46 protein-coding genes and 2 pseudogenes (2 of these 48 only partly in view) are annotated in these 57,671 nt (G+C 70.7%); 24 read left to right on the top strand and 24 right to left on the bottom strand.

The genetic code is table 11. The features are described 5' to 3' along the window. From ABEA82_RS16585 to ABEA82_RS16550, 8 genes are all read left to right on the top strand, one after another. On the top strand, positions 1-494 hold the final stretch of the coding sequence (locus ABEA82_RS16585; RefSeq protein WP_345662249.1) for an AfsR/SARP family transcriptional regulator. It extends 1,390 nt beyond the left edge of the window; the window shows 494 of its 1,884 coding nt (coding positions 1,391-1,884); the start codon falls outside the window, past its left edge; the stop codon is at positions 492-494. Between the two features lie 112 nt (positions 495-606). After that, complete coding sequence (locus ABEA82_RS16580) at positions 607-1,602, top strand: aromatic ring-hydroxylating oxygenase subunit alpha (RefSeq protein WP_345662248.1); 996 nt, start codon at positions 607-609, stop codon at positions 1,600-1,602. Between the two features lie 189 nt (positions 1,603-1,791). Continuing rightward, a complete protein-coding gene (locus tag ABEA82_RS16575) occupies positions 1,792-3,210 on the top strand; it encodes a cytochrome P450 (RefSeq protein ID WP_345662247.1) in 1,419 nt (472 codons plus the stop codon). Positions 3,211-3,557: 347 nt separating this feature from the next. Beyond that, complete coding sequence (locus ABEA82_RS16570) at positions 3,558-11,141, top strand: SDR family NAD(P)-dependent oxidoreductase (RefSeq protein WP_345662246.1); 7,584 nt, start codon at positions 3,558-3,560, stop codon at positions 11,139-11,141. A gap of 144 nt (positions 11,142-11,285) precedes the next feature. Continuing rightward, positions 11,286-12,248, top strand: coding sequence for a hypothetical protein (locus ABEA82_RS16565; protein WP_345662245.1), 963 nt, complete (start codon positions 11,286-11,288; stop codon positions 12,246-12,248). 303 nt (positions 12,249-12,551) lie between these two features. Beyond that, positions 12,552-12,686, top strand: coding sequence for a hypothetical protein (locus ABEA82_RS16560; RefSeq protein WP_345662244.1), 135 nt, complete (start codon positions 12,552-12,554; stop codon positions 12,684-12,686). Further along, complete coding sequence (locus ABEA82_RS16555; protein ID WP_345662243.1) at positions 12,683-14,113, top strand: MFS transporter; 1,431 nt, start codon at positions 12,683-12,685, stop codon at positions 14,111-14,113. The genes ABEA82_RS16560 and ABEA82_RS16555 overlap by 4 nt, the downstream gene beginning before the upstream one ends. 5 nt (positions 14,114-14,118) lie before the next feature. Further along, positions 14,119-14,970, top strand: coding sequence for a poly-gamma-glutamate hydrolase family protein (locus ABEA82_RS16550; RefSeq protein WP_345662242.1), 852 nt, complete (start codon positions 14,119-14,121; stop codon positions 14,968-14,970). 184 nt (positions 14,971-15,154) lie between these two features. On the opposite strand, the gene ABEA82_RS16545 is transcribed toward ABEA82_RS16550, so the two are convergent. Next, positions 15,155-16,177 (bottom strand): zinc-dependent alcohol dehydrogenase family protein, encoded by a 1,023-nt coding sequence (locus ABEA82_RS16545; RefSeq protein ID WP_345662241.1) that lies wholly within the window; start codon positions 16,175-16,177, stop codon positions 15,155-15,157. Between the two features lie 124 nt (positions 16,178-16,301). Between ABEA82_RS16545 and ABEA82_RS16540 the strand changes: the two genes are divergently transcribed. Then, on the top strand, positions 16,302-17,198 hold the full coding sequence (locus tag ABEA82_RS16540; protein ID WP_345662240.1) for a helix-turn-helix transcriptional regulator: 897 nt from the start codon (positions 16,302-16,304) through the stop codon (positions 17,196-17,198). Between the two features lie 166 nt (positions 17,199-17,364). Here ABEA82_RS16540 and ABEA82_RS16535 read toward each other — a convergent pair whose 3' ends face one another. The 3 genes from ABEA82_RS16535 to ABEA82_RS16525 form a co-directional block, all read right to left on the bottom strand. After that, complete coding sequence (locus ABEA82_RS16535) at positions 17,365-17,940, bottom strand: putative immunity protein (RefSeq protein WP_345662239.1); 576 nt, start codon at positions 17,938-17,940, stop codon at positions 17,365-17,367. An 88-nt stretch (positions 17,941-18,028) separates the two neighbouring features. Next, the gene (gene adh / locus ABEA82_RS16530; protein ID WP_345662238.1) at positions 18,029-19,546 is read right to left on the bottom strand and encodes an aldehyde dehydrogenase; all 1,518 of its coding nucleotides are present in this window, start codon (positions 19,544-19,546) and stop codon (positions 18,029-18,031) included. Positions 19,547-19,658: 112 nt separating this feature from the next. Continuing rightward, a complete protein-coding gene (locus ABEA82_RS16525; protein ID WP_345662237.1) occupies positions 19,659-20,882 on the bottom strand; it encodes a transcriptional regulator in 1,224 nt (407 codons plus the stop codon). Between the two features lie 350 nt (positions 20,883-21,232). Here ABEA82_RS16525 and ABEA82_RS16520 point away from each other — a divergent pair, with 350 nt between their 5' ends. Further along, complete coding sequence (locus ABEA82_RS16520) at positions 21,233-21,535, top strand: hypothetical protein (protein ID WP_345662236.1); 303 nt, start codon at positions 21,233-21,235, stop codon at positions 21,533-21,535. Here ABEA82_RS16520 and ABEA82_RS16515 read toward each other — a convergent pair. Then, positions 21,501-21,989, bottom strand: a complete 489-nt coding sequence (locus tag ABEA82_RS16515) for a hypothetical protein (protein WP_345662370.1) — start codon at positions 21,987-21,989, stop codon at positions 21,501-21,503. The two genes, ABEA82_RS16520 and ABEA82_RS16515, sit on opposite strands and share 35 nt — an antisense overlap. A gap of 314 nt (positions 21,990-22,303) precedes the next feature. Here ABEA82_RS16515 and ABEA82_RS16510 point away from each other — a divergent pair, with 314 nt between their 5' ends. The 3 genes from ABEA82_RS16510 (at position 22,304) to ABEA82_RS16500 (ending at position 23,972) form a co-directional block, all read left to right on the top strand. Beyond that, entirely contained in the window at positions 22,304-22,876 is a 573-nt protein-coding gene (locus tag ABEA82_RS16510) for a serine/threonine-protein kinase (RefSeq protein WP_345662235.1), read from the top strand. Positions 22,877-22,941: 65 nt separating this feature from the next. After that, positions 22,942-23,076: a hypothetical protein gene (locus ABEA82_RS16505; protein ID WP_345662234.1), complete on the top strand. Its 135-nt coding sequence runs from the start codon at positions 22,942-22,944 to the stop codon at positions 23,074-23,076. Then, positions 23,076-23,972 carry a peptidoglycan-binding protein gene (locus ABEA82_RS16500; RefSeq protein WP_345662233.1) on the top strand — a complete coding sequence of 299 codons (897 nt, stop codon included), beginning with the start codon at positions 23,076-23,078 and terminating at the stop codon, positions 23,970-23,972. Before ABEA82_RS16505 ends, ABEA82_RS16500 begins: the two co-directional genes overlap by 1 nt. A 38-nt stretch (positions 23,973-24,010) precedes the next feature. Here ABEA82_RS16500 and ABEA82_RS16495 read toward each other — a convergent pair whose 3' ends face one another. From ABEA82_RS16495 to ABEA82_RS16485, 3 genes and pseudogenes are all read right to left on the bottom strand, one after another. Continuing rightward, a complete protein-coding gene (locus ABEA82_RS16495) occupies positions 24,011-25,261 on the bottom strand; it encodes a glucarate dehydratase family protein (protein WP_345662232.1) in 1,251 nt (416 codons plus the stop codon). Continuing rightward, positions 25,258-25,503: pseudogene (locus ABEA82_RS16490) on the bottom strand (5-dehydro-4-deoxyglucarate dehydratase); the annotation flags it as partial. The gene ABEA82_RS16495 and the pseudogene ABEA82_RS16490, both read right to left, overlap by 4 nt. Before the next feature lie 269 nt (positions 25,504-25,772). Beyond that, positions 25,773-26,156: a DUF5997 family protein gene (locus ABEA82_RS16485; RefSeq protein WP_345662231.1), complete on the bottom strand. Its 384-nt coding sequence runs from the start codon at positions 26,154-26,156 to the stop codon at positions 25,773-25,775. Between the two features lie 58 nt (positions 26,157-26,214). On the opposite strand from ABEA82_RS16485, the gene ABEA82_RS16480 reads away from it, so the two are divergent. Beyond that, positions 26,215-26,994 (top strand): LysR family substrate-binding domain-containing protein, encoded by a 780-nt coding sequence (locus ABEA82_RS16480; protein ID WP_345662230.1) that lies wholly within the window; start codon positions 26,215-26,217, stop codon positions 26,992-26,994. A gap of 49 nt (positions 26,995-27,043) precedes the next feature. Here the strand turns inward: ABEA82_RS16480 and ABEA82_RS16475 are convergent, their stop codons facing one another. The 4 genes from ABEA82_RS16475 to ABEA82_RS16460 all read right to left on the bottom strand — a co-directional run bounded on the left by ABEA82_RS16475 (position 27,044) and on the right by ABEA82_RS16460 (position 32,114). Beyond that, the gene (locus tag ABEA82_RS16475) at positions 27,044-27,808 is read right to left on the bottom strand and encodes a DUF4142 domain-containing protein (protein WP_345662229.1); all 765 of its coding nucleotides are present in this window, start codon (positions 27,806-27,808) and stop codon (positions 27,044-27,046) included. A gap of 136 nt (positions 27,809-27,944) precedes the next feature. Beyond that, positions 27,945-30,776, bottom strand: coding sequence for a beta-L-arabinofuranosidase domain-containing protein (locus tag ABEA82_RS16470; RefSeq protein WP_345662228.1), 2,832 nt, complete (start codon positions 30,774-30,776; stop codon positions 27,945-27,947). A gap of 122 nt (positions 30,777-30,898) precedes the next feature. Further along, on the bottom strand, positions 30,899-31,594 hold the full coding sequence (locus ABEA82_RS16465) for an HAD family hydrolase (RefSeq protein ID WP_345662227.1): 696 nt from the start codon (positions 31,592-31,594) through the stop codon (positions 30,899-30,901). A 43-nt stretch (positions 31,595-31,637) separates the two neighbouring features. After that, the gene (locus ABEA82_RS16460; protein WP_345662226.1) at positions 31,638-32,114 is read right to left on the bottom strand and encodes an Lrp/AsnC family transcriptional regulator; all 477 of its coding nucleotides are present in this window, start codon (positions 32,112-32,114) and stop codon (positions 31,638-31,640) included. A 314-nt stretch (positions 32,115-32,428) separates the two neighbouring features. Here ABEA82_RS16460 and ABEA82_RS16455 point away from each other — a divergent pair, with 314 nt between their 5' ends. From ABEA82_RS16455 to ABEA82_RS16440, 4 genes and pseudogenes are all read left to right on the top strand, one after another. Further along, entirely contained in the window at positions 32,429-33,058 is a 630-nt protein-coding gene (locus ABEA82_RS16455; RefSeq protein ID WP_345662225.1) for an SMI1/KNR4 family protein, read from the top strand. A gap of 33 nt (positions 33,059-33,091) precedes the next feature. After that, a pseudogene (locus ABEA82_RS16450) lies at positions 33,092-33,170 on the top strand (glycosyltransferase); the annotation flags it as partial. Positions 33,171-33,636: 466 nt separating this feature from the next. Next, positions 33,637-35,115 carry an FUSC family protein gene (locus ABEA82_RS16445; protein WP_345662369.1) on the top strand — a complete coding sequence of 493 codons (1,479 nt, stop codon included), beginning with the start codon at positions 33,637-33,639 and terminating at the stop codon, positions 35,113-35,115. A 99-nt stretch (positions 35,116-35,214) separates the two neighbouring features. Then, a complete protein-coding gene (locus ABEA82_RS16440) occupies positions 35,215-36,243 on the top strand; it encodes a lactonase family protein (protein ID WP_345662224.1) in 1,029 nt (342 codons plus the stop codon). A 150-nt stretch (positions 36,244-36,393) separates the two neighbouring features. Here the strand turns inward: ABEA82_RS16440 and ABEA82_RS16435 are convergent, their stop codons facing one another. Together ABEA82_RS16435 and ABEA82_RS16430 are read right to left on the bottom strand one after the other, a co-directional pair. After that, on the bottom strand, positions 36,394-37,317 hold the full coding sequence (locus tag ABEA82_RS16435; protein WP_345662223.1) for a sirohydrochlorin chelatase: 924 nt from the start codon (positions 37,315-37,317) through the stop codon (positions 36,394-36,396). A gap of 111 nt (positions 37,318-37,428) precedes the next feature. Continuing rightward, on the bottom strand, positions 37,429-38,430 hold the full coding sequence (locus ABEA82_RS16430) for an N-acetylglucosamine kinase (RefSeq protein ID WP_345662222.1): 1,002 nt from the start codon (positions 38,428-38,430) through the stop codon (positions 37,429-37,431). Between the two features lie 266 nt (positions 38,431-38,696). On the opposite strand from ABEA82_RS16430, the gene ABEA82_RS16425 reads away from it, so the two are divergent. Then, positions 38,697-39,374 carry a uracil-DNA glycosylase gene (locus ABEA82_RS16425; RefSeq protein WP_345662221.1) on the top strand — a complete coding sequence of 226 codons (678 nt, stop codon included), beginning with the start codon at positions 38,697-38,699 and terminating at the stop codon, positions 39,372-39,374. Positions 39,375-39,438: 64 nt separating this feature from the next. Here the strand turns inward: ABEA82_RS16425 and ABEA82_RS16420 are convergent, their stop codons facing one another. From ABEA82_RS16420 to ABEA82_RS16405, 4 genes are all read right to left on the bottom strand, one after another. Beyond that, positions 39,439-40,407 (bottom strand): glycosyltransferase family 2 protein, encoded by a 969-nt coding sequence (locus ABEA82_RS16420; RefSeq protein WP_345662220.1) that lies wholly within the window; start codon positions 40,405-40,407, stop codon positions 39,439-39,441. Between the two features lie 133 nt (positions 40,408-40,540). Then, positions 40,541-40,969 carry a hypothetical protein gene (locus tag ABEA82_RS16415; RefSeq protein ID WP_345662219.1) on the bottom strand — a complete coding sequence of 143 codons (429 nt, stop codon included), beginning with the start codon at positions 40,967-40,969 and terminating at the stop codon, positions 40,541-40,543. Between the two features lie 131 nt (positions 40,970-41,100). Continuing rightward, positions 41,101-43,500 (bottom strand): glycosyltransferase, encoded by a 2,400-nt coding sequence (locus ABEA82_RS16410; protein WP_345662218.1) that lies wholly within the window; start codon positions 43,498-43,500, stop codon positions 41,101-41,103. A 94-nt stretch (positions 43,501-43,594) separates the two neighbouring features. After that, the gene (locus ABEA82_RS16405) at positions 43,595-44,692 is read right to left on the bottom strand and encodes a WD40/YVTN/BNR-like repeat-containing protein (RefSeq protein WP_345662217.1); all 1,098 of its coding nucleotides are present in this window, start codon (positions 44,690-44,692) and stop codon (positions 43,595-43,597) included. A 239-nt stretch (positions 44,693-44,931) separates the two neighbouring features. Between ABEA82_RS16405 and ABEA82_RS16400 the strand changes: the two genes are divergently transcribed. After that, complete coding sequence (locus ABEA82_RS16400; protein WP_345662216.1) at positions 44,932-45,516, top strand: Rv1733c family protein; 585 nt, start codon at positions 44,932-44,934, stop codon at positions 45,514-45,516. A gap of 297 nt (positions 45,517-45,813) precedes the next feature. On the opposite strand, the gene ABEA82_RS16395 is transcribed toward ABEA82_RS16400, so the two are convergent. Together ABEA82_RS16395 and ABEA82_RS16390 are read right to left on the bottom strand one after the other, a co-directional pair. Next, positions 45,814-47,883, bottom strand: coding sequence for a HEAT repeat domain-containing protein (locus ABEA82_RS16395; RefSeq protein ID WP_345662215.1), 2,070 nt, complete (start codon positions 47,881-47,883; stop codon positions 45,814-45,816). Positions 47,884-47,999: 116 nt separating this feature from the next. Next, the gene (locus ABEA82_RS16390) at positions 48,000-49,667 is read right to left on the bottom strand and encodes an acyl-CoA dehydrogenase family protein (RefSeq protein ID WP_345662214.1); all 1,668 of its coding nucleotides are present in this window, start codon (positions 49,665-49,667) and stop codon (positions 48,000-48,002) included. Positions 49,668-49,742: 75 nt separating this feature from the next. On the opposite strand from ABEA82_RS16390, the gene ABEA82_RS16385 reads away from it, so the two are divergent. Beyond that, positions 49,743-50,516, top strand: coding sequence for a PaaX family transcriptional regulator C-terminal domain-containing protein (locus ABEA82_RS16385; RefSeq protein ID WP_345662213.1), 774 nt, complete (start codon positions 49,743-49,745; stop codon positions 50,514-50,516). Positions 50,517-50,592: 76 nt separating this feature from the next. On the opposite strand, the gene ABEA82_RS16380 is transcribed toward ABEA82_RS16385, so the two are convergent. Together ABEA82_RS16380 and ABEA82_RS16375 are read right to left on the bottom strand one after the other, a co-directional pair. Next, a complete protein-coding gene (locus ABEA82_RS16380; RefSeq protein WP_345662212.1) occupies positions 50,593-51,381 on the bottom strand; it encodes a pectate lyase in 789 nt (262 codons plus the stop codon). 72 nt (positions 51,382-51,453) lie between these two features. Next, on the bottom strand, positions 51,454-52,431 hold the full coding sequence (locus tag ABEA82_RS16375) for a pectate lyase family protein (RefSeq protein ID WP_345662211.1): 978 nt from the start codon (positions 52,429-52,431) through the stop codon (positions 51,454-51,456). Positions 52,432-52,790: 359 nt separating this feature from the next. Here ABEA82_RS16375 and ABEA82_RS16370 point away from each other — a divergent pair, with 359 nt between their 5' ends. Beyond that, entirely contained in the window at positions 52,791-54,062 is a 1,272-nt protein-coding gene (locus ABEA82_RS16370) for an extracellular catalytic domain type 1 short-chain-length polyhydroxyalkanoate depolymerase (RefSeq protein ID WP_345662210.1), read from the top strand. Positions 54,063-54,080: 18 nt separating this feature from the next. Here the strand turns inward: ABEA82_RS16370 and ABEA82_RS16365 are convergent, their stop codons facing one another. Beyond that, positions 54,081-55,160 carry an NADH:flavin oxidoreductase/NADH oxidase gene (locus tag ABEA82_RS16365; RefSeq protein ID WP_345662209.1) on the bottom strand — a complete coding sequence of 360 codons (1,080 nt, stop codon included), beginning with the start codon at positions 55,158-55,160 and terminating at the stop codon, positions 54,081-54,083. A gap of 158 nt (positions 55,161-55,318) precedes the next feature. On the opposite strand from ABEA82_RS16365, the gene ABEA82_RS16360 reads away from it, so the two are divergent. Then, positions 55,319-55,666 (top strand): ArsR/SmtB family transcription factor, encoded by a 348-nt coding sequence (locus ABEA82_RS16360; protein WP_345662208.1) that lies wholly within the window; start codon positions 55,319-55,321, stop codon positions 55,664-55,666. 81 nt (positions 55,667-55,747) lie between these two features. On the opposite strand, the gene ABEA82_RS16355 is transcribed toward ABEA82_RS16360, so the two are convergent. Continuing rightward, positions 55,748-57,091: an FAD-dependent oxidoreductase gene (locus tag ABEA82_RS16355; RefSeq protein WP_345662207.1), complete on the bottom strand. Its 1,344-nt coding sequence runs from the start codon at positions 57,089-57,091 to the stop codon at positions 55,748-55,750. A 210-nt stretch (positions 57,092-57,301) separates the two neighbouring features. Here ABEA82_RS16355 and ABEA82_RS16350 point away from each other — a divergent pair, with 210 nt between their 5' ends. Continuing rightward, positions 57,302-57,671 carry the 5' portion of a DUF6214 family protein gene (locus ABEA82_RS16350; RefSeq protein ID WP_345662206.1) on the top strand. 92 nt of this gene lie beyond the right edge of the window, so only the first 370 of its 462 coding nucleotides appear in the window; the start codon lies at positions 57,302-57,304; its stop codon lies beyond the right edge, outside the window.

Raw genomic sequence — 57,671 nt, 5'->3', positions numbered from 1 at the left:
GCCGGCTGGCCGCCCACGACCTCGACATCGACAGCGCCGCCCTCTCCGAGGTGACCGAGGAGTGCGCACGCCTGCCACTGGCGCTGGTGATAGCGGCCACGCGAGCGGTCGCAGCACCCACGGTCCCCCTGTGTCACCTGGCCGAGGAACTGAAGAGTGAGCAGAATCGGCTCAACGCGCTGTGCGGCGGCCGGCCCTCGGACGACATCCGGGCAGCCTTCTCGTGGTCCTACAAGCGTCTGACGAGCGCCGAGGCGCGCATGTTCCGCGTTCTCGGGGCGCACCGGGTACGCGACATCACCGCCGCCGACGCGGGCCGACTGGCCGACGTGCCGACCTTGGCGGCGACGCAGGCCCTCACCGGGCTCGCCTACGCGCACCTCATCCGGGAGTACGCACCCAAGCGGTACCACTTCGACGACCTGGTGAGTGCCTACGCCGCCGAGAAGGCGAGGGAGGAAGAGGACCGGCCACCGGACAGCACGACACCGTAGCGGCGTCGGCGATCAAGTAGGGACGAGGAGGAAGACCTTGAACAGACAATCGCTGGCCAGGCTCCGACACCGCGTGCGGCCGCGAGCCGTTCCGGTCCGGACCGACCTTGCCGTGGGAGGGGGAGACCGGGCGCCGCTGCCGTACGCCTCGGGATGGTTCGGGCTGGCGCTGTCCCGTGAGGTGCCGGCCGGCGCGGTGGTGAACCGGCGCTTCATGGGCCGCGATGTCGTCCTCTACCGCACCAGGGGCGGTGTCCTGCGGGCCGTCGACGCCCACTGCCCCCACCTGGGGGCCCACCTCGGCGCCGGGGGGCTGGTCGACGGCGAGCACCTGGTGTGCCCGTTCCACCGCTTCGCCTTCGACGTCGAGGGATCCTGCGTCAAGGTCCCAGCCGGAGCCCCGCCCCGGGCGACGCTGGCGCAGTTCACCGTGCGCGAGCGGGGCAAGATCATCTATGTGTGGCACGGCCATGATGCCGCACAGCCCGCCTGGGAGCCTTCGGAGTTACCTGATGACGGGTTCGCGCCCGCCGCCACCTGGAGCACGCTCCTGACCTCGCACCCACAGGAGGTCATGGAGAGCTTCGTCGACTACCAGCATCAGCCGATCGTGCACAACGTCTCCCTTCGTGAGGTGGCCCCACCGGTAGCTGAAGGGCCGTTGCTGCGGATCTCCTTCAGCGCGTCCATCAGGTTGTCCGTCCGCTTGGCGACCATAACGGTGGAGCAGGGCCTGGTCCTGTCCGGTCTTGGCCTCGCGTCGGGGGAGGTGACGCTGCACCAGATCGGAATGACCTTGGGGGTAGTGCTGATGGCGACCCCGGTCGGGCCATGGCGGACGCACTTGCGTGTAGTCGTCATGGCTCAGACCGCTTCGCGCGCGGATTCCCCCTGGCTCCGGAAGGCCGCCGCCACGTCCTGGTCCGCGCTGGCGGGGCAAGCCCTCGTGCGGACCATAGCCCACCAGATGGGCCAGGATGCCAGGATCTGGAACTGGAAGCGGTACGAGCCGTATCCCCCACTCACCCCTGGGGAGAGCGCCATCGACCACTACCGCCGTTGGGCGCGGCAGTTCTACTCCCCGGACGGGCTGCTTACGACTGGCTGAAATGCGGGGGGCCACCAGCAGAATCACGCTTCAATCACGCTCGAGTCACGCCCTTGTCGTGAGCATGATGATATTCTGACTGCCGCGAAAGACGCTCATTTACGTCGCATCAATAAAACACCCGACATTCACTACCGGCCCTCTTTTCAAAGGGGCGTGAATGTGGCTTGACGCACCTGGGGGAATCGCATGCGCAACGTGTCTGCACGCAAAACGACCATCGCAGATCCCAGTAAGAGCGTTCCTGTAGCGCCTGGAGCCCTCCCGGTCGTGGGGCACGCGGTGAAGGCACTCCGTGATCCGAGGGCATTCGTGCGTTCGCTGCCCGCACACGGCGACATGATGCGCGTCACCGTCGGCCCGCTCAAGGCGGTGATGGTCTGTGACCCGGAACTGATCTCACAGATACTTCTCGACGATCGCACCTACGACAAGGGCGGCCTCCTGTTCGACAAGGCCAGGGAGGTGTTCGGCGACGGTCTGGTGACCTGCCCGCACGCCATGCACCGACGGGAGCGCCGGCTGGTTCAGCCCGCGTTCCACCGCAACCGGCTCTCCGGGTACGCCCGGGCCATGACCGAGGGGACGACCCTGCGGACCAGTCGGTGGCGTGATGGTCAGGTCCTGGATGTGTCGGCGGAAATGCTGAGCCTGACGATGCACAACATGTTGCAGACGATGCTCGGCGGGATGGTGTCCGCGGAGGATCTGCGTCAGACGGTCGACGACGCCATCGTGGTGCTGCACGCGACGTACCGGCAGACCTTCACGCCGGCGGTCCTGAACCAGATTCCGACCCCCGGCAACCGGCGCTATCAGCGGGCTGTGGCAGGACTCCACAACACCGTGACCGACATCATCGCCAAGGCCCAGGCGGCCCCGGCGGACCATGGGGATCTGCTTTCGGCGCTCCTGACACCCCGCGATCCGGGCAACCCCGGTGAACCGGCCGACGGCAGCCAGAGCGAGCGTCTGAGCAGCGCCGAACTCCGCAACGAGGTCCTGACCTTCCTGGTGGCAGGTTCGGAGACAACGGCGATCGCCTTGTCATGGGCGCTGTACCTCATCGCCTGCAATCCGGATATTCAGGAGCGGCTGTGGGCCGAGACCGATCGCGTCCTGGACGGCAGCCCGGTGTCCCACGACCACCTGCCCGACCTCAAAATCGCCAACCAGATCATCACCGAGGCGCTGCGGCTGTACCCGCCGGCCGGGATGGTGTGGACCAGGATCGTCACCGCGGACACCCGCCTGGGCGGCTATGAGATCCCGGCCGGGACGACCATCGCGTACAGCTCTTACGCTGTGCACCGCCAAGCGCGCTACTACACGGACCCTGACGTCTTCAATCCTGACCGCTGGGACGCCGAAGCGCTGCATTCGACAACGCGCAACAAGGCCTATCTCCCCTTCGGCGGCGGTGCACGCAAATGCATCGGCGACCAGTTCGCCATCACCGAGGCCGTGCTGGCACTTACGGAGATCGCCTCTCGCTGGCGCCTGGAGACCATTCCCGGGCAGAAGCATCCGGCCGTCACCATCTCCATGGGACCACGTCATCTCAAGATGCGCCTGACTGCCAGGACCGCGTCAGAACGCACATCGTAGCGCGAACCCGCGGACCTTTTGGGGGCAGTGAAGCAGGCTCTGCCCCCCAGGGAGACCGGTAAGCCGGTCGCACAGGTCGCCCGTGCCCTGGGGTGAGGAAGCCCCCACGGTTCACGGAGAATATCGACCCCCGTTTCCGGCGACGCGGTGGTGCTTTTCGGCTTCGGCGAATTCCGGGCCCTTTACGTGACGCGCCAGAAGGCCCGCGCGGACATCGGGCATCTGAGCATCACAGGCAGCCGCGTGTATGACCACAGGATCCCCTGTCCGAAAACGCGAGCAGTCACGCACATGAAAAGCGCAAGCGGTCACGCGTGCGAAAAAATACGTGAAAGGCAGGCGCAGTGATGGTGAGTGAAGAGCGAGACGACATGAGTGCTGCGAGGACTGCCGAAGGGTCCGGCGAGCCCGTTGCGGTGATCGGGGTGGGGCTCCGTCTCCCGGGCGGGATCACCACGTTGGACGGACTGTGGGAGGCCTTGGCCGCCGGCAAGGATCTGGTGACGTCGGTACCGGGTGACCGGTTCAGTACCGATGATTTCGTCGTGAGCGATGGTGCGGTCCGACCGGGGAAGGCGTATACCGGGGCGGCCGGAATCGTCGGGGACGTGTGGGGGTTCGACCCGGAGTATTTCGGCATCTCGCCGAAGGAGGCCGGCCAGATCGACCCGCAGCAACGGCTGCTGCTGGAGTGCGCCGTGGAGGCCTTCGACGACGGAGGCGTGGATCCGCGGCTGCTGGCGGGTGCGGACGTGGCGGTCGTGATGGGGCTGACCGTTCAGGACTACTGGGGGCTGCTGACCCGGCGTCCCGGGGTGCTGAATTCGTTCGCCCCCACCGGAACGGGGGCGTTCAGTGCGGCGAACCGCATGTCGTACCTCTTCGATTTCCATGGGCCGTCCCAAACGGTGGACACGGCGTGTTCGTCGTCCTTGACGGCACTGCACATGGCGGCCGAGATGGTCCGTTCGGGCCGCTGCGAGGCCGCGTTGGCCGGCGGGGTGAATCTGGTGCTCGGCCCCGGCGGACACGTCATGTCCAGCCAGGCGTCGATGCTCTCCCCGACGGGGCGTTGTCACTCGTTTTCGGAGAACGCCGACGGGTTTGTCCGGTCGGAGGGCGCCGGGGTGGTGCTCCTGAAACCGTTGAGCCGTGCGCTGGCTGATGGTGACCGGGTGCACGCGGTGATCAGGTCCTCGGTGGTCAATTCCGACGGCCGGACTCTGGGGATGTCCATGCCGGGTGCGGATGCGCAGGCGGCGATGCTGGAGCGTGCGTACGCCGAGGCCGGTATGCGCGCTGACCAGGTGTCGTACGTGGAGGCTCACGGAACCGGGACGGCCGCGGGCGACCCGACGGAGTGCGAGGCTCTGGGGCGGGTTCTGGGGCGGCGGCGCGGTGGGAAGCCTTTGCCGATCGGGTCGGTGAAGTCGAATCTGGGGCACCTGGAAGCCGCTGCCGGCATGGCGGGACTGTTCAAGGCCATGCTGGTCCTGCGCGAGCAGCGGGTGCCCGCCACCTTGCATGCGAAACCGTTGAACCGGGCGATCGATTTCGGCGGGCTGGGGCTCGACCCGGTGACGGAGATGCAGCCGCTGGACGGTGGGCCAGGCGCGCGGCGTATCGCCGGGGTCAATTCGTTCGGTATCGGCGGCTCGAACGCGCATGTGGTGCTGGAACTGCCGGATGCGCCGCCCGCCCCGGGCGTCACCGGGGACGATGCCGCGAAGACCGAGGGCAGGCGGCCGGGTGTGGCCGTCCCGGTGGTGGTCACCGGCCGGACGGAGGCGGCGCTGCGGGAGTCGGCGCTGGCAATGGCCTCCCACCTGGAGGGCCTTGACGATTCCGCCCTGGTGGATGTCGGGTTCACCACGGCGCGGCGTCGCGAGCGCCGTGAGCTGTGCACCGCCGTGCTGGCCTCCAGCGGCGCGGCGGCCGCGCACGCACTGCGGGAGACGGCGGAAAACGGCGCGTCGGACGAGACGGCATCGGCCGTCAGCATGGCCCGGGGACGTGTCGGGTTCATCTTCAGCGGAAACGGCACCCAGTGGCCGAGGATGGGTGCGGAGCTGCTGGGGCAGGACGCTGCCTTCACCGCAGAGGTTCGGGCTGTCAGCCGCGAACTTCAACCGCTGCTGGGCTGGTCGGTCGAGGCGGAAATGGCGGCGCCCGACACCGGACGGTGGGCGCTGACCGAGGTGGCGCAGCCGATGCTGTTCGCCCTGCAGGCCGGACTGGTCATGTCGCTGCGCGAGCGGGGCGTGCGACCGCACGGGGTCGCGGGGCACAGCGTCGGCGAGGTCGCGGCCGCCTACTGCGCCGGAATCCTGGACCGTACCCAGGCATGTCGCGTGATCGCGCACCGCAGCCTCGCGCAGGCGCCCACCTTCGGGACCGGGCGGATGGCGGCGGTGGGGCTGTCGCCCGCGCAGGCTCAGCGGTTGCTCGACGAGACGGAGGCGAGCGACCGTGTGGTGATCGCGGCGGTGAACTCCGGCCATGACGTCACCCTGGCCGGGGACAGCCAGACATTGGAGGTCCTTGAGGATCGCTGTGTTCGCGACAGTGTGTCCTTCCGGTTCCTGCGCCTGGACTACCCCTTCCACAGCCCGGCCATGGATGCTGTCCGCGGCCCGCTGCTGGACGGCCTCGGAGAGCTCGATGCCGGCCAGGGCGACATCCCGATGGTCTCCACCGTCACCGGCCGCGCGCTCGCGGATCACGAGATGGACGCCGACTACTGGTGGCGCAACGTGCGTGAACCGGTCCAGTTCGCCGCGGCGGTCGAGGCACTCATCGGTGAGGAGCACGGCTGTGACGTTCTGGTCGAAGTCGGCCCTCACCCGGCGCTCAGCGGCTACCTGCGTCGCATCGCCGTCGATGGGGGAGCGCCGGTGGAGGTGGCGTCGACCCTGACCCGGATCAGCGCCGGCCCACAAGCGCTGAACGGCACCGTGCTGCACGCGGTCGCGGCCGGCGCGCAGCTGGACTGGGAGCGGTTCTTCCCCCGGGGCGGACGCGTCGTGGACGTGCCGGCCTACGCCTGGCAACGCCGGCGCTACCAGCTGGGAGACCCCTCGTGGTGGTCCGACCACGAGATGGCGCCGGCGACCCAGCCGGTTCCGTCCGATCCGCTGCTGGGCCGGCGCCTGCCCGCGGCCGACCCGACGTGGGGGCGGGAGCAGGGCGCGGCCTGGATCGCTGATCACAAGATCGGCGACGCCGTCGTCATGCCCGGCACGGGCTTCCTCGACATGGCGCTGTCGGCGGCCCGCGAGGTGTCCGGCGGACCCGTGGAACTCCTCGACGTGTCCCTGACCAGGTCGCTGGTCCTGCCCAGCGATCCCGGATCGGCTCCGGTACGCACCACCACCACCGTCCGTCCCGATGGGACCTTCGTCGTCGCCGGGCACACCGGTGCGGACATCGAGGCCGTCCAGCACGTGAACGGGCGGTGGCGCGGCCTGGCCGACGTCAGGCCTGACCCGGTCGACGTGGCCGCTCTCGCCGGCCGCATCAGCGAACCCGTGGACGCGTCCGACCACTACCGGGCCTGCGCCGCGGTATCGCTCAACTACGGGCCGGCGTTCCGCACGCTGGCGACGCTGACGGTCAAGGACAGCGAAGGGCTGGCCGGGCTTCATACGGACCAGTTCGCCGGCGCCGAGCATCAGGCCCGTGTCGTGCTCCTCGACGGCTGCCTCCAAGCGATGCTGCCGCTGTCCGCTCACGTCGTCTCCGGCTCCGCGCAACGTTACGTTCCGCACCTCCCGGTGTCGGTGGGGAGCGTCCGCGTCTGGGGTCCCCTGCCCGCCACCGTCACGGCGTACATGCGGCTGACGTCCGTCACCGAGACCGGCCTCATGGCTGACATCACCGTCTGCGACACCGACGGAACAGTCCTGCTCGACCTGGGGGACGTATACGCGCGGCGCATCGAGAACAGCGGTTCTCCTGCGCCCGAGCTCTACACCGAGGTGCTCAGGGCCCGCCCGCGGATGACCGCGCTGCCCGGCACCCCCTCTCCGCTCCCCGCGCCCTCACGCGTCATCGATCAGTGCGTCCCGGTCGTCGCCCGGCTCGACGACGCGTTCCGGGACCGTGGCTATGACGGCCACATGGAAAGGGCTCGGCAGCTGAGCGCGCACTACATGGCGGCCGCGGTGAGCAGCATCCTGGAGTCCGCGGTGGCACGAGGTGCGATCAAGGCCGACGGACCGGCCGATGGACAGGCCTTCAGCCTCGACGACCTGAGGAGCGCCGGCGTCAGGGAGAGCCTGTGCCCGTTGGTGGAGACGATGCTGGCGATCGCGGTCCGGTACGGGCTGCTGACCGCTCGTGCCGACGGGAGCTGGTGCCGGAGCGCAACCCCGGTTCCCGAGGAGCTTCTGCGGGACAGGCTGAAGGAATTCCCGGAACTCGTCGTGATGTGGCAGGCCGCCGCGTGGGTCGGGCGCAGCCTGCCCGCCGTCCTCACGGGTGAGACGGAGGGGCTGGAGGTGCTGTTCGGCGAATCCGGTCCCATCGCGGCACAGGTGTACAACCACGATCCAGGGCTCACGTACCTGTCCGACGCCGCAGTGGCATACATCCGCGCCGCCTTGGCCGACTGGCCGGCCGACCGGCCGTTGCGGATTCTGGAGATCGGCGCCGGCACCGGCGGCTTCACCGCTCGCATCCTGCCCCACCTGCCGCCCGAGCGTACGCACTACGTGTACACCGACGTCTCCTCGGCGTTCTTCCCCAAGGCCGAGGCCCGGTTCGCCGCCTTCAACTTCCTCGAATACCACGCCCTCGACCTGAGCGCCGATCCCACCGAGCAAGGGTTCGCAGCGGGATCCTTCGATCTCGTCATCGCGAGCAACGCCCTGCACACGACGACCGACATCACTCAGGGACTGCGCAACGCCGCCACGCTCCTGGACGACAACGGTCAGCTCGTCGCCCTTGAACTGCACACCAATTCCTACGTCGCGACCCTGTTCGGCATACTGGACTCCTTCTGGGATGCCTCCGACACCGATCTGCGGCCGACCGGCGCGGCACTGACCCGCGACCAGTGGCCGTCAGTGCTGGAGCAGGCAGGGTTCTCCACCAGCGCGTTCCTGAGCGCACAGCCGGAACACGAGGGCATTCCCGCATCGGTGATCGCGGCGGTCCGCGCCACGGGCGTTCGACCCGGCAGCACGCCGCCGGAGCAGGACGCAGACGGCGCGATCCCCCCGTGCCTGCTGATCACTGAGAGCGGGGACGGCTCTGGCGAGCGCCTGGGCGACTTCGTGGCAGCCGCCCTGACCGCCACGGGAGCACGCGAGGTGGTGCTCTCGGATCTCCAGCCGCAGACGGACTGGGCGGCTCTGCTGCCGGCCGCGGGGCCGGTCGACATCGTCCTGATAGCCGACGACACCGAGCAGACGACAGTCGAGCAGACGACCGCGCGTGCTGCCCGTGCCTGCGCGCAGCTGAGCGCCCTGGCCACCGCCTGTGCGCAGGCCGGCGGAGATCTTCAGCCCACCCTGTGGCTGGTCGCCGGCACGACTTCCGACAGCCTGGACGCCCCGATGACACATACCGGCGCGGCCCTGTGGGGTGCCACCCGCACTCTGGCCAACGAACAGGCGCTGCTGACCGTCCGCAGGATCCGTGTCGTCAGCGGCACCGCGGAGTCGGCACAGCAGGCGGCCGGCCACGTCGCGTACGAGATCACCCACCTCGATGCCGAAGACGAATGCGTGATCACTCCTCGTGGGCGCTTCGCTGTGCGGGTGCGGGCGCTGCCCGAAACCCGGCAGACACGCGCCCACGGCGCCACTGAGCAGTTCGCACTGGCCGTCCACGGCGAAGCAGGCACCCCCCACAGGCTTGTCTGGCAGGACCGCGGCGTCCCCGCACCGGGGCCGGGTGACATCACCGTCCGCGTGCAGGCCGCGGCCCTGGGCGGCCGTGACGCTCTCTTCGCCACAGGGCGCCTGCTCCCGCCCCGTGGCGCGCGGCCGGGCGACGTCCACCTCGGCTGCGAAGGCGCGGGGATCGTGACCGCCGTCGGAGACGACGTCACCGGCATCGTCCCAGGAGACCGGGTTGCCGGTATCACGCCCGGCGGCTGGCTGGCCTCGCACATCAACCTGCGCGCCGACCGCGTCGTGAAGCTCCCCGAGCAGGTCAGCTTCGCCGCCGCGGCAACCCTCCTCATAGCTCAGCTGACCACGCACCACGTCCTGGGACACCTGGCAGGTCTCGGTCCCGGCGACAGCGTCCTCGTCTTGGGTGGAGCGGACGGTACGGGACTGGCGGCTGTCGACTTCGCGCAGCGCGCCGGAAGCCGCGTCATCGTCGGCGCCCCCACACCGGCTCTGCGCGCCCTGCTGGATCTTCCGGGCGTCGAGCAGGTGGTGGACTCCGGTGCTCCCGGCTTCGCCGAGGAGGTCCGGCACGTTGCCCGAGGCGGCGTCGACGTCATACTCAATCTCGGCTCCATCACCGCGGACCTGCGCCAGCGTGCGCTGGACCTCCTGGCGCCCGGGGGACACTTCTTCGACGTCGGACCGCTCGCCGCGTCATCACCGACGCCGCTGCACATGCCGCCCCTGGACCGCGACGCCACCGTTCACGCCATCGACGTCGTCGGCTGGTTCGAGCAATCCTCACTCACGGTGGACCGCTGCCTGCGGGACCTGCAGAAGGTGATCGACAGCGGCGAATGCCGCCCGTTGCCCCACATGGTCTACCCCGCCGACAAGATCTACGAAGCCATGGACGGCGTCCTGGCCGGCCAGCTGGCCGGGAAGACCGTCATCGTCCTCGACGACGGGGTCCGGCTCGATCGCGCCCCCGAGGCGCCGGTGCTGGATCCCACGGCAACCTATCTGGTCGTCGGAGGACTTGACGGCTTCGGAGCCGAGACCGCCCGGCACCTGGTCCGCCGGGGAGCGCGGCACCTCACGCTCGTCAGCCGACGGGGCACCGCAGGCAACCAAGACGCCGCCGCCCTGGTCAGCAGCCTGAACGACCAGGGAGTCCAGGTGGACGCGCGCGCTGTCGACATCTCCGACCCGAAGACCGTCGACCAGCTCTTCCGCGACCTCGACGCAAGCGGACGCCGGCTCGCCGGGGTGATCCACGCCGCCATGGTCCTCGACGACGACGAGATCACCGACCTGTCCGTCGAGCGGTACCTGACCGTCCTGAACCCCAAACTCACCGGAGCGCTTCTCCTCGACGCCCACACCCGCAACCGCGACCTCGACTTCTTCGCCATGTACTCGTCGTTCGCCGCGTTGCTGGGCAACAGGAGGCAAGCCTCGTACAGCGCCGCCAGCCTCACCTTGGAGAACATCGCGCGCGAGCGCAGGCGGGACGGCCTGCCCGCCTGCGTCCTGCAGTTGGGCGCCATCTCCGACGCCGGGTACGTGCTCCGCACCGGAATCACCTCGGTGATGAGCGACTACGGCATCCTTCCGATGACCTCGTCCCAAGCACTCGACCGCCTCGACATGCTGCTTCTCCACCCGGACACCACGGTCACCGCGGTCGTCGCCGAATCCAGGGGCCGTGAGCAAGCGCTCATGGCCTTCCTCCCCACCGTCACCGCGCCCCGTACGGCCACGCTGGTCCACACGCCGGATGCCGGCGCCGACGACAGCCTCCTGCCGCGCCTGCGGGCCGCCGCCACCGCGGAGGAAGCACGCCCGATACTGCTTGAGGCCCTCACTTCCTGGCTGGCCTCGGGTCTGCACACCACACCCGATCGCGTCGACGTCAGCCGCCGCATCGATCAACTCGGCGCCGACTCCCTCACCGCCACCGAACTCATCGGCCACATTCGCCGCCACACCGGTTGCGCGATCGCCGCCTCCGAAGTCATGACCGCACCTCTCACCAGCATCGCCGCCACCGTCCTCCACCACCTACGCCCCGAGAGCCAGTCCTGACACACCCCGCGTCGGGGTGCAGCTGACCTGCTGGGTCGCGGCCATGTCGAATCGGCCGCGACCCAGCAGGTCATGAAGGTGCCTGGTGGTAGCAGCCGCTACTCCTGGCGGCTATGAACGGGCAGATATCCCGGGAGAGAACAGATGCCGCTCACGACAGCCCTCGCCTTTCCGCCCTTCAGCAACCCTTACCCTCCGGGGATCCTGCGCACGCTGGCTCACACGAACGCGAGCGTGGCCGCCGCCCTTGAGATGACAGACCAGAAGCTCGCGGAAATCGGCCAGCCACCTGTGACAGGCAGACTCACCACCGGAGCTTCCGGGCCGGCCCCCAGCCTGGAAACCGAATACGTCCACAACCTGGTTGCGGCAACGCTTGTCCCGTATTCCGTATATGCGTCGCTGGAGCTGAAGGTTCAGCCGGCCATCCTTCTCGGGCATGGCGCAGGGTTCAATGTCGGGAGTGTCATCACTGACCTCATGTCCATGACGGAAACAATCGATGTTCTCCTCACGGGCTTCCTCGAAGCCAAGAGAATCTCACTGCGGGGCGGAATGCTCGCCCTCGCCGTCAACCGTCAGACCGCTGCGGCGATGTGTCGGCAGCTCTCGGAAGACGGCCTCCACGTCGGCATGATCAATACACCGAACCAAACGGTTGTCTGTGGGCGATTCGACGACCTGGACCTACTGGAGAGCCACGCGGAACGCAAGGGAATCTCCTGCAGGCGTCTTCCTGCCCTCCTCCCGATCCATACCCCCCTGTTCAAGCCGGCAGCCCTTCAGGCGATCCTCCGGCAAGAAGAACGAACCGTGCAGCCCGTGCTTCCCCCTCTGTACTTCACCACCGAATGCCGACCCATCGTTGAAACTGACACAGTGCGAAACGCGTCACTCACCATCTGGACCAAACCCGCGAACCTGATCGAATCCGTCACGGACCTTCAAGAGAACTTCGGTGTCAACCACTTCATCGAAGTCAACACCACCCCGACGCTCGCACCGATGATCATCCAAAACGCGCGCCCGGGCACCCGGGTCGACGGCCCGCCGCCCGGCATAACGGATGCCGCAGACGTACTCCCATTCCTCACCGGCGCTCACTGACCTCGATCTCGCATGACGGGCCTGGAACGAAGCAACTACGTTTCCATAGTTGATAGTCAGCGGCTATCAAGATCAGTCCGATCCTGACTTGGACGGCGACTTGCTCCGGGACATACGGTCCTGTGCATGACAGGCCAACCCGCATTAACGGCCCCGCCGTGTCCGGCTCCTCGGCAGGTGACGGTGCCCTCACGGCCCCGCGTGGGCCCTCAGCTTCTCCGCCTCGGTTCCGCCGCCTGCGCCGACCCTGAGGCCCGCGACTCGGTACGGATCAGCTTCGTCCGCACGAGGCAGCCGGTCGCCGTGACCACAGGGATCGACGGGGTGACGCTCCAGGCCCTCCAGGTCGCCGAGTCGGACGAGCCGTGGGCGGAAGGGGTCCGGACGCACATCCGTCCCGGCCTGTTCGACCACTTCACGACCGGGACCAGCCGATGAGCACTACCCGGGAGCGCTCCGAGGCGCGGCTGCTGGTCCCTTCCCTGATGTTCATCGCCCTGGTCGTGGCGGCAGTCGCCAGCCTCGGCGCACCGCTCATCACCAGCGTGGCGACCACGTTCCACGTCTCACTCGACAGCGCCCAGTGGACGCTGACCATCGCGCTGCTGAGCGGCGCGGTCGCCACGCCCTTCCTCGGCCGGCTCGGAGCCGGCCCGCACCGACGAGCCACGATTCTCGCCACGCTGGCGGTCGTCGTCGTAGGCAGTGCGCTCACCGTACTGCCGCTGCCGTTCGCGTGGCTGCTCGTCGGCAGGGCCGCACAAGGCGTCGGGCTCGGTCTGACGGCACTGATGATGGGCGTGGCCCGTGATCATCTCCCCGAGGAACGCAGCGCGCCCACCATCGCCCTGGTCTCGGTGGTCTCCATAGTCGGAGTCGGTGTCGGCTACCCCCTCGCCGGCCTGCTCGCCGAGCTGGGCGGGGTGCGTGCCGCCTATGGCCTCGGTCTGTTCGTCACCACCATCGCCTTCCTGGCCGCCTGGCGCTCCGTGCCCACCGCCCCCGAAGGCCGCTCCGCCCACGTGGACGTAACGGGCGCGCTCCTCTTGGCGGGTGGACTGTTCCTCGTCCTGTTCCTCGCCGGCGAGCGGAGCCTGTGGAGCCATCACCTCGCCACGGCGGTGGTCCTCGCCGTCGCCGCCGTGCTCCTGCTCTGCCTCTGGACCGTTTCCGGGCTGCGCGGTAAGACGCCCCTGGTCGACCTCCGGGCCCTACGGCACCCGGCGGTCGCCGGAGCGAACCTCGCCATGTTCGTCGGTGCGATCGGCATGTACATCCTGCTCACGCTCATCACCCGGTACGCGCAGACGCCGCACAGCGCCGGCTACGGCTTCGGGCTCACCACCTTCGTCGCCGGGCTGGTCCTCATCCCGTTCTCCGTGCTGGGGTTCATCGCCGGCAAGCTCACGCCTCGGATGCTCCAACGGATCGACGCCCCCTGGCTCTTGGGCGGCAGCGCTGTCGTCATCGGTGGCGGTTTCGTCCTCTTCGCCGCGGCCCGGTCGAACCTGGCCGAGCTGTTCCTGGCGATGAGTGTGCTGGGCTTCGGTGTCGGCAGCTTCTCGGCCGCCATGCCCGGCGTCATCCTGGCCGCCACCCCCAAGAGCGAGACGTCCAGCGCCATGAGCTTCAACTACGTGGTGCGCAGCGTCGGGTACTCGCTCGGCAGTGCCATCGGTGGCCTGGTCCTCGACGCGGGCACCGACGCCGGCCATGTCTTCCCGAACGACAGCGCCTACACCACGGCGGCGTTGGTCGGCATCGCCGCGATGGCGATCACGACGATGACCAGCCTTGTCCTGGCCCGCCGACGCTCACCCGAGCCCGAAACGACGGTCCCCTCAGCCGGCGCGCCGAGCTCATGACGGCTATGACATATATGAACCGCCGTACGGTGCTTGCCTCCGCTTTCGCGACCGCTGCCGCGGGAACGCCACTGGTCACCGGAGTGGGGGCGAGCGCGGCGCATGCCGCCGGCGAGGACGACTTCTACAGATCGAACACCGACCTCTACACCCAACTGTCCGGGAGGGAGGGTGCGGACTTCGGCCGTCGCTACAAACGGCACCAGATGCTCGACAGCGATCTCTCCGGCACATCACGTTTCCATCGCACGACCGTGATGGCCCTGCATGGCGGCGGTATCGAGATCGGTACCTCCGAACTCTGCCTGGGCATAGCCGGGTACGACCCGGAAGACCTGTCGGTCTGGACCCCGGACGGCGGGCCCGTGCACGACTACTGGATGTTCGAGGGCCTCCTTTCCGCCGGCAACAGCAAACTGCACGTCACCTCGAAGAACTGCGACGACCATGTCGCCCTCTCCATGGCCGCGAGCAGTCTCAACGTCCTCAGCCTGCATGGCTGCAAGGAAGAGCAGGCGGGCGCCGCCATGTCCGTGGTGGTCGGCGGACTGAACACCGCCTTCAAGACGTATCTGCACGAGGCGCTGTCCTCTGCCGGTTTCAACACCATCGACGGATCCACCAACGACGACCTCGCGGGCATCAACAGGTCCAACCCGTGCAACTTGACCATGCTGAACATGGGCGGGCAGCTGGAGATCACCACTGATCTGCGGCAGAGCCTGTTCGGTGACTACAGCAGCCGTGCCGCGCGTGCCGGGAGCGCGACCTCCGACGCCGACTTCGTCCGCTTCACCGGCGCCTGCCGCAAGGCGATCGCCCGCCTCGAGGCACGCGCCGACCAGCAGATCCTCTGAACGGTCAGCCAATGACCTTGTCGACAGGGGTTGTGGTCGACGTATATGCGCATGTCGACCAACTTGTCATGGGTGAGGGTGAAGATCGAGCAGGCGGATGTCAATGGCCTTTCACATAAGGTCCCGCACCTGCCCGGGACCTTCGAGGTCCCGGGGGGGGGCGGCTGGAACGGGTGAGTGAGGGTCAGGGCTTCAGCAGGGTTTTGACGGCGCGGCGCTCGTCCATCGCCTGGTAGCCCTCCGCGGCCTGGTCGAGCGGGAGCGTGAGGTCGAAGACCTTGCCCGGGTCGATCTTGCGGTCCCAGATGAGCTGGATCAGCTCGGGCAGGAACCGGCGCACCGGAGCGGGTCCGCCGAACAGGTGCACCTCGGCGAAGAACAGTTCCTCGCCGGGCAGCTCCACCCCGTGCGCCACGCCCACGAACCCCACGTGCCCGCCGGCGCGGGTGGAGCGGATGGCCTGCATCATCGATTCCTGCGTGCCGACGGCCTCGATCACGCTGTGGGCGCCGTACCCGCCGGTGAGCTCCTTGATCCTGGCGGCGCCCTCGTCGCCGCGCTCCGCGACGATGTCGGTCGCACCGAACTCGCGGGCGAGCTTCTGCCGCGACTCGTGGCGCGACATGGCGATGATCCGCTCCGCGCCCAGCTGCTTCGCGGCCAGAACGGCGAGCAGACCCACGGCACCGTCACCGACCACGGCCACGGTCTTGCCCGGCCCGGCCTCGGCGGCCACGGCTCCGAACCAGCCCGTTCCGAGCACGTCGGAGGCGGCCAGGAGCGAGGGGATCAGGTCGTCGTCCGGCATGCCGGGGGTGGCGACGAGGGTGCCGTCGGCCAGCGGCACCCGCAGGTACTCCGACTGTGCCCCGTGAGCACCGACGTACTCGGCGTGCGCGCACCGCGACTGGTAGCCGGCTTCGCAGATCTCACAGGTGTTGTCCGAGGCGAAGAACGACCCGATGACGAAGTCACCGACCGCGACGGTCTTCACCTCGTCGCCGATCTCGGTGACCACGCCGACGTACTCGTGCCCCATCGGGGTCGGCTGTGCCACTTCGTTGACGCCGCGGTAGTCCCACAGGTCCGACCCGCACACACAGGTGGCCGACACGCGGATGATCGCATCCGTCGGCGCGACGATCGTGGGGTTCTCGCGCTCTTCCACCCGGACATCGCCCGGGGCATGAATGACAGCTCCACGCACTTGCAGACATTCCTTTTCACACAGGTTTTCTGGGTTGCCCGGCCACCGTGCCTGGCCTCGCGGGCGCCTGCCAGGCCCTGTCAGGGACCCCCTCATCAGGAACAGGAGTCCTAGCCTTGAAGCCATGGAGTTCCAGCAGGAGATCAAGGGCTTTCTCATGAGCCGCCGGGCGCGGATCACGCCCGAGCAGGCCGGACTGCCCTTCGTCGGAGGCAACCGCCGCGTCAAAGGACTGCGGCGCGAGGAAGTCGCGATGCTCGCCGGTCTGAGCGTCGAGTACTACACCCGCATGGAACGCGGACAACTCGGCGGCGCGTCCGAGAGCGTCCTCGACGCGATCGCCCGTGCCCTGCAACTCGACGACGACGAGCGCGCCCACCTGTACGACCTGGCACGCAACGTCGCACCCGGCTCACGCCGCAAGCGCCCCCGGCGCACCTCACCCATCACCGCGTCGGTGCAGCAGGTCCTCGACTCCATGAGCGTGCCCGCCGTCGTGCAGAACGGCCGCCTCGACCTCCTCGCGGCCAACGACCTGGGCCGCGCCCTGTACGCCGACCTGTTCACCATGGCCCAGCAGCCACCGAACTTCGCCCGGTACGTGTTCCTCGACCCGCGCGCGGAGGCCTTCTACGCCGACCTCGACGAGGCCAAGGACCTGCTGGTCGCGGTACTGCGGGCGACCGCCGGACGCGACCCGCTGGACAAGCAGGTGACCGAACTCATCGGCGAGCTCTCAGCCCGCAGCACCGACTTCAGCACCCGCTGGGCCAAGCACCACGTGCGCCGCCACTCGCGCGGACGCAAGGTCGTCAACCACCCGGCCGCCGGCACGATGGAGCTCGCGTACGACGATTTCGCGCTGCCGGGCGATCCGCACGTCTCCATCACCACCTACACCGCGGATCCCGGTACGCCCAGCGCTGACGCTCTCACCCTGCTGGCGACCTGGGCCGATACCCAGAAGCAGCCGCAGACCATGAACGACGAAGTGCGCCGTACTCGCCCTCGTCACCCTTAGGCGCCCGATCCGCTCGGCCGGGCCGGCGACGTCGGCCTGAGGTTCCTCACTCGAACGCTTCCCACGAGTCGGCCCCCTCCGACATGGGCGGGCATCTTCCCGTCGATGACCCTGCGGTGACCGGCCCAACGGCCACCACGGCTACCGGACTTCGGCAGATGCGGCCTCAGCCGGGCCCTTTACGCGTTCCTTCAGTCCCCGCCTGCGGGGACCCACGGAGGGAGGTGTCCAGAGCAGTCATGAGCTGCGCAGCGCGGCTCTTACCGCTGGGCGCGAGAGGGTACCGCTGGAGGATATCGATCAGGGCCGGTGTGGCCCGTTCGCGGGCCTCTTCGATCGCCCTGCTCCCGGCCAGGGGATCCTCGCCTGCGCCGATCTCGGCGATGCGTGCCGCATTCGCAGCGGCGCGCAGGATGTGGCCCACTTGGTGAGCCTTCGCGATCGGGTGCAGGTAAGCGGCAGATGCGGCATCGCCGGCGGCTTGCGCGGCGAGGCGTGCAGTTTCAGTGGCAGTCTCCTTCGCCGCTCGGTGAGCGTCCATCGACGTGGTGCGCTGAAGCTTGGTCCTGGGCGCACCGTTGATGAACTCCCATGCCGCATCGATGGCCGCCCGCGGTCGGGTGTCACCGGGGTTGGCATCCTCGAACACCGGGAGAACGACCTGCGCTGTCTCGGCGACGTAGCGCGCTACGACTCGCAATTCGTCCATGGACAGTCCGAAGTCACCGTTGACGCTCGTCACGAAGGCGATCGTCGCACAGTCAGGAGCATGTGTGCCGAGAAGGGCGCCTGACGGGCATATACCCTGGTCAGGCGCCCTTCCCCTGCGTCTAGAAGAAGCCCAGCTTCTGCGGCGAGTACGACACCAGCAGGTTCTTGGTCTGCTGGTAATGGTCCAGCATCATCTTGTGCGTCTCCCGCCCGATGCCCGACTTCTTGTAGCCGCCGAACGCCGCGTGGGCCGGATAGGCGTGGTAGCAGTTGGTCCACACCCGGCCCGCCTTGATCTCGCGGCCCAGGCGGTAGGCCGTGTTCCCGTCGCGGGTCCAGACGCCGGCGCCCAGGCCGTACAGGGTGTCGTTGGCGATCTTCAGGGCCTCGTCGACCGAGTCGTAGGTCGTCACCGAGACGACCGGGCCGAAGATCTCCTCCTGGAAGATCCGCATGTCGTTGGTGCCGCGGAAGATCGTCGGCTCGATGTAGTAGCCGCCCTCGAGGCCGGGCACCGCGCGCGGGGTGCCGCCCGTGACCAGTTCGGCGCCCTCCTTCTTGCCGATGTCGAGGTAGGAGAGGATCTTCTCGTACTGGTCGTTGCTCGCCTGTGCGCCGATCATGGTGGCCGGGTCCAGCGGGTCGCCGCCGACGATGGCCTGTGTGCGCTCGACGCAACGGGCCATGAACTCGTCGTAGATCGAGGAGTGGACCAGGGCCCGGGACGGGCAGGTGCACACCTCGCCCTGGTTGAGGGCGAACATCACGAAGCCCTCGACCGCCTTGTCCAGGAAGTCGTCGTCGGCGGCCATGACATCGGGCAGGAAGATGTTCGGGCTCTTGCCGCCCAGTTCCAGCGTGACGGGGATGATGTTCTCGCTGGCGTACTGCATGATCAGGCGTCCGGTCGTCGTCTCCCCGGTGAACGCCACCTTCGCCACGCGCGGGCTGGAGGCCAGCGGCTTGCCCGCTTCGACGCCGAAGCCGTTGACCACGTTGAGGACACCCGGGGGCAGCAGGTCCGCGATCAGGTCGATGACGTAGAGGAGACTGACCGGGGTCTGCTCGGCCGGTTTGATCACCACGCAGTTGCCGGCCGCCAGCGCGGGTGCCAGCTTCCACGCGGCCATCAGGATCGGGAAGTTCCACGGGATGATCTGGCCGACCACGCCCAGCGGTTCGTGGAAGTGGTAGGCGACGGTGTCGGCGTCGATCTCCGCGATGCTGCCCTCCTGCGCGCGGACGACGCCGGCGAAGTACCGGAAGTGGTCCACGGCCAGCGGGATGTCGGCGGCCAGGGTCTCCCGGACCGGCTTGCCGTTCTCCCAGGTCTCGGCGACCGCGATCTTCTCCAGGTTCTCCTCGATGCGGTCCGCGATCCGGTTCAGGACGCCCGCGCGCTCCGCGGCGGGGGTGCGACCCCATTTCTCGGCGGCCCGGTGCGCGGCGTCCAGGGCGAGGTCGACGTCGGCCGCGGAGGAGCGGGCCACCTCGCAGAAGACCTTGCCGGTCACCGGGGTCGGGTTCTCGAAGTAGCGGCCCTCGACGGGGGCGACCCAGTCGCCGTCGATGAAGTTGTCGTAGCGGCGGGCGAAGGTGACGATGCTGCCGTCCGTTCCGGGCTGCGCGTACACCATGGCGGCTCTCCTCGGTGAAGGGCGGGGGAGGGGCGGGTGCGGGCCACGCCCCGTGACAGCCCTCACTGTGCTGCCCGGAGGTTGGCGCAAGGTTGGTGCCGTGACGGGGAGTTCAGTCGCGCACGGCCGTGGTCAGCCGGCCCGCCGCGATCGCCCGGCGGGTGTCGCCCGGGCCGAGCAGACGCAGCGCGTGCGTGTGGATCTCCGCGTCGTACGGGGCCCGTTCGCCGTAGCGCAGGGCGTGCTCCGGGCGGGTGCTCGCCAGTACGGCCTCGCGTACGGCCACTTCGAGGCGGGTGCGCCACTCCTCGATGCCGGGTGCTTCCGAGCGGGGAAGCAGCGGGCCGCCGTACAGGCGCAGGGCGGTGTCCGTGTCGCCCCGTTCCAGTGCGCGCAGGACGCCCGCCGCGTCGCAGGACACCGGGACCGTCAGGGCGTAGCGGCGGGCGGCGATGCCGCCGTCCAGGGCGCGCCGCAGGTGGGAGATCTCCGCCTTGAAGGTGGACGCGGTGACCGGCCGGTCGCCGTACAGGGCGGCGCGCAGCCGCTCCGGCGAGAAGCCGTCGGGTTCGAGCGCGAGCAGGGTCAGGATCTCCAACTGGCGGGGACGCAGAGGCAGTGGCCGCCCCTCCCGCACGGCCTTTTCGGCGCCCAGGCAGGTGAGCCGCACTCCGGCCGGGCGAGGCTGCTCCGAGGCCAGGCGGGCCTCGATCGTGGACACCAGTGTGCGCACGGTGGACATGGCCAGCGGGTGCGAGCGGTCCCAGGTGGTGGACAGGTCGAGGACGCCGAGGACACGGCCGTCCGGACCGTGTACGGGGGCGCAGTAGCAGACCCAGCCGTGCAGGGCCGACACCAGGTGCTCGGCCGAGAAGACGGAGCTGGGGCGCCCGGTGCGCAGCGCGAGGGAGAGCGCGTTGGTGCCCATGGCCTGCTCGTCCCACCGGCCGCCCGGCGCGAAGTTGACCTGCTCGGCCTTGCGGCGCATGGCCGGGCCGCCGCAGGTCCACAGGATGGTGCCGGACTCGTCGGTGACTGCCGTGACGAATCCGGCGTCCTCGGCGATGCTGTGCAGCTCCCCGGCGAGGCCCGAGACCGGCCGGTGCAGCGGTGACGACGTCCAGCGCTGGTGCACCGGGCCGCCGTCGGTGACAGGGGCGCTGTCCCGCCCGGGGTCCACGCTGCCCAGCGAACGCGCCCAGGACTCGGTCACCTCGTGGCGCAACGCCGCGCTGCCGCCCGGCCGGGCGCCCGGGACGCTCAGCCGGGGCACCCAGCGGGACCACTCGTGCTCCAGCACGGCCCTGCGCTGCCGGAGGTCAGGGCGCTGTGACATGGCCTCTCCCTGCCGTCGTACGGGGAGGACCGGTTTCGCCGCGCGGTTGGCGCGGTCCCCGCCCGGTCCTCGGCCTGAGGTCAGTGTTACCGGACGCGTACGGCCGGGGTCGAGGAAACCGTCAGAGCCGGTGACCGCCGTTCCGTATGCCGGCCCGGAAGCGGCGCCGTGCGGGCCCCGGAACGAGCCCCGGCGAGGGACCGCGAAGTGATCCCGCTCTGAACGGACGACCGCCTGACTGGATGTTTGTCCGGTACCCGCGTGCCGCCGTACGGGTGACGGGTTCACTCGACCCGACGGACGCGGCCCGGCACGCGTACCAGCGGCGTACGGCATCGCGTTTGCCTGGCATGGACAGCAGTGAGACGGCGCGGCGCCCTCTCGGGACCGATGCCGCGCCCCGGTCGTATGCCGAACTCACCAGCGGATACGCAGGCCATCCGCCCATCTACGCGGCGCTGGTCGCCGAATGGCAGGCCCGTGGACACGACGTCCCGGAGCACCGTGACGGTCAGTGGGTGTCCTTCGCCGCCCCGTCCGCGAGCGAGACCTGGGCCGCCCTCACCACCTGGGCCGCCGGCCGGCACCCGGGCACCGCCGTCCCCGACGGCCCCCGCCTCACCAGCGGTCGGCCCCCACGTGCTCCGCGCTGACCGGCGCCAGCACGGCGAGTGTCCCGGTGGCCTCCCGCAGGGCCGACTCGAGCGTGCCTGGGGTGTGCAGGGCGCCGGTCCCGTCCGGCGGGACGAGCCACTCCAGGCGTCCGGCCGGACGGTACGGCGGTGGCACGGCTACCCAGGAACCCCTCCCGACGTGCCGGACACCGCACCCGACCCACTCGCTGACCGGATCCGGCGGCAGGAAGAACCCCACTCTGCGTGCGGCGCTGTCCACCAGGGTGGGGCCGGGCGTCTTCAACGGGTCGCGCCACAGGATGTCCAGGGCGAGCAGGCCGAGCCGGTCGGGAACGCTTAGCACGTCCCAGTAGCGGCCGGCCGCCACGAGTGCCGTTCCCGTGCCGTGGTCCCACTCCCGTTTGCACTCCTGGGGGTCGGTGGCGGCCGCGGCGAGCCACTCGACGGCTTGTTTCCACATGACGCTCTGCATGGTCACCCCAGGCACAGTCGGCAGCGCCACGAAAGGCGCACGCGGGACACGGTCCGGTGACCCGCGGGGCTTCGGACCCCGCGCGCCGGTCCGGCGACGACCTCCATGTTTGTGGATATTTCTACGCGCTGGAAGGGGTGGCGCGGCCTGGCGTTTGCGTGGGGGATGCCCCGGTCGAAAGGGGGCGCCCGACGGTGGATCCCGTAAGAGCCCGATCAACTTCGTACGCGTCCATGCCGCAACCCGGGCGAGCCCGGTGAGGAACCGCCCACCCCGGAGGTTCCCAACCGCCCCTGCGCGACGACCTGGACGGAGTGAAGACGCCCGGGCAGCTCGCGGACCGCCTCGCGGAACTCGTCGCCCGTCTCGGTGAGGCACAGGTGCCGGCCGAGCCGTATGAAGACGTGACGGAGTGGTTCGAGCGGCTGGAGGCGGTCTTGGCGGAACTGGCAGAGGGGGCCTGGAGGTTGCCACCTGCGCAGACCAAAGCGGAGGGTGCCTCGACGGGCCGTCGGCCGTCTGCGGCGCCGTCGGGGCTGGTCGCGCAGCTCCCCGCGCCCCTCGCAGGCGATTCGCGCGCCGCCGCTCTGAAGGCCCTGGGCGACATGCTGCCCGCCCTACGCGCCACCGCCCCCACCCACCGAGGCGCAAGCGCCCGTCAGCTCCCCGGCGCCGACACCGCACGCCTCCTCGCCGCCCTCGACCCCGGCCCGTACCTGCGCCGCTGGAACCACCGCGGCGGCCTCAGGCGCAAGGGCCGCAGCACCGAACCGCGCGGCGGAGCCGTCCCCGTGACGGAGGGGAAGGGGCGTCGAGTGGCCGGCCGACCCGGCCCGCCGCCCCGCTCCAGGGCCCCGCCGGGGTCGGCCGGCACTTCGCCCCACTGACCCTGATCAAGGGGAAGGGCAGCGCGGTCGACCTGCGCCTGGCCCTCGGCCCGCTGGCGCGCAGCATGCCGGCCGCGGACGAGGCGGCGCTCGCCGCGGAAGAACAGGCCCGCCGTGAGGAGCTGGCCGCCGAGGACCCCTCGCGAGGGCGGTCCCAGACCACCACGGAGGCGGAAGCCGCCGTGGAAGGAGACAACTGATGGCAAAGCCGCTGAGCGCGTCCAAGCTCGTGGAGATCCTCCGCGCCGAGGGCGTGACCGTCCACGAGGTCCGCAGCTGGCGCACCCACAACCGCAACAGCAAGGGTCCGTGGGGCCCGGTGAACGGTGTGATGATCCATCACACCGTCACCTCCGGCACCGCCGCCTCCGTCGACATCTGCTACGACGGCCACTCCAACCTGCCCGGCCCGCTGTGCCACGGTGTCATCGACAAGAAGGGCGAGGTGCACCTGGTCGGCAACGGCCGGGCCAACCACGCCGGGCTCGGCGACAGCGATGTCCTGCGCGCCGTGATCAACGAGTCGAAACCCCCGGCCGACAACGAGGCGGACACCGACGGCAACCGGCACTTCTACGGCTTCGAGTGCATCAACCTCGGCAACGGCAAGGACCCGTGGCCCGAGGCGCAGAAGGAGGCCATCGAGAAGGTGTCCGCGGCGATCTGCCGCCACCACGGCTGGTCCGAGCGGTCCGTCATCGGCCACAACGAGTGGCAGCCGGGAAAGGTGGACCCGCGCGGATTCACCATGGACAGCATGCGCAAGCGCATCGCCCAGCGGCTGAAGGGCGGCGGGGGCGGCACCAAGCCCGCTACGGCCCCGAAGCCGGCGCCGAGGCCGTCCTACGAGCCCTTCCCGGGCGCCGCGTTCTTCCACGTCGGGCAGCGGTCCCCGATCATCACGGCGATGGGCCGCCGCCTGGTCGCCGAGGGCTGCGGCCACTACGAGGAGGGCCCCGGCCCCGACTGGAGCGAGGCCGACCGCCGGTCCTACGCGCTCTGGCAGCAGAAGCAGGGCTTCTCCGGCCGGGGCGCCGACGGCATCCCCGGCAAGGTCACCTGGGACCGGCTGAAGGTGCCCAGGTCGGGCAAGTGAGGCCCGTGCGCCCCTCCCGTGGGAGGGGCGCACGCCCGTCACCAGCGGGGCAGCTTCAGCTCGTACCCGGGCCGGAACCGCCGCATGTAGCCGGTGTCGTCCCGGCCGCGCATCCCGGAGTCGACGTAGCGCCGGTGGAGCTCCTCCAGCTTGTCGTGGTCGAGTTCGACACCCAGCCCCGGACCGGTGGGCACCTCGACCGCCCCGTCGCGCAGCTCCAGCACGCCCGGCACGATCACGTCGTCGGCCGAGTTCCACGGGTAGTGGGTGTCGCAGGAGTGGTCGAGGTCGGGGATGGCCGCGGCGACATGGGTCATCGCGGCGAGGCTGATGCCCAGGTGCGAGTTGGAGTGCATCGACAGGGCGATCCCGAACGCCTCGCAGACGGCGGCCAGTTCACGGGTGCGGCGCAGTCCGCCCCAGTAGTGGTGGTCGGTGAGCAGCACCTGGATCGCGTCCTGCTCGACGGCCGGCCTCAGATGCTCCCAGGCGATCACGCACATGTTCGTCGCGAGCGGCATGGGCGAGTCCTTCGCCACCTCCGCCATACCGGGGATGCCCTTCGTCGGGTCCTCCAGGTACTCGAGGACACCGTCGAGCACGCGGGCGACGTACTTCGACCTCTCGACCGTCCACGCCACGTTCGGGTCCAGGCGCAGCGGCTGCCCCGGGTAGGCCTCGGCGAGCGCCTTGATCGCGGCGATCTCCTCGTCGGGCGGGAAGACACCGCCCTTCAGCTTGAACGACTCGAAGCCGTACCGCTCCCGCATCAGCCGGGCCTGCTCGACGATCCCGGCCGGGTCGAGGGCTTCGCCCCAGTCGTCGCCGACGGCCGGGCGGCCGTCGAGGGCGGGGTGCTCGGCCCATTTGTAGAAGAGGTACGCGGCGAACGGCACCGAGTCCCGGACCCTGCCGCCGAGCAGGTCGCTGACCGGACGGCCGAGCAGCTTGCCCTGCGCGTCGAGACAGGCCACCTCCACCGCCGAGCTGGTCCAGCCGCGCTCGTGAGAGCTGGGCACGGTCGGCAGCAGGGCGGCATCGATCGCGGCGGCCACGGCGGTGCTGTCGAAGACGTGCATGCCGACGACCACCTCGGCGGCGGCCTGGAGCCGCTCCAGGCGCGCGGTGCCCCCCGGGGACTCGCCGAGACCTATCGTGCCGTCCTCCAGGACGAGTTGGAGGATGATCCGCAGGGCGAGCGGCTCGTGCACCCCGTTGGAGTTGAGCAGCGGCGGGTCACGGAAGGCGATCGGGGTGACGATCAGCTCACGGATGCGCGTGGCGCTCATGCGGCGGCCACCTCCAGGCCGTGGTCGAGGAGTTTCGAGAGCCGGGCGACGTGCTCCGGCGTCGGATCGAGCAGCGGCGCCCGTACCCCGAGGAGCCGCGAGACCAGGGCGTCGTCGTCCTCGGCCAGGGCCCGGTGGAAGGGCAGGGCGATCTCCGGGGCGAAGGCGAACACCGCCGAGGAGTACAGCTCGCCGCCGACGCCCTTGTAGGCGGGCGCGGTCATCTCGGCGCCTCCAGCCCCGAGACGGCGAGCGTGGCAGCCAGGCGGTGACTGCGTCGGCGATCCCGCATGGATGGTTCTCCGTTCACCGTTCATATTCGTGAACAGGCTTCACGAGTCTAAATGATCAGCCAAGCTACGGATCGCTTCATCGCCATGTCAATACATGGCTGAAAGTCTTCACCGACATCACACGGCACCGGAAGAGACGCTGGAAGAGCCCCAGGAGAACGACGACGGCCCCAACCGGATGAACCGGTTGGGGCCGTCCGAAAAGTGCGGCGCCGAGGTCAGGCGTCGCGTTCGGCGTTCTTCTTCTTGATCCGGGCCGCCTCCTTGCGGACCTCCGCCTGGGTGGCGCGCTCCCGCACCAGCCACTCGGGGCTGTCCTGCTTCAGCGTCTCGATCTGCTCGGTGGTGAGCGGCTCGGTGACGCCCCCGCGGGCCAGGCCCGCGATGGAGACGCCGAGCTTCGCCGCGACCACCGGGCGGGGGTGCGGGCCGTTGCTCCGCAGGTCCTGCAGCCACTGCGGCGGGTTCGTCTGGAGCTCGTTCAGCTCGGCGCGCGAGACGACACCCTCCCGGAACTCGGCGGGTGTGGCCTCGAGGTACACACCCAGCTTCTTGGCCGCGGTAGCGGGCTTCATCGTCTGGGTGCTCTGGTGCGACGTCATGGCGTCCAGGGTATCGAGCGTGTGCACGAGCGCCGACCACGGCCGGTAACCTGGCCCGGTGACAAGCTCGGATGATTCCCCCGCGTTCCGGCTCGTGTACGTCCCCGGGGTGATGCCCGACAAGTGGGTGCGCGTCTGGAACGAGCGGCAGCCCGATGTCCCGCTCACCCTGACCCAGGTGCCCGCCGGGGCGGCGGCCGGGCAACTGCTGGACGGGGACGCCGACGCGGGTCTCGTCCGGCTGCCCGTCGACCGGACGGTCTTCAGCGCGATCCCCCTCTACACCGAGCAGACGGTCGTCGTCGTCCCCAAGGACCACCTGGTCACGGCGGTCGACGAGGTGGCGCAGGAGGATCTGGCCGACGACATCGTGCTGCACCCCCTCGACGACGTCCTCGACTGGGAGGACCTCCCCGGGCGGCCCGCCTTGGAACGCCCCGCCACCACGGCCGACGCCGTCGAACTGGTCGCGGCCGGCATCGGCGTCCTCGTCGTGCCCCTGTCGCTCGCCCGCCTCCACCACCGCAAGGACCTCACCCACCGCCCCCTCAGGGACGCCCCCGAGTCGAGCGTGGCACTGGCCTGGCCCGAGGACGCGACGACGGACCAGGTGGAGGACTTCATCGGCATCGTTCGCGGCCGCACGGTCAACAGCACGCGGGGCCGCAAGCAGGATCCGGCGCGGGGCGCCACAGAGACCGACCGGTCAGACGCCCGGCGAAAGCCGATGCCCGGTAGGTCGGCGGCCGGGAGGTCCGCGGCGGCGAAGCGCACCGGGAAGGGCGGGCGCTCGGCCCCCAAGGGCGACAGGCGCGGCAAGCCCCGCCGCCGTTCCTAGCCGGTTCCGGGGCCCGCCGCGGGGGCGCGGCCCTCGAACCGTTCCTCGCTCAGCCGGCCGACGGACTCGGCTGCGGCGCCCCGTAGGACGGGTTGGGGGCGACCGTCTGCAGGTCCTTCAGGTTCTCCGGGACCTCCAGTACACGGACCGGCGCACCCGGCTGCGGCGGCGGGGGCGTCGTCTGGTCCTGGGGCAGCTTGGGCGGGGAGGTGATCTGGAGGTTGACCTGCTCGTGATTGATCAGACCGGTCTTCTCCAGGACCGTGATGTGGTCGAGCACGGTGTCGTTGGTCGTGTCGGCGAGTTCCCGCACCATGCTGTTCCGGGTGGTCGCCCGGATCTTGGCGATGGTCGGGAAGATGCCCCCGTGCGCGACGCGCATGAGCGTCACGGCCGTGGACTCGAACTCCTTGCCGGAGCTGCCCTCCGCCGTCGCCACGAACTGCTGCTGCTGCGGCGACGGCTCGTTCGGCAGGGTGATGCCCAGGTCCGTCGAGACCTTGCGGCAGCCCGCGTCGAGCCGACCGTGCCCCACGAGCAGATGCTCCGCGACCTCCTTCATCGCAGGCGACGTGCTCCGCTCCATGATCAATTGCCCCATCGGCTGCTCCCACAGCCCGGCCGCGCGCACCTTTACCACGAAGTCGCGATCCGCCTCGGTCAGCGGACCCCACTGGGTGTTGGCGATGATGCGGTCCTGGCCGGAAGCCGTGTTCTGCACACCCAGCATGCTGGGGTAGGCGAGCGCGGTGAGCGTAAGGATCAGCGCACCGCCCACGAACGCGGTTCCTGCGGTGCTGCGCGAGATGCGCATCGTGCCTCCTGGGATTGAACGGCCCAACACCAGGAAGTACGGATGCCGCGGGCGAAACAATCACCGCTGCCGCAAAAAAGTTCGTACTGTGTGCGGGCCGTCCACGACTGTGAACAGCCCGCCGCTGACCATCGGTTCAAAGCCGGTACGAGGCAGCGCCCGCCGTGCTCACCACCCGGTCGCCGTCGGCCCTGCTCAGCAGCCCGGCCGTCACCCACGCGCCCACCGTGGACCGCACCCGCGATACCAGCGCCTCCTTGTTCCGGAACGGCGCCCCGGCCCAGATCTCGTCCAGGAGCGTGGTGCCGTCGGCCTTCGCCGGGTTGGCGACCCCGGAGTCCCGGCCGCCGAACACGGCCTTCGGCTCGGAACGCCGGACGTAGGCGTGCGTCGGATCCTCCGTCCCCTCGGCGAACGGCGCCCACTCGATCCCGTCCAGCGTGAAGTGGAGCGGCTTGCCCGGCACCGGCGTGAGGGAGTGCGACAGGTCCCCGGACAGTCCCGCGTCGCGGTACAGCCCGACCTTCAGATACTCCGTGGCGGAGTCACGGGCGACCAGGTTGACCGGCCCGTGGAACAGGGTCTGCAAGGACGGGTCGTCGAGGGCCTTCTCCACCCGCGTCCGGAACGGCATGGCGATACGGACGGTGTCGCCGGCCCGCCAGGTCCGGGACACGTCGAAGTAGCTCCCGGGCCTCGGAGTGCCGGACACCGCACGCCCGTTGACGGTCACCCGGAACCCGGCGGTCGCCCACGACGGCACCCGCAGCCGCAGCGTGAAGGAGGCGCGCCCGCCGCCGAAGGCGAGCGTGCTGCCCTGCTCGCGGGGGAAGGACGTGGTCTGCGTGACCGTGATGCCCTTCTCGGCCCAGGTGAGCGTGGACGGGCTGTACAGGTTGACGTACAGGGCACTGCCGTCGGCCTGTGCGAAGTACACCGAGTCCTGGTACTTGGTGGCGCTCTCCATGCCGGTGCCCTCGCAGCAGGTCGTGCCCTGCTTGGGTGTGTAGTCCCGGACGTGACCGGGCGTCAGCCCGATGAAGTACGTGACGAGGGGCTTCTCCGCATCCGGCTTGTCCTGCTTGGAGCCGAGCACCTGGTTGTACAGGGCCCGCTCGTAGTAGTCCATGTACTTCGGGTCCTGCTCGTGGAAGAACAGGGTCCGGCTCAGCTTGAGCATGTTGTACGCACAGCAGGTCTCGGCGGTGGTCGCGCTGATCGTGCCCGCGATCACGTCCCGCGCCTTGAAGAACTCCTGGGTGCTGGTGCCGCCGATGCCGTACATGCGGTGCGGTACGACCATGTCCCAGAAGTTCTTCGCGGACGTGAGGTAGCGCTCCTCGCCCGTCTCGTCGTACAGCCGCACGTACCCGGTGAAGATCGGGATGTGCTGATTGGCGTGCAGCCCGTCGAGGATGTCGGTGTTCGCGGCGCACGCGTCGATCAGCCGGTCCAGGTCGAACAGCCGGGCCAGCGCGAGGTGTTCGGCCTTGCCGGTGAGGGTGTGCAGATCGCAGATCGCCTCGACGATGCCGCCGAACTCGCCGCTGGAGAAGATCCCCCACATGCGCTGGAGCGTGGACTCCGGCAGCTTCGACAGCCGGGAGTGCATCCAGTCGCACATGCCGGACGCGAGGTCCAGGGCCCGCTCGTCGTCCGTGGCGGTATACGCGTCGAGCAGACCCCTGAGGATCTTGTGCGCGGTGTAGTACGGGGCCCAGACCTTGGTGTAGTCGGAGGTGGTCCTGGACTCCAGGTCGATGAACTGCGTCTCCGGGTAGGCCGCGAGGAACCCGGGGTGGCTGGGCCCGCCCCAGGTGCGGCGCAGGGTGGCGGTCAGGTCCCGGCCGGAGGCGTCCGCGAAGGTGCCGCCCTCCGTCTCGTCGAAGGCGTACGACGCGAGGTCGCCCCGGCCGGTCGAGGCGTCGGCGGCCCGGCGGTCCTGCAACTCGGAGATCTCGGCGGCGGTCAGCGCCCGTGAGAAGACGTTGAACTCCTCGTAGGAGCCCGCGAAGACAGGGTCTGCGGCGTAGTTGGAGCGACCGAGCCAGTTGTTCTTCAGGGTGCCGAGGGCCGCCGGGGTGAGGTGCATCGCGGTGTTCTGAGCGACGGCCGTGCCGTTGACGTAGAGGGTGCCGGTGCCGTTCGCGAGCGTGACGGCCAGATGGCTCCACCGGTCGAGCGGCAGCGCGACGGTGCCGTCGAGCCCCTGCTCGCCGTCGGCGCCCGAGGTCGTGATGGCGAAGCGCGGCACCCCGGCCTGGTTGCGGGCGGCCAGGTACAGGTAACGAGTGGTGTCGTCGCCGAAGTCGAAGACACGGGTCCAGTTGGCGTCGTGCGTGGGCCGCACCCAGACGGAGAGGGTGATCGACGAGGCCTCGCCGAGCACGGCGGCCGGCAGATCCACGTACTGGTAGGAGCCGCGCACCTGGTCGGCGGCGCTCCCGAACTTCCCGGTGACGCTCAGCACCGCCGGATCACGCCGCAGCGCCGCGCGCACCTCGGTCAGCGCCCCGACCATGGTGCCGATCCGGTCGGCGAACACCTTCTCCTTCGTGCTGCGGTACGCCTGCGCCAGCATGGTCAGGAAGTGGCCGGTGTAGTGGCCCCGCAGGTTGCCGTTGGCCTCGCCGTCCAGCCCTTCCCAGCCGCCCGGCGCGACCGCGCCGCCCGTGCCGAGACCGGCGTTGGCGCGGAACACCTGGAGCAGCCGGTTCACGTCGTAACCGCGGGCGTGGTCCAGCATCAGCTGCCGCTTGTCGGCGAAGACGCCCCGGCCGAGGCTCACGTCCTCCAGACCGAACGGCCGTACGCTCCAGGCGGACGGGGCCTCGAGGACTCCCGCGGCGACCGCCGCCGCGGCGGGCGCGGCGGCGGCCCGGCCGGTCGCCGTCCGGGAGAGCGCGGGTACGGCCGCGGCGAGGGTCGCGGCCTGGAGAAGGGATCGTCTGGAGAGGGGCCGAGCCATGTATGCGCCTCCGCGGTGTCCACGTACTCATGTGTGTGGCCGAAATGTCGAACACTGTGCGAATGATCGACCAGACCCTAGGGAGGGGACGGGGGAGCGTCAACGGGTCGGGAGAGGCCAGTTCAGGAAAGACCGGCCGAGCGCACCAGCCACTCGTACGCCACCTGTGCCGTGAACTCCTCCTGGCCACCCCTCAGCAGCAGCCCGGCGGTGGCGAACTCCGGGGCGTCCGCCTGTGCCGGGACGTACGGGACGGCGATGCACCGCATGCCTGCCGCGTGCGCGGCGGCGGCTCCCGGGGCGGCGTCCTCCAGCACCACGCACTTCGCCGGGTCGGCGCCGAGCCGGCGGGCCGCCTCCAGGAAGACGTCGGGGGCCGGCTTGCCGTGTGCGACCTCGTCGGCCGAGACGACGGTCCGCAGGCGGGCGTCCAGACCCGTGCCCGCCAGGACCGCCTCTATGGCCTCGGGCGAGGAACCCGAGGCCACGGCCATGGGCACGCCCTCGGCCGCCAGCAGCTCCACGAACGCGCGCATTTCGGGGTACGCGCGCGTGGAGCTGCGGGCCAGCTCCAGATAGCGGCGGTTCTTGTCGGCGAACAGTTCCTCCACGGAGGCCCGCAGGCCGTACCGCTCCTTCCAGTCCGCGACCGTCTCCTGGGTGCTGATGCCCACGTACCGCTCGTGGTCCGCCCAGCTGAAGTCCGGGACGCCGTGCTCGGCGAGGGTCTGCCGGCCTGCCTCGTAGTAGTTCGGCTCGCTGTCCACGAGCGTTCCGTCGAGATCGAAGATGACCGACACGCCGCCGAGATTGCTCATGGTGGCAGCATGCCAAAGGCCGTGATCCGCAGACCGTGAGGGGTCAGGTCCGGGCCGCACGCCCGAGGGACTCCACCAGCGGAAGCATCCGGTGGGTGACGCGTTCGCGCAGGGCGACCTCGGTGCGGGTGCGGACGACCCCCGGCATGCTGATCAGCTTCTGGACGACGTCCTCCAGATGGGCGTTGTCCCGCGCCACGACCCGGGCCAGCAGGTCCCCGCCGCCCGTGATGGAGAACGCCTCGACGATCTCCGGCACCGCAGCCAGCGCGTCGCCCACCTCGTCGAGGTGGCCCTGGGTGACCTCGATGTGCACGAACGCGAGCACCGGATGCCCGAGCGCGGCGGGGGAGAGAGCCGGTGCCGTACCGGTGATCACGCCCTCGCGCTCCAGACGGTCGAGCCGGGCCTGGAGCGTGCCCCGGGCGACGCCGAGGATCCGGGCGTACTCGCGCACGCTCGTGCGCGGCTGCTCCAGCAGCAGCCGCAGGATGCGGGTGTCCAGCTCGTCCACGGGCATGGCGCGTCCTCCTCGTCCGTCGGCTCTGCCACGGCCGCCGCCCGGCCACTCGGGCTGTACCAATGGCCCAGTCTAGAAGATGCCTGTTGAGCCAGTGGTGCCCCGCTCATGGTCCGGATCCGGGGCGGAGCGGTTGCGGTTCGCCACCCGGGCCGTACTCGGTATCGCGCTCGCGGTCGCCGTGTGCGGCCTCGCCGGACATTCCCTTACGGGCGCCGGACTGTCCTGCACGCCACCACCGTCAGGTGGCCGGCACTTGGCTCACCTGGGCTGAAGCCCACCGCCAGATCAGAAGGACTCAGTAGGTTGGCGGGATGAGCGATCAATGGAATGTGGAGACGGCCTGGCGCCGCCTCACGGACTGGCTGGAGGCGAATGCCCCAGTCTCCTACGCCTCCTTACTGCCGCCCGCTCCGGAGCAGGCCATCGAGGCTGCCGACGCCCAGCTGAGGGATCACCTCAATTTCGGTCTTCCGGCCGAGCTGGGCGATCTCTGGCGGCTGTGTGGCGGTGTGGAGCACCAGTACATCGAGGCCAATGAGGAAGAGGGCGAGGTCGGCTCGGGGGCGTTCTTGCCCGGCGGGATCCTGCTCGGCCCGGCGGACGCGCTCAGGCCGAGGCTGCCCGAGATCGGCCGCGGCGACGTGTGGGGCTCCGCGGTGGTGCCGTGGCTGACCGGCGACGAGACCGGCCTCGAATCCGGGCACCATGTGGGCGCGGGCGGCGTCGGCTACTGGTCGCTGCCGGACGATCTGGCCTGCGACAAGCCTGGCTATCCGTCGATCGCCGCCTACCTCGAAGCCGTTCACCGCACGCTCACCGAAGGGCCGGCCGATGCCATGGGCCCAGATGTGCCCGGTCTGGTGTGGGGCTGCCTGACTTGGGATGACCCCGAGGCACCTCTGCTGGATGCTGCGCTGGAGCACTGGCGCCCCGTCCACTGAATGGCCCATGCCTTGGAGCCCTTGGCGTGCTGGGCACTGGCCGCTGTCGTTGTCTCGCGCAGCGGGGCGGGCGCCATCTCCGAGCTGACCGCGCTCGGCAAGCCGTCCGTCAGGGGTTGCCCGACGTCGCGCTCGGGGACCGCCGGAAGTAACTGCGGAACGGTGAACAGCCCGTACGGCCGAGCCGTCTCGGACATGAGGACTGGGCCCTGGAGGACTACCCCTTCGCGAAGCCGGATGTGGGGATCACCTATGCCGTCTGGTTGTCGTGGTCGATCCCAACCGTCAGGAGGCCAGCGTCGGTACAACCTGATCCATTGGCCCCTCATCGGTCACTGCCAAGGCTGATCAGCTGTGCCATTGGCACACTCATTGGCGCGACAGTTGAGCCAGTGGGGTCCGAGGTGGTTATCTAATGCCCTATCCATGTACTTGCGGCGCCGCGTAGCGCCGGACGGCGACGAGGCCGGGTCCGGACCGCGGTGCCTTCGTCTTGCCTGCTTGTTGTCCGCCACCCCGGACGACCGTGGGTAGGGCGCGTACCACCGCAAGGGGGGCGGCGCACCGCCGTGAAGAGGATGTTCGTGGCTCCGGACCCGGGGCGCTTGAGGCTGCGGAACGCGACCCGCGCTGTCATCGGTGTCGGCGCCGCCGTCGCCGTTTCCGAGCTCTGCGGGCTATCGCTCACCGCATCGATCACTGCGGGACTCGCGGCACTGCTCGCCCTCTTCACGGTCACCGATGCGACCGTCCGTGACCAGCGGATCACCACCGCCCTGCTTCCCATCGCGGGATTCCCCGTGCTGGCGCTTGCCACCACACTGCACGGCATCACCCCGGCTCGTGACGCCACGTTCCTGGCCGTCGTCTTCTGTGGGGTCTATGCCCGACGCTGGGGCCCGCGGGGTCACGCGCTCGGGATCTTCGCGTTCATGAACTTCTTCATCACGCAGTTCCTGCATGCGGTTCCCGCTCAGCTGCCCGAGCTCTGCACCGCTGTGGGCCTGGCCCTCGCCACGGCCGGCGCCACGCGATTCGTGCTCTGGCCCATCGAGCGTCGCACCCCACCTGCGGCAACCCCGCCGGCCCCGCCCGGCAGCGGGTTGGCGCGGCCCACCACCCGGCAAGCATTCCAGGCCACTGCTGCCTCGACTCTCGCGCTTCTGATCGGACAGTCGCTCTCCGCGGAGCGCTGGTACTGGGCCGTCGGTACCGTCTGGTGGATCTTCGTCAACACGGCTTCTCGCGGCGAAACCCTGGTCCGCGGTTTCCGTCGGGTCTTCGGAACCGTGAGCGGCATTGCCATCGGCTTGCTGGTCGCCATCCCGCTGCATGGCGCGCCCGCGCCGACGGCCGCCCTGGTCGCCGTCTGCGTCTTCGGCATCTTCTATACCGCCGCAGTCTCGTATTCCTGGATGATGCTGGCGGTGACGGTGATGGTCAGCTTGCTGTACGGCCTGCTGGGCGTGCTGGACCCCGGTCTGCTCGAGCTCCGCCTTGCGGAGACCGGTGTGGGCGCGCTGTGTGCCGGACTGGCCGTGATCCTCGTCCTGCCCGTCACCACGCACAGCGTCACCGACGCCTGGATCCAGCGGGCCCTGCGCTGCGTCCACGACTGTGCCGCCGAGACCGCCCGGCGTCTGGCGGGAGCGGCCGACGCAGACCCCGCCCCGCGGGTGGCCGAGCTGGAGCAGCTGCTCGCCCGGGTGCGGCTCTCCGTCGCCCCGCTGGTCCACCCCCTGAACCCGATGCTCGGCCGCAAGCGGCGGGCCCGGCACGTGCTCGCCCTGCTCGACGACTGCGCCCGGGAGATCCGAGGCCTGGTCTCCGTCGCCGCCGACCCGGAGGCCTCCCACGACGCCCGCCTCGCCGCCGCCTGCTGGCGCGTACAGGCCGCGGTCGAGGCGCTGACGGAGGGCGGGGACGTCTCGGCCCTGACGGACGACCCGACGGCGACCGAACCGGCCCTCGCTCATCTGCACGGCCTGGAACGGGCCCTGGCGGAGCTGGCCCGGCCGCTGCGTACGCCCTCGGGGTCGCCGTTGGCCGGTGCCTGAGCGGCGTCCGGTCCACCGCACCCTTGACCGTCTGGTCTAGACCGCGCATGATCGACTGCGCGGTCTTTCCGGGCGGCTCGGCGACGAGAGGGGACAGTGGTGGCGGACGGTGGCAGGCGACGGGCGTTCATCGGGTCGTTCACGGCGGCCGGCGGCCCCGGGATCGTCACGGCGGCCGTCGACCCGGACAGCGGTGCGCTGACCGTCCTCGGCGGCGTCAACACCGTCCCCGACCCGTCCTACCTGGCCCTCTCGCCCGACGGGGGCACGCTCTACGCCGTCAGCGAGACGGCCGAGGGCGCCGTGGCCGCCTACCGGGTGGACGGGGACGAGCCCGAGCCGGCCGGCCCGCCCGTGCCGGTCGACGGAAGCGGGCCGACCCACCTCGGTCTGTTCGCGGGACACGTCCTGACCGCCAACTACGGCTCGGGCAGCGTCACCGCCGTCCCCGTCCGCCCCGACGGCACCCTCGCGCGATCCGCCTCCGGCGTTCTCCAGCACCAGGGCGCGGGCCCGCACACGCCCCGCCAGCAGGGCCCGCACGCCCACCAGGTGCAGCCCGACCCGAGCGGCCGCTGGGCCGTCAGCGTCGACCTCGGCACCGACTCGGTACGGGTGTGCACGCTGGCGGACGGCGTTCCGGCCCTGCACAGGGAGACCGCCCTGCGGCCCGGCTCGGGCCCGCGGCACCTGGCCTTCCACCCGGACGGCTCCCGCGCGTACGTCGTCAACGAGCTCACGCCCTCCGTCACGGTCTGCCGCTGGGACGCGTCCGAAGGCGTGCTGACCCCGCTGACCGAAACCCCCGTCCTGCCCGACGCATCGGCCGTCGACGCCTACCCGTCGGGCATCGTCACCTCGCCCGACGGCCGCTTCGTCTGGACCGCCACCCGCGGAGCGGACGTGCTGTCCGTCCTGGCCGTCGACGGCGAGAAGCTCAGCCCGGTCACGACCGTGCCCTGCGGCGGTCACTGGCCACGCGCCCTCACCGCCTCCGACGGCTTCCTGTACGTCGCCAACGAACGCTCCGGCGACGTGACCTGGTTCGCCGTCGACCCGCACACGGGCGTCCCGGAACGCGGAGGCTCGATCAGGGTGCCGGCGGCGTCCTGCGTGATCCTCGGCTGAAGAGGCCGGGGGCGCGGGGGTTGTGTCGATGTGCGGCTCCGGCGCGTGGGCGCGACCAGTCACAACGCACCGCACCCGGCGGTCGACACACACACCGATGGCGAAGGCCCGCCCCCGAGACGGAGCGGGCCTCCACGGCCGACGTGGACGTCAGCGAACAGGCGTCCCCTGAACCTGCTGCGGCGTGATCCCCAACGCCGTCGTGTACTTGGCCAAGGCCAGCTTCCCGATCGCCGGGTACGGCCCGAGCGACTCCGCGGCGGAGCAGTCCGCCTCCTTCGCCGCCTCCGCGACCAGCCCCGGCTCGATCTCCGGGCCGATCAGATACGGCGCGAGGGCCAGCTGCTGCGAACCCGAGGAGCGCAGCTGGTCCGCGACGGACGCGATGGAACCCTCCTGGTCCAGGGCCGCAGCCATCACCGGCACCGCGAGGCGCGCGGCGAGCAGCATGCCGGTGATCCCGGCCGCCTGCACGGCCTCGTCACCGCCCACGGACGCCAGGATGATGCCGTCGGCGGCGGTGGCCACGGTGAACAGCCGCGCGCGGTCCGCGCGGGCCAGACCGGCCTCGGAGAGCCGCACGTGCAGCGCCTCGGCGAGCAGCGGGTGCGGGCCGAGGACATCCGTCAGCTCGGCGGCGATACGGCTCTCCATGACGGCCTGGCGGACCCGGCGCAGCAGCGCACTGTCCGGGCCGGCGAGCAGCGGCACGACGACGGCGACGGGCCCGTCGGGCTCCCTGACGTCCATGCCGGCGGCCCGAGCCTGCTCGAAGCGGGCGGTGCGCTCCTCGGCGGCGCGTACGAGCACGGTCCGCAGCGAGGGGAACTCCGCGTTGTCCCCGTCGAGGTACCCGATGCGGGCGTCGAGGCCGGGCAGCTCGGAGCGGGCGATGCTCACGACCTCTTCGGCGAGGCTGCGCGTGGCGCTACTGGGCGTGCCCGGCACGGCGAGGACGAGCGCGGGCGCGCCCTCGGGAGCCACCAGCGGCTCGGGACGGCGGTGCCGTCCGGGCTGGCGGGGTCGCGGCATTCGTACTGGCAGGCCGGACTCGGGTCCAGTGGGGGAACTCATGGCGCCGCATGTTACTGGTTTCTTGGGCTCCCCTGTTCGGGGAGGGGGCAGGTGAGCGGTATCCGTCCCGTTTTGTCTGATGAGTTACGTACGGATTGAGTTACGTACGGATCATGCGTGATCGGCTCCCTCACCCCACGTGGTCGTCACGCACAGCAGGGTCTCGTCACCCGGCAGAGTGAGCGGACCGGCGGTCAGCTCGGCCGCGAGGCGCACCGAGCCGTGCAGCGGATCGCCCTCGGCCGGCACCCGCCGCGCGTGCGGGAGCCGCTGCGCGAGCTCCTCGTCCAGAGGGACGAGGAGCGGGTCGCCCATCCTGAACAGGCCACCGGTGGCGGCGAGGCGGGGCTCACCGCCCGAAGGGCACACGGCCGCCGCGGACTCGGCCATGTGGCGGGCGGCCGCACGCAGGATGTCCGCCGCGACGGGGTCCCCGTCCGCGCAGGCGGCCACCTGAGGCGCGAAGGAGGCGAGGACGGCGGGCCGGTCCGGCCGCGGATACAGCGCGCCGGGCAGCCCCGCCACCGGCCCGAACACCTCCTCGGCGCACGCCAGCAACCGGGCCGAGCCGCCTTCCCGCCCGTCGTGGGCGCGCAGCGCGGCCTCCAGCCCGGCCCGCCCGATCCAGGCACCGCCCCCGCAGTCGCCGAGCAGATGCCCCCAGCCGTCCGCCCGGCGCCAGCCCGTCAGGTCGGTGCCGATCGCGATCAGACCCGTACCGCCGGCGATCACGGCACCCGGCCGGGGCCCGAGGGCTCCCACGTACGCGGTCACGGCGTCGGCGGCCAGCGCGACCCTCCGCACCCCGAACCGCCGGGCCAGGGCGTCCGGGAGTTCGGCGCGCAGCGCGTCACCGAGAGAGGCCAGCCCGGTCGCGCCGACGACGGCGGCGGTCAGGCGCACCGGCCCGGTCTCGTCGGTCAAGGCCCGTACCAACGGCACGAGTTGGGCCATGAAGTGCTCGGGATCGATGCCCCGGTCACCCGTGCGTACCGGCTCGGCGGACGTCCGCCGGGCCAGCGGCCCGCGCTCGGCGGTCCCCACCACCGCCCGGAGGCCGGACCCGCCGGAGTCCACCGCGAGGAAGCCCGGACCGCCCGACGCCCCGCTCACGGCAGGCGCCAGTACACCGGTCGGCCGCCTTGACGGACCAGCGGGAAGCGTTCAGGACGAAGAGCCGGCCGAGCGGGACGACCCCGGCGGAGTGGCTCGACCACTGGACGCGACACGTTCCCCTCCTTCCCAGTGGCCGACTGCGCGATGTGCCCGACCGACTTGAGGACTTCGACGAAGAGTGAAGAGTAGCGCCGAAAGAAGCCCTGGCGTGGGGGCTGTCGGCTTGTGCGGAGCTTCGCTGTGTGCCAGTAGAGTGACGCGCTGTGGCACCACGACCCTTGTATGAACTCGTTGAAGCAGGCTGGGCGAAGGCCCTTGAACCCGCGGCCGAACGCATCACGGCGATGGGAGACTTCCTTCGGGCCGAGATAGCGGCCGGCCGGACGTACCTTCCGGCCGGGGAGAACGTCCTGCGGGCCTTCCAGCAGCCGTTCGATGACGTCCGTGTCCTGATCGTCGGTCAGGATCCCTATCCCACACCGGGTATGGCGATCGGGTTGAGCTTCGCGGTGGCGCCTGAGGTGCGCAATGTGCCCGGCAGTCTGGAGAACATCTTCAGGGAGCTGCACTCCGACCTGGGGCTGCCCAGGCCGTCCAACGGGGACCTGACGCCGTGGACCCGGCAGGGCGTGCTGCTGCTCAACAGGGCGCTCACCACCGCCCCCCGCAAGCCCGCCGCCCACCGGGGCAAGGGCTGGGAGGAGGTCACCGAGCAGGCGATCCGGGCGCTGGTGGCACGGGGGAAGCCGCTGGTGTCGATCCTGTGGGGGCGCGACGCGCGCAATCTGCGGCCGCTGCTGGGGGATCTCCCCGCGATCGAGTCCGCTCATCCCTCGCCGATGTCGGCGGACCGGGGCTTCTTCGGCTCCCGTCCCTTCAGCCGGGCCAACGACCTGCTCGTGCGGCAGGGCGCGCAGCCGGTGGACTGGCGACTGCCGTGAACCTCGCGTCTGCCGCGGGGGCCCGGGAGGCACTGTGGTGGCCCGGCCGACCCGGGCCACCCTGTCAGGCGGAGGAAGCCGCCGGGGCAGACTCTCGCTCCGGGACTGACGGGCCGGCCATGCCGCTCTGAGCGGCCAGCGCCTTCTCCAGTCGCCGGATGTGGTAGTACTGCACCCGCGTGGTGCGCTGCAAGGCCATGACCGCGGAGAGGAACTGGTCCATCTCGGCGGCCCGGGTGAGGATGTCGTCGGGCACGTGCTCGTCCGACAGACAGGCTTCCGCGTCCTGGGTGAGCACGGCTTGTGCCCAGCCCCGGGTGATGGGCTTGAAGAGGTCCGGGTGGTTGGCCACGATCCGGGCCCGGATCGCCAGGTCGTTCTCGGCGGCTTCCAGGTGCAGCCCGGTGTCCTTGTTGCGGGCCCCGAACAGCGGTTCATGGATGTGGTGGGCGTCGAAGCCGTGCTCGACGCAACCGATCCAGAAGTCCCAGTCCTCTCCCGCCCGCATGGTCTCGTCGTACCCGCCCACGGTCTGCCACGCTTCACGGCGGTACAGCGAGCAGTAGAACATGATCAGTCGCTGGAGCAGCAGTTCTCTGCTGTAGGCGGGCAGAGGCATCGCCTGCGGGGGCAGGTCGTCGTCGGTGAAGGTGAACACATCGGTCGAGGCGATGGCGATGCCGGGGTCGCTGTCCAGTACCTCGACGGTTTTCTCCAGCATCGTGGGCGCGATCATGTCGTCGGCGTCCAGCGGAAGGATGTAGCGGCCGGTACTGGCCTCGATTCCGGTGTTGCGCGCGGCGGACACCCCGGCATTTGCCTGTCGGAGCAGCCTGATGCGCCGGTCGGGGTGGCGGGCGACCAGGTCCTGGGCCACCTCGACGGTGTCATCGGTGCTGCCGTCGTCGACGATGACGAGCTCCCAGTCGCGGAACGTCTGTGCGAGGACGCTGGAGACGGCCTCGGGCAGATAGCGGGCGTAGTCGTGGCAGGGGATGACCACCGAGACCAGAGGGTCGGATCTGTGGGGCATGCGCCGTCTTTCGCTTCGGAACGGAACAGGGCGGAGGGGATCCGGGGTACGGGCGGCAGGATTCCGCGACGTCGGGCGCCGACGCCCCCCCCCGGGCCCTGATCCCAGGACCCCGTCGCGGGCCGGCCGGATGTCAGCTGGAGAGCAGTTGACGACCGGGGACGTGGTCGTCGTGGTGGCCGTGTCCGTGCTCCTGATGGTGCCCGTAGTCACAGATGGTCACGTTGCCCACCGGAGTGCAGCAGTGGCCGTAGTCGGTGACCGTCATGTTCCCGATGGGCGTGCAGCAGTGGCCGTACTCGGTGACGGTGATGTTGCCGATGGGCGTGCAGCAGTGGCCGTAGTCGGTGACGGTGACGTTCCCGATGGGCGTGCAGGGGTGCCCGTCCCCGGAGGTGAGGACGGCGCCGCCTATCTGCTGCCCTTGGTGCGTGTACGGTGCCGACGCCGTCAGCGTGTCCGAACCGAGGGCGGCCGCATAGGCCGCCTCAGCGCTGTTGAGCAGTCCGGCGGTTGCCAGTGCGGCAGGCAGGGCCAGGGAGGACATGACACGGGCTTTCACGGTGGAGCCTTTCCTTCGGGGACTGGGAGTCGCCCTCTGCCGCTGGTGAACGACGAGGCAGGGGCAGCAGCACCACCGTAGGATTTCATTACTCAGTGTGCCATTACGGATACTCCATGTGAGCTACTCGGTCAGGATGGTGCCATGGCCCCGATGTCCGCCACGTCCGTGGCGTGGTGGGGGTGCAGCACTTCCAGGTCGGGTAGCGCCCAGCAGGAAGTGCCCATGTCCCGGGCCATCGCGGCCAGACCCTCGGTCTCGATGAGGTGCTGGTACGGGAAGGAGGGGAAGACCAGGCCGTCCCGGTGGAGGTCGGCGCGTACCAGCAGTGCGGTGCCGCCGACCGAGTCGACGCGGACGAGCCCCTGCCCGCGCAGTGCGTCGAGGTACGTGCGGCCGAACCCCCTGGGTGGCTGCAGAATGCCGTCGCGCAGCCACTGGGACCAGTTGAGCGTGCTTGCCTTCGGGTGCAGGACGAATGTGTTGAGGTCGTAGGTGGGTCCACCGGCCGTCGTGGCACAGTGCGGGACGACGATGTCCTTGCGCGCGCCGAGCAGGCGCTGGACGAGATCGGCCGGGTAGCCCGTGACATCCACGTCGAGCCACAGCACCCACTCCTCGTCGTCGAGGGCTCGGGCGAGCAGATGGTTGCGTACCCTGGCCAGCACCGATCGGCGCCGGCGCTGGATGCCGGGTTCCCATCGGGGACCGGCCAGCTGGAGGCCGAAGTCACGGTGGACGAGGGTGACCCGCCGGTACTCCGCCTCGAGGCCGGGCAGGACCTGCCGGAGCAGATCCGGAGTCATGTCCGTGCTGTCGCCCTCCAGCAGGCCCAGGGAGATCGCCTCACGCGGGTAGTCCAGGGCGCGAAGGTTCTCCAGATAGCCCGGCAGGAACGCCGTCGCGTCCTTCAGAGGGGTGAGCACCAGGACCGGGGGACGCTCACTCGCCGGGCCGGGGGCGGGCTCGGGGGCCTTCCGCGCGCTTCGCTCGGAGGCTCGGGCGGCGGGGTGGACCTCAGCGTGGGCGATGTCCTCCGGCTCGATCGGCAGCCGTGTCGCCATCGCGAGCAACCGCTCGGCGTATGCGCCGGGTTCGGACCAGACCTCGGTCGCCACCTCGAAGTGCTCCGCGAAGTGGGCCTCGTGGAACGTATTGCCGCCATGACACACGTACGTGTACAGCTCGGGTGCGTCGACCGACACCACCCGGCAGGTGCGGACCACTTCTTCCGCCACCGGCGTGTCCTCGCCCCGGCGCAGTGCGGGGTAGCGCGGGAGACGGTCCTTGGCGCACACCATCGACCCCTCCCATACGCGCGCGCAGGAGATCGCGAGCTTGTGGCGAGCGGGCCACCACAGCCGCTCACGTGCGAGGAAGCAGGCGTCCGCGCCGAGTGAGGCAATGGCCGCCATCTGGGTCTCGACCCGCTCCGGGTCGTACAGGTCGTCGTCGTCCCACTGGCACACGTAGGGGCCGGTGGCCAGGCTCACCGCCTCGTTGCGCAGTTCGCCCAGCGGCCGCCCTTCCGGGGGGAGCCGGTGATGGCGGATCCGGGGGTCGCCCAGTTCGCGAACGTACTGCTCCAGGGCGTCGTCCGTGCCGTCCTCCACGACGACCAGTTCCAGACTGGGATACGTCTGCGCACGGAAGCACGTGATCGCCCGGCGGGCGGTGGACGAACGGTCCTTCGTCACCATCAGGCAGGACACCGTCGGCGCCGGCGCGCCCGAGGCCCAGCGACGGCGTTGCGCGTCCAGGTTGAGGAGGCCGTCGGCGACGGGGTGCAGCTCCTGGCTCGCCCAGAAGGGGAACCGTTTGCCGACCGAGGCCCGAGGAGTCCCGGGGACGTCGCGCACCCAGCTGCCGGACCAGTGGTGCACGGCGTGCGCATTCTCGTAGTCGGCTTTCTGGGGACCGAACAGCTCTGCCGCGTAGGGGCTCACCTCGGGGTACAGGACCTCCGGGCCGAGGATCGTGATCGAGGCGGGCTCCGGGGCGCTGTCGATCGCTCTGCTGAGGAAGAAGGGGCCCGTGGCGTCCAGAGCACCGGTCATTCTGTGGGCGCCGACCAACTGGCGGTGCACATGTGCCCAGAAGGGGTGGCCGGGCCGTGACGCGATGAACGCGTTGCCGACGATGCGGCTGAGTCCGCGCTGCCGGGCCAGGAGCAGCTGTGTGTGCGCCTGGGGCTCGCAGCCGAGGACGAGTTCGTGCCCGTCAAGGATGTCGTCGACCGGGCTCAGGCACTCGAAGTCCAGGTCCACGTAGAGCCCGCCGAAATGGTCGAGCAGGAAATAGCGAATCGCGTCGGCCCGCATGATCGGTTCCGCGTAGCCGTCGTAGACCGGCAGGAACCATGGATAGTGCTCCTGGAGGAATGCGCGATTGTCGGAGTCGGTCCACAAGCGATAACCCCAGTCGGGGTGATGCAGGCGCCATGAATCAGCCCATTTCTTCCAATGGGCGGGTACATCGGCGTCTTTCCAAGTCTGGTGAATCAAGGGGGGAATCTTCTGCTGCGTCCGCATTAACGCAGTATGCCGATCCCCTTGGCCGCGAGGGTTCCAGCAGAACTCCTGAGGAGAACAATCACCCACGCGGCCCCTGCTCCGGCCCCGTGCGTCACCCGACGAGCGCGGCCCGTACGCACAGCACGTCCGGCAGATGCGAGGCGAGCTGCCGCCAGGTGTCGCCGTCGTCCGCCGACGCGAACACCTCGCCGTTGCGGTTGCCGAAATAGACGCCCGCGGGGTCGGCGTCGTCCGTGCACATCGCGTCCCGCAGCACCGTGCCGTAGTGGTCCTCCTGGGGCAGTCCCGCCGAGAGCGGCTCCCAGCTCTTGCCCGCGTCCACCGTCCGGTAGACCCGGCAGCGGTGGTCGGCCGGGACCCGGTCGGCGTCGGCGTTGATCGGGAACACGTACGCCGTGTCACCTCTGTGCGGATGCGCGGCCACGGCGAAACCGAACGTGGACGGCAGGCCCTCGCCGATGTCCGTCCAGTGCGCGCCCGCGTCGTCGCTGCGGTACACACCCCAGTGGTTCTGCAGATACAGCCGGTCCGCAGTGGCCGCGTCCCGCGCGACCTTGTGCACACACTGGCCGAACTCCGGGTTGGGGTCGGGCAGGAACACCGCGGAGACGCCCGAGTTGGAAGGCACCCAGCTCGCGCCGCCGTCCACGGTGCGGAACACACCGGCGGTCGAGACGGCCACCGTCACCGTCTGCGGGTCGCGCGCGTCGGTGAGCACCGTGTGCAGTCCCTCACCGCCGCCGCCCGGCACCCACTTCGACCGGGTGGGGTGCTCCCACAGGGGGCGGACGAGTTCGAACGTCTCCCCGCGGTCCGCCGAGCGGTACAGCGCGGCCGGTTCCGTGCCCGCGTACACCACGTCCGGCTCGGCGGCGGCCGGGTGCAGTTGCCACACCCGCTCCAGGGACGCGCCCGTGTCCTTCGGGAACTTGACGGCCGGCCGGGCCGGTTCGGTCCAGGTCCGGCCCAGGTCGTCGGAGTGGAACACGGACGGGCCCCAGTGCGCGCTGTCGCCGCCGGCCAGCAGCCGCGGGGTCATGCCCCGGGTGTCGATGGCGACCGAGTACACGGCCTGCGCGTTGAAGTAGGGGCTCTCGTCGAACTCCCAGGCGCCACCTCCCCGACGGCGCCCGATGAACAGGCCCTTGCGCGTGCCCACGGCGAGCAGTACCTCGGTCATGCCGATCACCTCCGCGACGTCGCCATTGACGCCCTCGTCTCAGACACCGGCCAGTCTGCACCCCACCACTGACAGTCACCTCTGGAGCGGGCTCCACCGCAGGTCAGGACCGTGTCGGCGACCGGAGGCCGCCGCCCCGGCGACGCCTGCGATGCCTTTCCGAGGTACGTGCAGTGAGCATCCAGGGGTCCGCTTCCGTATGGGGAGGGCGGCGGAATGGTCATGCGCTCATGAGGAGGATCCCTTCGATGGCGTTACGTGGTCCGAAGGTGTGGCTGTGGCGCTGGCGGCGCAATCCGCTCAAGCGCCGCGCCGACAGGGTGGAAGCCTGGGTCGTGCTGGGCGTGTGGACGCTCACCGTGGTCGTGGGGGTGCTGGCGGGCCTGAGCGTGAGCCGCTCCGTCGAGGAGGGGCTGGCCCGGGAGCGAGTCGAGTGGCGTCCCGTCGAGGCGCGGCTCGCGGAGAAGGCGCCCGGGAGGGCCGCCGAGAACGACGACGCGTCCCGTGCCGAGCACGTGTGGGCGCAGGCACGGTGGGCCGCCGCGGACGGCTCCCCGCACTCCGGCCAGGTGCGGGTTCTGGCGGGAAGCGCCGCCGGGACACCGATCACTGTGTGGACGGACCGCGAAGGCCTCCAGGTGACCCGGCCCGTCACCGAGAGCCAGGCCCGCGTACGGGCCGTGCTGATCGGCGGGGCGGCGGGCTTCCTCACCGCGGTACTGCCACTCGCGGCCGGCCGCGCGACCCGCCGCCATCTGGAGCGCCGCCGCATCGACCAGTGGGACGCCGAGTGGGCGCGCTTCGGGCCGATGTGGGGGCGTACGACGGGGTGAGGCGAGCAGCCGGACGAGCCTCGCCGGCCGGGTCGTCTCGTCCCTCGAGGGGAGGCCTCCCGGCGGGCCGGGCCGCCCCTGGGCGGGTCCCCCTCGGGCGGGTCGCCCCGGTCCTCGGCGTGGTGGGCGTGCAGCCCGGCGTTGCGGGGTACCGCTGCGCCCACCCTCCCCCAAGCTCTCGGCTTCGCTCGAGCAGGGGGGACCCCCACCGCCCCAGCGGCACGACTGCCCGCAGCGGTGCGCGCCGGTCAGCGGCACGACTGCCCGCAGCGGTCGGGCCGGTCCCCAGACGGGTCCTCAAACGGCCCCCGGGCGGGGCGTCCCGCCCAGTGCCTCCCGGCACATGCGCAACAGCGTCTCGTCCTCATGGATGTCGTGGACGCTGTGGGCGGCGGCGTTCGCGCGGTGCCGTCGTGGGGTGTGGAGCTCCGCTCGCAGGAGGTCGTGCACGGGCGTTGCCGCGGGGCCCAGCGCCGCCGCGCACCCGGCGATCGTCGTGCGCGTGCGCGGGTGCTCCACCCATGCCGCGCGGAGGACGGGAAGGACCGGCTCCGGCTCTCCGGTGATCCGCCACACCGCACAAGCGGCCGCTGCCCGTTCCGACGCGTCCTCCGAGCCGGTCATCCGGCACAGCTCGGGCAGCGCCGTACCGGCCGCCGGGCCCAGCCGGCCGAGTGCGTCCGCCGCAGCCCGGCGCTGCCGACCGAGCCCCGGGTCCGTCAACCCCCGGACCAGCGCGGGTACCACAGAGTCCGTCTCGCCCGTGACCGACCACAGCGCCTGCGCGGCCGCGACGGCGCAGTCGGTGTCCAGCAGCCTCCGCAGGTCCGGTATCGCCTCGTGCGCGGTGCCGCCGAACGCGCCGACGGCACGGACGGCCGCTTCCGTGACGGCGTCGGGCAGTCGCGCCGCGTCCGGCAGGCCACGCAGCAGACGCAGCACCGACGGCACGGACTCGGCGTCGCCCAGCGCCGTGAGAGCGGACAGCAGGGGGACGGCCGGTCTCTGTATGCCGGGCTCGTCGAGCGGAAGGCGGGCGAGCCGTCGCCGTAACGCGGGAGCGAGCGGCCCGGCCGCACGGCCCAGGTGGGGTATCACCAGCCCGAGGTCGTCGGGTACGACAGGCCCCGCCAGCACCTCGGCCAGCAGCGGCGTGGCCCGCGCGTCCCCGGCCCGGGCCAGCACCTTGAGCGGCCCGCCCAGCGTCGGAGCACCCCGCTCCGCGTGCCGTATCCGAAACTCGGGGCGGCAGGCCACCAGTGCGTGGAGGTGGTCGGCGGCGGGCCCGGCCAGCTCGAACAGCTCTCCCAGGACGGCGACCGCCGCATCGTGCAACCAGCCTTCTTCGGCGCCCAGTTGCGCCCCTATCAGGGCGACCGGCCCCTCGGCGCCGGTACGCCACTCGCGGAACAGCCCGGCCGACATCCACACGGCGTTGCACCGGTCGAGGGGGTCCGGGCTGGTCAGCTGCCCGCACAGCAGGGCGATCCGGTCGGCCACCCGCCCGCCGAGCGCGGAGTGCAGGGTTCGCAGCAGCTGGGAGCCCTCCTCGTCCGACGGGCGCAACCGCCGCAGCCGGCCGGCCAGCGTGTCCGCACCGGGACCGTCCTGCGCGCGTCCCGTACCGGAGCGCTGCCCGGACCTGTCCCGGAGCAGCCGGACGACGGTCGGCACGAGATCGCCGGGGAGCAGCTCCGGGGCGCAGCCCGCGAGCCGGCCGAGCGCGGCGAGCCGCAGTCCGGGGCCGTGAGGGGGTTCGCTCAGGGTCGCCAGCAGGCGCACCGCCTCGGCGGCGCGGGTCTGGTCGGCCGACCGGTGCCGCCGTGCGAACAGGCCGAGGCTCTCGATCAGGGCGAGCAGGACCCGGTCGTCCCGCTCCACGGTGATCCGCTCCCGCAACAGGGTGAGCACCCGCGCCGGCGGGTCGAGGAACCGCACGAGCGCCTTCGGAGCGGCCCGGCGGACCCCGGCGTCCGGGTCTGCCGCCAGCCGGACGAAGACCTCCGCCCCCGCCCGCAGCTCGGCCCGGGCCCGCGCGGCGAAGCCGTCCCCGGCGTCACCGTCCTCGTCCCCGACCTCATCCCCAACCCCGTCGACGCCACCGATGCTGACGAGGAGCTCCACGACCGTCGCCCGGTCCCGCACCTCCTCGCGGGCCGCGAGCGCGAGAAGAAACGGAACACAGGCGAGCGTCGAGTCGTACACGTCTCCCCGGTGGTGCACGGCGCCGTACATCCCGTCGAGCGCGGTCTGCCGCTCGGCCGGATCGGCGGAGGCCAGTCCCCGGAGCAGTCCGGGCACGTCTTCCGCACTGCCGTGCGCATGCCGCAGCGAGGCCCAGTCGACCTCGTCGATCCCCCTGAACACGTTGTCCTCCCCAGGCGAAGTGCCAACTGACGGGGAGTCTGCACCACGACACTGACAACGAAGCGGAATCGGGAGATGACTGTGCGCGATCTGTGCGTCCGTTGGCCGACGGTGACTCAGTCGCCGCCGGGAAGCGCGCGTTCCACGATCGTGCCGAGGTCCGCCGCCTCAGGCAACGTTCCGAACGCGTACCCCCAGTCGCCCCCGAGCCGGGTCGCGCAGAACGCGTCGGCCACCGCCGGCGGGGCGTGGCGGACGAGGAGGGAGGCCTGGAGTGTCAGGGCCGTCTGCTCCACGAGCCGGCGGGCGGTCGTCTGGGACGCCTCGGGCAGCCGGTTCTTCAGCCGTGTCACGGCCGCGTCGAGCCGGGCGTCCGCACCTCGGGCGAGGGCGAGCTCGGCGAACAGGGCCTCGGCGGTGCCCGGTTCGCGGCTCAGCGCCCGCAGCACGTCGAGGGCGTTGACGTTCCCCGAGCCCTCCCAGATGGACAGCAGGGGAGCCTCGCGGTAGTGCCGCGGCATGCCCGAGTCCTCGACGTAGCCGTTGCCGCCGAGACACTCAAGAGCCTCCGCGGTGAACGCCGGGCCCCGCTTGGTCACCCAGTACTTGCCGACGGCCGTGGCGATCCGGCGGAACGCGCTCTCCCCGGCGTCCCCGCGGATCGCCCGGTCGGCCGCCCCGGCCAGCCGCAGGGTGAGGGTCGTGGCGGCCTCGGACTCCAGCGCCAGGTCGGCCAGGACGTTGCGCATCGCCGGCTGGTCGACCAGCCGCGCGCCGAACGCGCTGCGGTGCCGCACGTGGTGCCCCGCCTCGACGAGGGACTTGCGCATCAGCGCGGCCGACATCATCACGCAGTCCAGCCGCGTGCAGTTGACCATCTCGATGATGGTCTTGACGCCCTGGCCCTCGGGGCCGACCAGCCAGGCGACGGTCCCGTCGAACTCGGGCTCGGAGGACGCGTTGGACCGGTTGCCCAGCTTGTCCTTCAGCCGCTGGATGCGGAAGGTGTTGCGGGTGCCGTCGGGCAGCACGCGCGGCACCAGGAAGCAGGACAGGCCGCCCGGGGCCTGCGCCAGAACCAGGAACACGTCGCACATCGGCGCCGAGGTGAACCACTTGTGGCCCCGCAGGGTGTACACGCCGGGTTCGGCGGTGGGTGTGGCCGTGGTGGTGTTGGTCCGGACGTCGGAGCCGCCCTGCTTCTCGGTCATCCCCATGCCCGCCAGCAGGCCCCGCTTCTCCGAGGGCACCCGGAGACCGGGTTCGTACTCGCGGCTGGTCAGCAACGGCTCGTAGACCTTAGCCAGCTCCGGCTGCCTGCGCAGCGCGGGCACGGCGGCGTAGGTCATCGACGTGGGGCAGCCGTGTCCGGCCTCGGTGTGCCCCCAGACCAGTCCGCCCGCCGACCGGGCGACATGCGCGCCGGGCCTGTCGTCCGCCCAGGGCGACGCGGCCAGCCCCTCCGCGATCGCGGTGCGCATCAGATGGTGCCAGCTCGGGTGGAACTCGACCTCGTCGACGCGGTTGCCGTACCGGTCGTGGGTGCGCAGCTCCGGCTCGTGGCGGTTGGCCAGCTCTGCCCATTCCTGCGCCTGGACGCTGCCGGCCTGCCTGCCGAGCCGCCGCAGCTCCTCCTCGGCCCACCCGGCGCCCTCCCGCCGCAGCCCCTCCAGCAGGGCCGTGTCGTCGGAGGCGTCGTACGGGGCGAGGGGCGGGGCCTGGTTGGTGACCTCGTGCGTGGCGGGGCCGGTGTTCACCCGCTGTTCCTCGGATGTCGGGACCATGCGCCGAGTGTTGCACTCACGCTACGGTCGCAGCAATCCTGCAACAGTGAATTCCGCCGCGTACAGTACGTGACCATGCCGACGAACGTCCCCGCGCGGCCCGGCGCGCTCGACCTGCGCCCCCTGTCCGCGCGGTCGGTCGTGCTGAGTCTGCTGCTCGGAACGCATCCCCCGGAGCTGCCGGCCAGGGAACTCGCACGGCTGGTGCGGGGCTTCGACGTCGGCGGCTCCACCTTGCGGGCGGCGCTCAGCCGGATGGTGGCCGCCGGTGACCTGCGGCGCACGGACACCGGCTACCGCCTCAGCGAACGGCTGCTGGAACGCCAGGGCCGCCAGGACGACGCCGTGCGGCCGCGCACGCGCGCGTGGGACGGCGACTGGGAGATGGTGGTGATCACCGCGACGGGGCGCGGTCCCGCCGAACGCGCGGACCTGCGGGCCCGGCTGACCGGTCTCCGGCTCGCCGAGCTCCGCGAGGGCGTCTGGCTCCGGCCCGGCAACCTCGCCCGGGCCCTGCCCGGCGACCTGGACCGGGTGGCCCAGCCCTACACGGCCCGCCCCGACCGGCCCGGGCGCGACCTGGCCGCGGCCCTGTGGCCGCTGGACACTTGGTCCGCCACCGCCCGCGCGCTGCTCGACCACATCACCGGGGCGCTCCGCCCCGCCGACCGCCTGGCGGCCTTCGCGGCCGTCGTACGGCACCTGCTGGCCGATCCCGTCCTGCCGCCCGAACTCCTGCCCGCCGACTGGCCCGGCGCCGAACTGCGCGCCGCCTACGCCGACTACCAGGGGGAGCTGACGCGGGACGCGGTCACGCGGACTCGGGACGTGGGCACCCACCCGGCATGACGCCGACGGCCGTGCGAAACGCCCGCCGGGACGCTTCGCACGGCCGTCTTCACCGTGGGGGGCTGCTCTGCTGGGGCTACCTGTAGGTGATGTCCGAGGTGGAGTAGAGGCAGTTCTTGCTGTCGGGCCCGGATCCGACCGCGGAGTTGTTGTTGTACTTCTGGCAGGGCACGACCTTGCGGCCGGAGTCGTTGCGGATCGTGATGCCGCGCAGCGTCGCCACGTCGTTGCGGTTGACGTTGATGCCGACGATCCGCGCGGTGGAGCCCGTGCCGGTCACGTCGATGGTGTTGAGGTTCACCTTGCGGGTGTACTGCGTGGAGCAGTCGCCGCAGGAGCGGTAGAGCGTCTTGAACTCCTGCACCGCGAAGTCGGAGACGGTCAGGGTGCCGCCGCCGTTGTGCTGGAAGACCTTGTCCGCCGCCTTCTTCGCGCCGCCGCCGATCACCTGGTAGGTGGCGCCGTTGCCGCCGCGGAAGGTGGCGGCGTCCTCGCCGACGTCCTCCCACCAGACGTTCTGCAGCGTGCAGCTGCCCTCGCAGTGGATGCCGTCGGCCGCGGGGGCGCCGAGGATGACGTTCTTCAGCACCGCGCCGTCCGCGAGCTCGAAGATCGGGTCCTGGCCCTCCTCCTGGCCGTCACCGGCCAGGTCTCCGGTGCCGTAGAACCGCTTCATTCCGTAGTCCTTGGTGCCGGACACGGAGATGGTGGAGGAGGTCCCCTGGCTGCCGTTGGGGGTCGGCCATGTGGCGGCGCTCGCCGTGGGGGCGTTGGTAGTCATGATCATGCCAACCGAGAGGCCGAGCGTGGCCAGTGCGCCGGTCAGCGCGCGCCTGCGGGCGCGCGGACGTGTCGCAGAAGTCATGTCCCGATTCCTTCTGTCGTCTGAGCGGATGTGTCACTGAGCGGATGTGGGATGTCCGGACGGACGGGGGTGTCAGAGCTTTCCGGCGCCCGCGCCCGACGTCACCGAGGCGACGACGGACGAGGCCGGTTCCGCCGAGTAGCTGTAGGGCGGGCTGGTGAAGGTGCCGACCCGCGAGACCTCGGTCGCGGCTCCACCGAGGTCGTTGCCGCGCAGGTTGGCGTATCCGTCGACGTCGCTGCTGCGGTTCGTGGTGACCGCGACCTTCGTCGAGCGGAAGACGTTGTTCTCGACCAGCATCTGGGCGCCCATGCGCGAGTGGCAGGCGGTGTCGGCGCCCTCGACGTAGTTGTTGTAGAAGTGCCCCGTGCCGAAGCGCAGGCTGGGGATGCGTGAGTACACGTTGGCGAAGTGGTTGTGGTGGTACGTCACCTTCAGCCGGCCTGTGTCCTGGCTCGCGTTGTTGTCGCTGTGGCCGACGAGCGAGCCCTTGAAGTGGTTCTTGAAGGTGTTCCAGGACACCGTGACGCCGTCCGCGCCGTGGTTGACGTCCAGTAGACCGTCGTAGAAGTCCTTGTCGTGATCGCGATCGGCCGAGAAGGAGTTGTGGTCGATCCAGACCTTGGTGGACGCCTCGACGGTGATGCCGTCGGCGGGCGCGACCGGCTTGCTGATGTTCAGGTTGCGGACGACGACGTTCGACACCTTCTTCAGCCGCAGCCCGCCGCCGGTGAACCCGGACGACGAACCCACGCCCAGGACGGTGGTGTTGGAGCCGACGTCGACCTGTCCGCTCAGCGGGATCAGGCCGCTGACCCGGACGACCTTGGCCGAGTCGCCGGTCACGGCCGACTTGAAGGCGCTCAGGGTGGAGACGGTGACCGCCGAGGCGTTGCCGCCACCCGTCGTGCCCGCGCCGAACCCGACCGGCGAACTGTCGGCGGCCCCGGCCGGCTGGGGAACGGCCAGGACCGCCATCGTCGCCAGGGCGGATGCGGCGGCGACGGCCAGGGTGGATCTCTGTGCGCGAGTGCGTGGGGGAGTACGCATGTGGGGTGCGTCCCTTCGTGGTGCCTTCATGGAGCCAGTGGGTCATGTATGTGAATAGCGTTCTTCATGCTGTTCACTGCGCATGCCATGTGGGACCCGTTCGAGCTTCTGGGTCACACTGCTGAACGGAACGTAGGGGGCAAGCGCTTTCTAGTCAACGCCTCGCGCAGTACACATTCGGCCAGCCCTGGTCACGACGGGGAGGGTGTGGGAGCGCTTCCATGAAGGCCATGTCCATGCCACGATGCTCTCCATTCGCTGGAACGCCGCACCACGCCCCGAGAGCCGCTCCCCACGACGGAAGGGACACAGGCGTGTCTGCCACTCCCCACCCCACGGCGAGGAGACCATTGCGGTCGATGCTCCTCGCGCTCGTCGCCGCCCTGCTGCCGTTACTGGCGGCCACCGTGCTCACCGCGCCCGTGGCCGCCGCCCGGGAGCGGGCCGTACCGGCCGCGGCCCTCACCGAGGTCACCAACTTCGGTACGAACCCCAGCAATCTGCGGATGTACCTGTACGTGCCGGAGAGCGTCACCCCGAACCCGGCGGTCGTGGTCGCCGTGCACTGGTGCACCGGCTCGGGCCCGGACATGTACAACGGCACCGAGTACGACACGCTGGCCGACCGATACGGGTTCATCGTGCTCTACCCGTCCGTCACCCGCAGCAGCAAGTGCTTCGACGTCTCCTCGCCCCAGGCCTTGCGGCGCGGCGGCGGCAGCGACCCCGTCGGCATCAAGTCGATGATCGACTGGGTGACACGCACCTACGACGCCGACACCACCCGGGTGTTCGCCACGGGCATCTCCTCCGGCGCGATGATGACGAACGTCCTGCTCGGCGACTACCCGGACGTGTTCGCGGCGGGAGCCGCCTTCTCCGGCGTGCCGTTCGCCTGCTTCGCCACCACCGACGGCTCCGAGTGGAACAGCGCCTGCTCGGGCGGCACGGTCACCCACACCCCGCAGCAGTGGGGCGACCTGGTCCGCAACGCGTACCCCGGGTACAGCGGCCCCCGCCCGCGGATGCAGACCTGGCACGGCACCCAGGACGACGTCCTGCGCTATCCCAACTTCGGAGAGCAGATCAAGCAGTGGACGAACGTCCAGGGCGTGAGCCAGACCCCGGCCGCGACCGACACCCCCCAGCCGGGCTGGACCCGCACCCGCTACGGCGGCACGGGTGACCAGGCCCCCGTGGAGGCCATCAGCCTCCAGGGCGTCGGCCACAACCTCTACGCCCAGGGCATGGCCTCCCGTGTCCTCACCTTCTTCGGCCTCGACAAGTCCGGCCCGGCTCCCCAGCCGCAGCCCGGCGGCTGCAAGGTGACGGCCGCGGTGAACGCCTGGAACACCGGCCTGACCGCCTCCATCACCCTCACCAACACCGGCACGACGACGGTCGACGGCTGGAAACTCGGCTTCACCCTGCCCTCGGGGCAGACGGTCACGGGCGGCTGGGGCGCCACCTACACGCCGTCGTCCGGGGCGGTCACCGCCACCAACGTCTCGTACAACGCCACCATCGCGCCGGGTGCGAGCGTGAGCATCGGCTATCAGGCCAGTCACGGCGGCAACAGCGCGGCTCCGGCCGCGTTCACCCTCAACGGGACGGCGTGCGCGGCCGGTTGACGTACTCGGGGTGCCGGCTCAGACCGACCGGTGGTACTGGTCCGGCACCCGCACCTCACCGCCGAGCTCGCGGGCAGCGAGCCGGGCCCAGGAGGGGTTGCGCAGCAGCTCGCGGCCCAGCAGGACCGCGTCCGCCTCGCCGTTGGCCAGGATCTTCTCGGCCTGCTCGACCTCCGTGATCAGCCCCACCGCTGCGACCGGCAGCGTCGTCTCCCGCTTCACCCGGGCGGCGAAAGGCACCTGGTAGCCGGGGCCGGTCGGGATGCGGACACCGGAGGCGTTGCCACCGGTCGAGACGTCCAGCAGGTCGACACCGTGGGCCTTCAGGTCGGAGGCGAAGCGGACGGTGTCGTCCGCGCTCCAGCCGTCCTCCTCCAGCCAGTCGGTCGCCGAGATACGGAAGAACAGCGGCTTGTCCTGCGGCCACACCTCCCGCACGGCGTCGACGACCTCGAGCGCGAAGCGGGTGCGGTTCTCGTAGGAGCCGCCGTAGGCGTCGGTGCGGTGGTTGGAGTGCGGGGAGAGGAACTCGTTGATCAGGTAGCCGTGGGCGCCGTGGATCTCGGCGATCTCGAACCCGGCGGCGAGTGCGCGGCGGGCCGCGGCGGCGAACTGCCCGACCACGTCCCTGATCTGGTCGGTGGTCAGCTCGGCCGGGGCCGGGTGACGGTCGTCGAACGCGATCGGGCTCGGCGCCACGGAGTCCCAGCCGTACGCGTCCGGGCCGACCGGGGCGCCGCCCTTCCAGGGGCGGTCCGTCGACGCCTTGCGGCCGGCGTGGGCCAGCTGGATCGCCGGCACCGTGCCCTGCGAGGCGAGGAATCGGGTGATCCGACGGAAGGCCTCGACCTGCGTGTCGTTCCAGATGCCGAGGTCGTACGGCGAGATGCGGCCCTGTGGCGACACCGCGGTGGCCTCCACGATGATCAGGCCCGTGCCGCCGGCCGCGCGGGCGGCGTAGTGCGCGAAGTGCCAGTCGGTGGGGGCGCCGGTCTCCGGGCCCTCCGGCGCCGCCGAGTACTGGCACATCGGGGGCATCCACACGCGGTTGGGGATCGTCACATCGCGCAGGGTCCAAGGCTCGAAGAGCGCGGTCACGGCGGACTCCATTCGTCACGGGGTCGATGGCGACTCGTACGATAGGCATCGTAGTACGGTGGATGTCAAACTACGATGCTTCTCGTACTATGGGGTCCCCGGAAGATGTATCGGGGTACACCCGAAGAAACGGGGTTCCTCGAAGGAGTGGAGTTGCCGTGACCTCGCCCGCTGTCAGCAGCCGCGACCTCCCGCATCCCGGGTGTGACGAGATCCGGCTGGAGGGTGTGCTGCACGCGCTCTCCGACCCGATGCGGTTGCGGATCGTGTCGGAGCTCGCCGCCGTGAGCGGGGAGTTGTCCTGTTCGGACTTCGAGCTGCCGGTCACCAAGTCGACGACGACGCACCATTTCCGGGTGCTGCGGGAGAGTGGGGTGATCCGGCAGGTCTATCGGGGGACGGCCAAGATGAACGGGCTGCGGCGGGACGATCTGGAGGGGCTCTTTCCCGGGCTGCTGGACGCTCTGCTCGACGCGGCGGGGCGGCAGGCTGTTCGTGGTGGGTGACCGTCGGCAGGGGGCCGGGGGCCCGTCGTGGCTTGTCCCGCCCACGCGGCTGAGCCGCCCGGTGATACGGACCCGCGCCCCTTACGGGGCGCTGTCGTGCGCGGCCTTCATCAGGGACTGCCAGTCGGGGAGCTTCACCACGCCCCTGCCGAGCGATGCGCCCAGTTCCGCTTCCGCCCGCTCGATCGACTGCCAGCCCGTCCACTCGACCGGCTCGATGCCCTCCATGCGCAAGGCCGTGAGGGAATCCGCAGGGACGTCCTTGAGGACGAGTGACGGGGCGTCCTCCAGGACGGACGTCGCCGTCTCCTTCGCGCAGGGGCGGTTCGTGCCGATGACGCCCGTCGGTCCGCGCTTGATCCAGCCGGCCACGTACTCGCCCGGAGTGACGACTCCTTCGCGTACGACCCGTCCGGCCAGGTTCGGCACCGTGCCGGTGGTCGTGTCGAACGGCAGGCCCTCCAGCGGCACCCCTCGGTAGCCCACCGAGCGCAGCACCAACTGCGCCTCGATGTCCTCGTACCGGCCCGTGCCCGTCACGCCGCCCCGCCCGTCCGGTGCCGTCCGCTCGAAGCGGACCGCCCCCACGTGACCCCCGTCGGCGAGCAGTTCGACCGGACGGAGGAAGAAGCGCAGCCTGATGCGGCGCGGTGCGTCTCCCCGCGGTGCCTCGGCCCAGCCGCGCAGCGCTTCCACGTTGCGGCGCTGCGGGGCCGGCAGTGCGGACGGGTCGGTGTACCCGGGATCCGATGCCGCTTCCGCCGGCTCGACGGTGACGTCCGTCTCCGGCAGGGTGCCCAGCTCGCGCAGCTCCTTCGTGGTGAAGCGGGCCTGCGACGGGCCGCGCCGGCCCACCATGTGGATCTCGGTCACCCGGCTCGCCGCCAGCGCGGTCAGGGCCGCCTGCGGCATGTCGGTCGGGCTCAGCTCGGCGAGGCCGCGCGCCAGCATCCGGGTGACGTCCACGGCCACGTTCCCCACGCCGATCACCACGGCCGACCGGGCGTCCCGAAGGAACCCGCCGTCCACGGCGTCCGGGTGGGCGCTGTACCAGGCGACGAACCGGGTCGCCGACCAGCTCCCGGGCAGGTCCTCACCGGGGATGCCCAGACGCCGGTCCGTGGCGGCGCCCACGCAGTACACCACCGCGTGGTAGATCTGCCGCAGCCGGGCGACCGGCACCCCGCCGGGGCCTGCCTGGACACCGCCGAGGAACCGGACCCGGTCGTGCTCCAGGATCGTGCGCAGGTTGTTCTGCAGCGACTTGATCTTCTCGTGGTCCGGAGCCACGCCGTAGCGGACCAGGCCGTACGGGCACGGCAGCCGGTCCAGGACGTCGACGCGCACCCCGGAGTCCAGCTGGACGAGGCTCTGGGCGGTGTAGCACCCGCTCGGCCCGGAGCCTACGACGGCGACTCGCAGCACGGCGGAACTCCTTACCCGAGGGATCCCGACGGATCTCAGGAGGGCGCTGACGCCTCCAGCATCGCACCGGCGGGGCTCCGCTGACAGGGTGCTGTGCTCCCCTCGGGGCGCGTGTCCGATCTATAGGGAAGGTGATCATTCAGTTACGTTTCGTGTGTGCTGGAAGCATCCTTTCTTAATCTTTCTGATCGCTCTCCGGCGGACGGAGCGGTGTCCGTGCGGCCCGCCTGGGAAGTGCGGGAGAACCAGGACGCCACGCGGTGGTTCGACGTCCGGCTGGCCTTCACGGACGGCGCCTGCGTCGACGCGCTGGCCGTCGTGACCGGGGGAAGCGTCGGCGTCGAGGAGGTGCGCGCCGAACCCGCGCTGTCCCTCGACGACCTGGCTGTGCTCGCGGACTGGATCGAGGAGCCGCTGGCCGAGGCCTGCGGAGCCGCCGCCCAGACGGCCGGAAGCCACGGCGGTCAGGGGCGTCGCGCGCGGCAGGACTGGCCGCGCGGCGCGGAGGGGCGGTGGCTGGTGGCTCAGGAGTACCGCGCGGCCCAGCGCAACGGGTCCGACCCGGTCCTCGCCGTGATGT

The organism is Streptomyces venetus, from assembly GCF_039540295.1.
In the GTDB taxonomy this organism is placed as follows: Bacteria; Actinomycetota; Actinomycetes; order Streptomycetales; family Streptomycetaceae; genus Streptomyces; species Streptomyces venetus.
Note: the sequence above shows the minus strand (reverse complement) of the source record. Positions and strands in the feature narration are given on the sequence as shown.

Bases quoted from the DNA above. Each gene is read 5' to 3' on its own strand.
- ABEA82_RS16575 (WP_345662247.1), top strand. From the start codon at position 1,792: ATGCGCAACGTGTCTGCACGCAAAACGACCATCGCAGATCCCAGTAAG.
- ABEA82_RS16570 (WP_345662246.1), top strand. From the start codon at position 3,558: ATGGTGAGTGAAGAGCGAGACGACATGAGTGCTGCGAGGACTGCCGAA.
- ABEA82_RS16565 (WP_345662245.1), top strand. From the start codon at position 11,286: ATGCCGCTCACGACAGCCCTCGCCTTTCCGCCCTTCAGCAACCCTTAC.
- ABEA82_RS16555 (WP_345662243.1), top strand. From the start codon at position 12,683: ATGAGCACTACCCGGGAGCGCTCCGAGGCGCGGCTGCTGGTCCCTTCC.
- ABEA82_RS16550 (WP_345662242.1), top strand. From the start codon at position 14,119: ATGACATATATGAACCGCCGTACGGTGCTTGCCTCCGCTTTCGCGACC.
- ABEA82_RS16540 (WP_345662240.1), top strand. From the start codon at position 16,302: ATGGAGTTCCAGCAGGAGATCAAGGGCTTTCTCATGAGCCGCCGGGCG.
- adh (WP_345662238.1), bottom strand. From the start codon at position 19,546: ATGGTGTACGCGCAGCCCGGAACGGACGGCAGCATCGTCACCTTCGCC.
- ABEA82_RS16525 (WP_345662237.1), bottom strand. From the start codon at position 20,882: ATGTCACAGCGCCCTGACCTCCGGCAGCGCAGGGCCGTGCTGGAGCAC.
- ABEA82_RS16520 (WP_345662236.1), top strand. From the start codon at position 21,233: ATGGACAGCAGTGAGACGGCGCGGCGCCCTCTCGGGACCGATGCCGCG.
- ABEA82_RS16515 (WP_345662370.1), bottom strand. From the start codon at position 21,989: ATGCAGAGCGTCATGTGGAAACAAGCCGTCGAGTGGCTCGCCGCGGCC.
- ABEA82_RS16505 (WP_345662234.1), top strand. From the start codon at position 22,942: ATGCCGGCCGCGGACGAGGCGGCGCTCGCCGCGGAAGAACAGGCCCGC.
- ABEA82_RS16500 (WP_345662233.1), top strand. From the start codon at position 23,076: ATGGCAAAGCCGCTGAGCGCGTCCAAGCTCGTGGAGATCCTCCGCGCC.
- ABEA82_RS16495 (WP_345662232.1), bottom strand. From the start codon at position 25,261: ATGAGCGCCACGCGCATCCGTGAGCTGATCGTCACCCCGATCGCCTTC.
- ABEA82_RS16485 (WP_345662231.1), bottom strand. From the start codon at position 26,156: ATGACGTCGCACCAGAGCACCCAGACGATGAAGCCCGCTACCGCGGCC.
- ABEA82_RS16475 (WP_345662229.1), bottom strand. From the start codon at position 27,808: ATGCGCATCTCGCGCAGCACCGCAGGAACCGCGTTCGTGGGCGGTGCG.
- ABEA82_RS16470 (WP_345662228.1), bottom strand. From the start codon at position 30,776: ATGGCTCGGCCCCTCTCCAGACGATCCCTTCTCCAGGCCGCGACCCTC.
- ABEA82_RS16465 (WP_345662227.1), bottom strand. From the start codon at position 31,594: ATGAGCAATCTCGGCGGCGTGTCGGTCATCTTCGATCTCGACGGAACG.
- ABEA82_RS16460 (WP_345662226.1), bottom strand. From the start codon at position 32,114: ATGCCCGTGGACGAGCTGGACACCCGCATCCTGCGGCTGCTGCTGGAG.
- ABEA82_RS16455 (WP_345662225.1), top strand. From the start codon at position 32,429: ATGAGCGATCAATGGAATGTGGAGACGGCCTGGCGCCGCCTCACGGAC.
- ABEA82_RS16445 (WP_345662369.1), top strand. From the start codon at position 33,637: ATGTTCGTGGCTCCGGACCCGGGGCGCTTGAGGCTGCGGAACGCGACC.
- ABEA82_RS16435 (WP_345662223.1), bottom strand. From the start codon at position 37,317: ATGAGTTCCCCCACTGGACCCGAGTCCGGCCTGCCAGTACGAATGCCG.
- ABEA82_RS16420 (WP_345662220.1), bottom strand. From the start codon at position 40,407: ATGCCCCACAGATCCGACCCTCTGGTCTCGGTGGTCATCCCCTGCCAC.
- ABEA82_RS16410 (WP_345662218.1), bottom strand. From the start codon at position 43,500: ATGCGGACGCAGCAGAAGATTCCCCCCTTGATTCACCAGACTTGGAAA.
- ABEA82_RS16400 (WP_345662216.1), top strand. From the start codon at position 44,932: ATGGCGTTACGTGGTCCGAAGGTGTGGCTGTGGCGCTGGCGGCGCAAT.
- ABEA82_RS16390 (WP_345662214.1), bottom strand. From the start codon at position 49,667: ATGGTCCCGACATCCGAGGAACAGCGGGTGAACACCGGCCCCGCCACG.
- ABEA82_RS16385 (WP_345662213.1), top strand. From the start codon at position 49,743: ATGCCGACGAACGTCCCCGCGCGGCCCGGCGCGCTCGACCTGCGCCCC.
- ABEA82_RS16380 (WP_345662212.1), bottom strand. From the start codon at position 51,381: ATGACTTCTGCGACACGTCCGCGCGCCCGCAGGCGCGCGCTGACCGGC.
- ABEA82_RS16375 (WP_345662211.1), bottom strand. From the start codon at position 52,431: ATGCGTACTCCCCCACGCACTCGCGCACAGAGATCCACCCTGGCCGTC.
- ABEA82_RS16370 (WP_345662210.1), top strand. From the start codon at position 52,791: ATGCTCCTCGCGCTCGTCGCCGCCCTGCTGCCGTTACTGGCGGCCACC.